The 57,671-nt window shown below is 47.5% G+C and carries 49 protein-coding genes and 4 pseudogenes (1 of these 53 running past the window's edge); 24 read left to right on the top strand and 29 right to left on the bottom strand.

Translation table 11 applies throughout. The annotated features are described in order from the left end of the window. Positions 1 to 434, top strand: partial view of a cyclic-guanylate-specific phosphodiesterase gene (gene pdeH, locus BEB42_RS15350; protein WP_001353592.1) — the 3' portion only. The gene continues 334 nt to the left of window position 1, outside the view; only the last 434 of its 768 coding nucleotides appear in the window; its start codon lies beyond the left edge, outside the window; it ends in the stop codon at positions 432 to 434. Positions 435 to 504: 70 nt separating this feature from the next. Further along, on the top strand, positions 505 to 2,565 hold the full coding sequence (locus BEB42_RS15345; RefSeq protein WP_010364513.1) for an AsmA family protein: 2,061 nt from the start codon (positions 505 to 507) through the stop codon (positions 2,563 to 2,565). Between the two features lie 117 nt (positions 2,566 to 2,682). On the opposite strand, the gene BEB42_RS15340 is transcribed toward BEB42_RS15345, so the two are convergent. The 3 genes from BEB42_RS15340 to BEB42_RS15330 form a co-directional block, all read right to left on the bottom strand. After that, positions 2,683 to 4,005: an MFS transporter gene (locus BEB42_RS15340; protein ID WP_001149025.1), complete on the bottom strand. Its 1,323-nt coding sequence runs from the start codon at positions 4,003 to 4,005 to the stop codon at positions 2,683 to 2,685. Positions 4,006 to 4,412: 407 nt separating this feature from the next. Beyond that, positions 4,413 to 5,426, bottom strand: coding sequence for an inner membrane protein YhjD (gene yhjD / locus BEB42_RS15335; RefSeq protein WP_000191271.1), 1,014 nt, complete (start codon positions 5,424 to 5,426; stop codon positions 4,413 to 4,415). 48 nt (positions 5,427 to 5,474) lie between these two features. Further along, a complete protein-coding gene (locus BEB42_RS15330; protein ID WP_000357789.1) occupies positions 5,475 to 6,374 on the bottom strand; it encodes a LysR family transcriptional regulator in 900 nt (299 codons plus the stop codon). A 518-nt stretch (positions 6,375 to 6,892) separates the two neighbouring features. Between BEB42_RS15330 and BEB42_RS15325 the strand changes: the two genes are divergently transcribed. Then, the gene (locus tag BEB42_RS15325; protein WP_001167676.1) at positions 6,893 to 7,495 is read left to right on the top strand and encodes a helix-turn-helix transcriptional regulator; all 603 of its coding nucleotides are present in this window, start codon (positions 6,893 to 6,895) and stop codon (positions 7,493 to 7,495) included. Positions 7,496 to 7,545: 50 nt separating this feature from the next. Here BEB42_RS15325 and BEB42_RS15320 read toward each other — a convergent pair whose 3' ends face one another. Continuing rightward, positions 7,546 to 9,195, bottom strand: a complete 1,650-nt coding sequence (locus tag BEB42_RS15320) for an alpha,alpha-trehalase (RefSeq protein WP_000934242.1) — start codon at positions 9,193 to 9,195, stop codon at positions 7,546 to 7,548. Between the two features lie 404 nt (positions 9,196 to 9,599). Between BEB42_RS15320 and ccp the strand changes: the two genes are divergently transcribed. The 4 genes from ccp to gadW all read left to right on the top strand — a co-directional run bounded on the left by ccp (position 9,600) and on the right by gadW (position 14,897). Continuing rightward, on the top strand, positions 9,600 to 10,997 hold the full coding sequence (gene ccp / locus BEB42_RS15315; protein WP_000784846.1) for a cytochrome c peroxidase: 1,398 nt from the start codon (positions 9,600 to 9,602) through the stop codon (positions 10,995 to 10,997). A 210-nt stretch (positions 10,998 to 11,207) separates the two neighbouring features. Next, on the top strand, positions 11,208 to 12,608 hold the full coding sequence (locus tag BEB42_RS15310; RefSeq protein ID WP_000372240.1) for a glutamate decarboxylase: 1,401 nt from the start codon (positions 11,208 to 11,210) through the stop codon (positions 12,606 to 12,608). A gap of 368 nt (positions 12,609 to 12,976) precedes the next feature. Then, positions 12,977 to 13,801 (top strand): acid resistance transcriptional activator GadX, encoded by an 825-nt coding sequence (gene gadX / locus BEB42_RS15305; protein WP_001191078.1) that lies wholly within the window; start codon positions 12,977 to 12,979, stop codon positions 13,799 to 13,801. A 367-nt stretch (positions 13,802 to 14,168) separates the two neighbouring features. After that, the gene (gadW, locus tag BEB42_RS15300; protein ID WP_000150009.1) at positions 14,169 to 14,897 is read left to right on the top strand and encodes an acid resistance transcriptional activator GadW; all 729 of its coding nucleotides are present in this window, start codon (positions 14,169 to 14,171) and stop codon (positions 14,895 to 14,897) included. A gap of 362 nt (positions 14,898 to 15,259) precedes the next feature. Here gadW and mdtF read toward each other — a convergent pair whose 3' ends face one another. Both mdtF and mdtE read right to left on the bottom strand, forming a co-directional pair. Further along, positions 15,260 to 18,373 (bottom strand): multidrug efflux pump RND permease MdtF, encoded by a 3,114-nt coding sequence (gene mdtF, locus BEB42_RS15290; RefSeq protein ID WP_105267439.1) that lies wholly within the window; start codon positions 18,371 to 18,373, stop codon positions 15,260 to 15,262. Positions 18,374 to 18,397: 24 nt separating this feature from the next. Beyond that, on the bottom strand, positions 18,398 to 19,507 hold the full coding sequence (gene mdtE, locus BEB42_RS15285) for a multidrug transporter subunit MdtE (RefSeq protein ID WP_306299012.1): 1,110 nt from the start codon (positions 19,505 to 19,507) through the stop codon (positions 18,398 to 18,400). Between the two features lie 107 nt (positions 19,508 to 19,614). On the opposite strand from mdtE, the gene BEB42_RS15280 reads away from it, so the two are divergent. Beyond that, complete coding sequence (locus tag BEB42_RS15280) at positions 19,615 to 19,893, top strand: hypothetical protein (RefSeq protein WP_001205315.1); 279 nt, start codon at positions 19,615 to 19,617, stop codon at positions 19,891 to 19,893. Here BEB42_RS15280 and gadE read toward each other — a convergent pair whose 3' ends face one another. Both gadE and hdeD read right to left on the bottom strand, forming a co-directional pair. Continuing rightward, complete coding sequence (gadE, locus tag BEB42_RS15275; RefSeq protein ID WP_000576690.1) at positions 19,894 to 20,421, bottom strand: acid resistance transcriptional activator GadE; 528 nt, start codon at positions 20,419 to 20,421, stop codon at positions 19,894 to 19,896. A 798-nt stretch (positions 20,422 to 21,219) separates the two neighbouring features. After that, on the bottom strand, positions 21,220 to 21,792 hold the full coding sequence (hdeD, locus tag BEB42_RS15270; RefSeq protein WP_000965667.1) for an acid-resistance protein HdeD: 573 nt from the start codon (positions 21,790 to 21,792) through the stop codon (positions 21,220 to 21,222). Between the two features lie 254 nt (positions 21,793 to 22,046). On the opposite strand from hdeD, the gene hdeA reads away from it, so the two are divergent. From hdeA to BEB42_RS15255, 3 genes are all read left to right on the top strand, one after another. Continuing rightward, entirely contained in the window at positions 22,047 to 22,379 is a 333-nt protein-coding gene (hdeA, locus tag BEB42_RS15265; protein WP_000756553.1) for an acid-activated periplasmic chaperone HdeA, read from the top strand. A 115-nt stretch (positions 22,380 to 22,494) separates the two neighbouring features. Then, the gene (gene hdeB, locus BEB42_RS15260) at positions 22,495 to 22,821 is read left to right on the top strand and encodes an acid-activated periplasmic chaperone HdeB (protein WP_001298717.1); all 327 of its coding nucleotides are present in this window, start codon (positions 22,495 to 22,497) and stop codon (positions 22,819 to 22,821) included. Positions 22,822 to 22,884: 63 nt separating this feature from the next. Then, complete coding sequence (locus BEB42_RS15255; protein ID WP_001296814.1) at positions 22,885 to 23,532, top strand: MgtC/SapB family protein; 648 nt, start codon at positions 22,885 to 22,887, stop codon at positions 23,530 to 23,532. 42 nt (positions 23,533 to 23,574) lie between these two features. Here the strand turns inward: BEB42_RS15255 and BEB42_RS15250 are convergent, their stop codons facing one another. The 4 genes and pseudogenes from BEB42_RS15250 to BEB42_RS15225 form a co-directional block, all read right to left on the bottom strand. Next, positions 23,575 to 24,105: a helix-turn-helix transcriptional regulator gene (locus BEB42_RS15250; RefSeq protein WP_000478615.1), complete on the bottom strand. Its 531-nt coding sequence runs from the start codon at positions 24,103 to 24,105 to the stop codon at positions 23,575 to 23,577. Between the two features lie 152 nt (positions 24,106 to 24,257). Beyond that, positions 24,258 to 24,824, bottom strand: a complete 567-nt coding sequence (gene slp / locus BEB42_RS15240; protein ID WP_001057453.1) for an outer membrane lipoprotein Slp — start codon at positions 24,822 to 24,824, stop codon at positions 24,258 to 24,260. Positions 24,825 to 25,176: 352 nt separating this feature from the next. After that, a pseudogene (locus tag BEB42_RS15235) lies at positions 25,177 to 26,293 on the bottom strand (hypothetical protein). A 580-nt stretch (positions 26,294 to 26,873) separates the two neighbouring features. Further along, a complete protein-coding gene (locus BEB42_RS15225) occupies positions 26,874 to 27,875 on the bottom strand; it encodes a permease (RefSeq protein ID WP_032304001.1) in 1,002 nt (333 codons plus the stop codon). 107 nt (positions 27,876 to 27,982) lie between these two features. On the opposite strand from BEB42_RS15225, the gene BEB42_RS15220 reads away from it, so the two are divergent. Then, on the top strand, positions 27,983 to 28,303 hold the full coding sequence (locus BEB42_RS15220) for an ArsR/SmtB family transcription factor (protein WP_001175588.1): 321 nt from the start codon (positions 27,983 to 27,985) through the stop codon (positions 28,301 to 28,303). Between the two features lie 20 nt (positions 28,304 to 28,323). Here the strand turns inward: BEB42_RS15220 and arsC are convergent, their stop codons facing one another. The 4 genes from arsC to BEB42_RS26730 all read right to left on the bottom strand — a co-directional run bounded on the left by arsC (position 28,324) and on the right by BEB42_RS26730 (position 31,174). Then, the gene (arsC, locus tag BEB42_RS15215) at positions 28,324 to 28,749 is read right to left on the bottom strand and encodes a glutaredoxin-dependent arsenate reductase (RefSeq protein ID WP_000065787.1); all 426 of its coding nucleotides are present in this window, start codon (positions 28,747 to 28,749) and stop codon (positions 28,324 to 28,326) included. Positions 28,750 to 28,761: 12 nt separating this feature from the next. Then, positions 28,762 to 30,051, bottom strand: coding sequence for an arsenite/antimonite:H(+) antiporter ArsB (gene arsB / locus BEB42_RS15210; protein ID WP_000922643.1), 1,290 nt, complete (start codon positions 30,049 to 30,051; stop codon positions 28,762 to 28,764). 54 nt (positions 30,052 to 30,105) lie between these two features. Next, positions 30,106 to 30,459: an As(III)-sensing metalloregulatory transcriptional repressor ArsR gene (gene arsR, locus BEB42_RS15205; RefSeq protein WP_000008962.1), complete on the bottom strand. Its 354-nt coding sequence runs from the start codon at positions 30,457 to 30,459 to the stop codon at positions 30,106 to 30,108. A gap of 541 nt (positions 30,460 to 31,000) precedes the next feature. After that, positions 31,001 to 31,174 (bottom strand): hypothetical protein, encoded by a 174-nt coding sequence (locus BEB42_RS26730; protein ID WP_001353597.1) that lies wholly within the window; start codon positions 31,172 to 31,174, stop codon positions 31,001 to 31,003. 27 nt (positions 31,175 to 31,201) lie between these two features. On the opposite strand from BEB42_RS26730, the gene dinQ reads away from it, so the two are divergent. Beyond that, the gene (gene dinQ, locus BEB42_RS15190) at positions 31,202 to 31,285 is read left to right on the top strand and encodes a damage-inducible type I toxin DinQ (protein WP_010362367.1); all 84 of its coding nucleotides are present in this window, start codon (positions 31,202 to 31,204) and stop codon (positions 31,283 to 31,285) included. Between the two features lie 53 nt (positions 31,286 to 31,338). On the opposite strand, the gene gorA is transcribed toward dinQ, so the two are convergent. Continuing rightward, the gene (gene gorA / locus BEB42_RS15185) at positions 31,339 to 32,691 is read right to left on the bottom strand and encodes a glutathione-disulfide reductase (RefSeq protein WP_000160796.1); all 1,353 of its coding nucleotides are present in this window, start codon (positions 32,689 to 32,691) and stop codon (positions 31,339 to 31,341) included. Positions 32,692 to 32,762: 71 nt separating this feature from the next. Continuing rightward, positions 32,763 to 33,605 (bottom strand): 23S rRNA (adenine(2030)-N(6))-methyltransferase, encoded by an 843-nt coding sequence (rlmJ, locus tag BEB42_RS15180; protein ID WP_001353598.1) that lies wholly within the window; start codon positions 33,603 to 33,605, stop codon positions 32,763 to 32,765. Between the two features lie 202 nt (positions 33,606 to 33,807). On the opposite strand from rlmJ, the gene prlC reads away from it, so the two are divergent. Then, positions 33,808 to 35,850 (top strand): oligopeptidase A, encoded by a 2,043-nt coding sequence (prlC, locus tag BEB42_RS15175; RefSeq protein ID WP_001353599.1) that lies wholly within the window; start codon positions 33,808 to 33,810, stop codon positions 35,848 to 35,850. 7 nt (positions 35,851 to 35,857) lie between these two features. Continuing rightward, a complete protein-coding gene (gene rsmJ, locus BEB42_RS15170) occupies positions 35,858 to 36,610 on the top strand; it encodes a 16S rRNA (guanine(1516)-N(2))-methyltransferase RsmJ (RefSeq protein ID WP_000686620.1) in 753 nt (250 codons plus the stop codon). Between the two features lie 48 nt (positions 36,611 to 36,658). On the opposite strand, the gene dtpB is transcribed toward rsmJ, so the two are convergent. Continuing rightward, complete coding sequence (dtpB, locus tag BEB42_RS15165) at positions 36,659 to 38,128, bottom strand: dipeptide/tripeptide permease DtpB (RefSeq protein ID WP_001098643.1); 1,470 nt, start codon at positions 38,126 to 38,128, stop codon at positions 36,659 to 36,661. Between the two features lie 165 nt (positions 38,129 to 38,293). Here dtpB and BEB42_RS26725 point away from each other — a divergent pair, with 165 nt between their 5' ends. Further along, on the top strand, positions 38,294 to 38,347 hold the full coding sequence (locus BEB42_RS26725; protein WP_212591402.1) for a hypothetical protein: 54 nt from the start codon (positions 38,294 to 38,296) through the stop codon (positions 38,345 to 38,347). Positions 38,348 to 38,445: 98 nt separating this feature from the next. Here BEB42_RS26725 and uspA read toward each other — a convergent pair whose 3' ends face one another. Continuing rightward, on the bottom strand, positions 38,446 to 38,880 hold the full coding sequence (gene uspA / locus BEB42_RS15155; RefSeq protein ID WP_000323571.1) for a universal stress protein UspA: 435 nt from the start codon (positions 38,878 to 38,880) through the stop codon (positions 38,446 to 38,448). Positions 38,881 to 39,270: 390 nt separating this feature from the next. Between uspA and uspB the strand changes: the two genes are divergently transcribed. Next, positions 39,271 to 39,606, top strand: a complete 336-nt coding sequence (gene uspB, locus BEB42_RS15150; RefSeq protein ID WP_000626187.1) for a universal stress protein UspB — start codon at positions 39,271 to 39,273, stop codon at positions 39,604 to 39,606. A 244-nt stretch (positions 39,607 to 39,850) separates the two neighbouring features. On the opposite strand, the gene pitA is transcribed toward uspB, so the two are convergent. Continuing rightward, on the bottom strand, positions 39,851 to 41,350 hold the full coding sequence (gene pitA, locus BEB42_RS15145; protein WP_000902780.1) for an inorganic phosphate transporter PitA: 1,500 nt from the start codon (positions 41,348 to 41,350) through the stop codon (positions 39,851 to 39,853). A 231-nt stretch (positions 41,351 to 41,581) separates the two neighbouring features. On the opposite strand from pitA, the gene BEB42_RS15140 reads away from it, so the two are divergent. After that, on the top strand, positions 41,582 to 42,784 hold the full coding sequence (locus BEB42_RS15140) for an NAD(P)/FAD-dependent oxidoreductase (RefSeq protein ID WP_105267438.1): 1,203 nt from the start codon (positions 41,582 to 41,584) through the stop codon (positions 42,782 to 42,784). Positions 42,785 to 43,091: 307 nt separating this feature from the next. On the opposite strand, the gene BEB42_RS15130 is transcribed toward BEB42_RS15140, so the two are convergent. Beyond that, positions 43,092 to 44,144: a DUF2776 domain-containing protein gene (locus BEB42_RS15130; protein ID WP_105267437.1), complete on the bottom strand. Its 1,053-nt coding sequence runs from the start codon at positions 44,142 to 44,144 to the stop codon at positions 43,092 to 43,094. A 381-nt stretch (positions 44,145 to 44,525) separates the two neighbouring features. Between BEB42_RS15130 and BEB42_RS15125 the strand changes: the two genes are divergently transcribed. From BEB42_RS15125 to BEB42_RS15105, 6 genes are all read left to right on the top strand, one after another. Then, the gene (locus BEB42_RS15125) at positions 44,526 to 46,133 is read left to right on the top strand and encodes a DUF4049 domain-containing protein (RefSeq protein WP_000643838.1); all 1,608 of its coding nucleotides are present in this window, start codon (positions 44,526 to 44,528) and stop codon (positions 46,131 to 46,133) included. A 261-nt stretch (positions 46,134 to 46,394) separates the two neighbouring features. Further along, the gene (locus tag BEB42_RS15120) at positions 46,395 to 48,017 is read left to right on the top strand and encodes a DUF4049 domain-containing protein (protein ID WP_000689576.1); all 1,623 of its coding nucleotides are present in this window, start codon (positions 46,395 to 46,397) and stop codon (positions 48,015 to 48,017) included. A 189-nt stretch (positions 48,018 to 48,206) separates the two neighbouring features. Further along, positions 48,207 to 48,311, top strand: a complete 105-nt coding sequence (gene yhiY / locus BEB42_RS26720; protein WP_213054836.1) for a hypothetical protein — start codon at positions 48,207 to 48,209, stop codon at positions 48,309 to 48,311. 71 nt (positions 48,312 to 48,382) lie between these two features. Next, positions 48,383 to 49,450: an HlyD family secretion protein gene (locus BEB42_RS15115; RefSeq protein WP_000361519.1), complete on the top strand. Its 1,068-nt coding sequence runs from the start codon at positions 48,383 to 48,385 to the stop codon at positions 49,448 to 49,450. Beyond that, a complete protein-coding gene (gene rbbA / locus BEB42_RS15110; protein WP_000149114.1) occupies positions 49,447 to 52,182 on the top strand; it encodes a ribosome-associated ATPase/putative transporter RbbA in 2,736 nt (911 codons plus the stop codon). Before BEB42_RS15115 ends, rbbA begins: the two co-directional genes overlap by 4 nt. Further along, on the top strand, positions 52,182 to 53,306 hold the full coding sequence (locus BEB42_RS15105; RefSeq protein WP_001314210.1) for an ABC transporter permease: 1,125 nt from the start codon (positions 52,182 to 52,184) through the stop codon (positions 53,304 to 53,306). Before rbbA ends, BEB42_RS15105 begins: the two co-directional genes overlap by 1 nt. A gap of 187 nt (positions 53,307 to 53,493) precedes the next feature. Here BEB42_RS15105 and BEB42_RS15100 read toward each other — a convergent pair. The 7 genes and pseudogenes from BEB42_RS15100 to BEB42_RS15070 all read right to left on the bottom strand — a co-directional run. Further along, a pseudogene (locus BEB42_RS15100) lies at positions 53,494 to 53,892 on the bottom strand (ISAs1 family transposase); the annotation flags it as partial. A gap of 135 nt (positions 53,893 to 54,027) precedes the next feature. Continuing rightward, positions 54,028 to 54,156, bottom strand: a pseudogene (locus tag BEB42_RS15095) (IS630 family transposase); the annotation flags it as partial. A gap of 65 nt (positions 54,157 to 54,221) precedes the next feature. Then, positions 54,222 to 54,701 carry a sel1 repeat family protein gene (locus BEB42_RS15090; RefSeq protein WP_000819540.1) on the bottom strand — a complete coding sequence of 160 codons (480 nt, stop codon included), beginning with the start codon at positions 54,699 to 54,701 and terminating at the stop codon, positions 54,222 to 54,224. Positions 54,702 to 54,714: 13 nt separating this feature from the next. Beyond that, positions 54,715 to 55,680 (bottom strand): annotated as a pseudogene (locus BEB42_RS26715) (RHS repeat-associated core domain-containing protein); the annotation flags it as partial. A gap of 41 nt (positions 55,681 to 55,721) precedes the next feature. Next, on the bottom strand, positions 55,722 to 56,564 hold the full coding sequence (locus BEB42_RS15080; RefSeq protein ID WP_000072864.1) for a HEAT repeat domain-containing protein: 843 nt from the start codon (positions 56,562 to 56,564) through the stop codon (positions 55,722 to 55,724). A gap of 104 nt (positions 56,565 to 56,668) precedes the next feature. Next, a complete protein-coding gene (gene yhhH, locus BEB42_RS15075) occupies positions 56,669 to 57,052 on the bottom strand; it encodes a protein YhhH (protein WP_001271680.1) in 384 nt (127 codons plus the stop codon). After that, a partial coding sequence (locus tag BEB42_RS15070) for a DUF4329 domain-containing protein (RefSeq protein ID WP_105267435.1) occupies positions 57,024 to 57,671 on the bottom strand: 648 nt, incomplete at its 5' end. The genes BEB42_RS15070 and yhhH, both read right to left, overlap by 29 nt.

Raw genomic sequence — 57,671 nt, 5'->3', positions numbered from 1 at the left:
TCGCCCTGCGTCAGCAACCAAAAATCCTGCGCCAGATTGAGCATCTTCCCTGGCTGCGTTTCGAACTGGTAGAACACATCCGCCTGCCAAAAGACTCAACCTTTGCCTCGATGTGTGAATTTGGTCCGCTGTGGCTGGATGATTTCGGCACTGGGATGGCAAATTTCTCTGCGCTAAGTGAAGTACGTTACGACTACATCAAAATCGCCCGTGAGCTGTTTGTGATGCTGCGTCAGTCGCCGGAAGGACGCACGCTCTTTTCTCAGCTTTTACATCTAATGAATCGCTATTGTCGCGGGGTGATTGTCGAAGGTGTGGAAACGCAGGAAGAGTGGCGCGATGTACAAAATTCGCCTGCATTTGCCGCACAAGGCTGGTTTCTTTCACGCCCGGCACCGATAGAAACGCTGAATTCGGCAGTTCTGGCGCTATAAGCTGCCTCATTTTCTGCCTGGCTGGACTATCTTTAGGACTGGCACAGGAAGAAATATGAGGAAGCGAATGATGAGCAAGGCAGGCAAAATAACCGCTGCGATTTCAGGGACTTTCTTGTTGTTGATTGTCGTGGCGATCATTTTGATTGCAACATTTGACTGGAATCGACTCAAACCGACCATCAACCAGAAAGTCTCTGCGGAGTTGAATCGTCCATTCGCTATCCGTGGCGATCTGGGCGTGGTGTGGGAGCGGCAAAAACAAGAAACCGGCTGGCGCAGCTGGGTGCCGTGGCCTCATGTGCATGCAGAAGACATCATTCTTGGCAATCCGCCGGATATTCCCGAAGTAACAATGGTGCATTTGCCGCGGGTAGAAGCGACGCTGGCCCCGCTGGCGTTGCTGACCAAAACGGTCTGGCTGCCGTGGATAAAACTGGAGAAGCCCGACGCGCGTCTGATTCGTCTCTCTGAAAAGAACAATAACTGGACCTTTAATCTCGCCAATGATGACAACAAAGACATGAATGCAAAGCCGTCTGCGTGGTCGTTTCGACTGGATAATATTCTGTTCGATCAAGGGCGGATCGCTATTGATGACAAAGTAAGCAAAGCGGATCTGGAAATTTTTGTCGATCCGTTAGGCAAGCCGCTGCCGTTCAGTGAAGTTACCGGATCGAAAGGTAAAGCGGACAAAGAAAAGGTGGGCGATTACGTTTTTGGTCTGAAGGCGCAGGGACGTTATAACGGTGAACCGCTCACGGGCAAAGGTAAAATCGGCGGTATGCTGGCACTACGCGGCGAAGGTACACCGTTTCCGGTACAGGCTGATTTCCGCTCCGGGAATACTCGCGTCGCTTTTGATGGCGTCGTGAATGACCCAATGAAGATGGGCGGTGTCGATTTACGGCTTAAATTTTCTGGCGATTCGCTGGGTGATCTCTATGAACTGACGGGCGTTCTGCTGCCCGATACCCCGCCGTTTGAAACGGATGGTCGGCTGGTAGCGAAAATCGACACTGAAAAATCGTCGGTCTTTGATTATCGCGGTTTTAATGGGCGCATTGGCGATAGCGATATCCACGGTTCTCTGGTCTACACCACCGGCAAGCCACGACCAAAACTGGAAGGTGATGTCGAATCGCGGCAATTGCGGCTGGCAGATTTAGGGCCATTGATTGGCGTTGATTCTGGAAAAGGTGCAGAAAAGTCGAAACGGTCTGAGCAGAAGAAAGGCGAAAAAAGCGTTCAGCCTGCGGGCAAAGTGCTGCCTTATGACCGCTTCGAAACCGATAAATGGGACGTCATGGATGCCGATGTCCGCTTCAAAGGTCGGCGCATTGAACATGGTAGTAGCTTGCCGATTAGCGATCTCTCTACCCATATCATTCTCAAAAATGCTGACCTGCGCCTGCAACCGCTGAAATTTGGCATGGCAGGCGGCAGCATTGCGGCGAATATTCATCTGGAAGGCGATAAAAAGCCGATGCAAGGGCGGGCTGATATTCAGGCGCGTCGGCTGAAACTCAAAGAACTGATGCCCGATGTAGAACTGATGCAGAAGACGCTGGGGGAAATGAACGGTGACGCGGAACTACGCGGTAGCGGTAACTCGGTGGCGGCGCTTTTAGGCAACAGTAACGGCAACCTGAAACTGTTGATGAATGACGGGCTGGTGAGCCGCAACCTGATGGAGATTGTCGGCCTGAATGTCGGCAACTACATTGTCGGTGCGATATTTGGTGATGATGAGGTGCGGGTGAACTGCGCGGCAGCGAATCTGGATATTGCCAACGGTGTAGCGCGTCCGCAGATTTTTGCTTTTGATACTGAGAATGCGTTGATCAATGTTACCGGCACGGCAAGTTTTGCTTCGGAGCAACTGGATTTGACTATCGATCCAGAAAGTAAAGGGATTCGGATTATCACACTGCGTTCGCCGCTGTATGTGCGTGGGACATTTAAAAATCCGCAGGCTGGGGTGAAAGCCGGACCGTTGATTGCTCGCGGAGCCGTCGCGGCGGCACTGGCAACGCTGGTAACACCGGCGGCGGCGTTACTGGCGCTGATCTCTCCTTCCGAAGGGGAGGCTAATCAGTGTCGGACGATTTTGTCGCAGATGAAGAAGTGATGGAAACTGCCGGATGCGGCGTGAACGCCTTATCCGGCCTACAAATCCTTGCGAATTCAATATATTTTATGGAAATTCAGGCCTGATAAGCGTAGCGCATCAGGCTTTTCACTCTTATTACAACGATTGATGTCGCGTCTCATGGGTCAGCAGCAGGGCGATTAAGGTCAAGCCAGCCATCGCCGCCAGATATAACCCCACCGCACCTAACCCGTAGTTAGTCTGCAACCAGGCTGCGATATATGGTGCAACGGAAGCCCCGAGAATCGACGCTACGTTGTAAGAGAACGATGCTCCGGTGTAACGCACTTCTGTCGGGAACAGCTCTGGTAACAGCGCGCCCATCGGCCCGAAGGTCAGTCCCATCAGACTTAACCCCAGCAGGAGGAAGGCAAAAACCAGAATCGGGTTGCCAGAACCGAGCAGCGGGTTAAAGGCGAACAGCGCGAACAGGATGATCAGCGTGGTGATGATTACCATGCTTTTACGACGACCAAAGGCATCGGCCAGCAGTCCGGCGACTGGCACCATCACGCCAAAACCAATCACTGCCATCATCAGCATCCACAATACTTCGTTACGCGGCAGGCCAAGCCCAACTGGCGCGGCGGCGGTACTAAAGGTCATAGAGTAGACCGTCATGATGTAAAACAGCGTATAGGTTGCCAGCATAATGAACGTACCCAGTACGGTTACGCGAACATGTTTGGTCAGCAGCGTACCCAGCGGGATCTTCACCTGTTTTTTCGCTTTAGCGACTTTCTCAAACACCGGCGACTCATGCAGCGACACGCGAACATACAGGCCGATAATGACCAGCACCGCCGAGAAGATAAACGGCACGCGCCAACCCCAGCTCATAAACTGCTCGTCGGTCAGTAGCCAGGAAAGCAGTAAGAAAGTGCCGTTGGCAAAGAAGAAGCCAATCGGTGCGCCCAGCTGCGGGAAGGAGCCGTACAATGCACGTTTGCGCGGTGGTGCGTTCTCGGTTGCCAGCAGCGCCGCTCCGCCCCATTCGCCGCCTAATCCCAGACCCTGACCAAATCGAGCCAGCGCCAGCAACAGCGGGGCGAAAATACCAATCGTGGCGTAACCCGGCAGCAGACCAATCACCACGGTCGAAATCCCCATCGTTAGCAACGAGGCGACCAGCGTCGCTTTACGCCCAACGCGATCGCCGAAATGACCAAATACGGCAGAACCGATAGGGCGCGCGACGAAGGCGATGGCGAAGGTGGCAAGCGACTGTAGCGTTGCTGCCGTAGGATCGCCCTGTGGGAAGAAGATATGCGGGAACACAATAACGGCTGCCGTTGCGTAAATATAGAAGTCGAAGAACTCAATGGCTGTACCGATGAGTGAGGCAACCAGAACTTTATTACGTGAGTTTACCGGCGTAAATTCCTGGTTATTTTCGAGTGTTGTGGCTGTTGCTTGCATAATCTTTTCTTATTTTTTGGCTAACGAATAGCCATATTACGCACAGCAAAAGTGATATTTCAATGTGTAACAAATCGCGGAAATGGTCAAAAACCAGGCAAAGAGGGGATAATGTTTAGGCCAGTGATTTTTCTTCTATGAAATGCTTCACATAATTTCATAAATGGTGGATAAAACTGGTTTTAGGTTAAATAAAAGTTACCAACTGGATTTATATGCTGGAGTAATGAGTTGGAATGAAATTGTTTGCTCCTAAGAGATGACAGAAAAGGCTCTGGGGAAGAGTTTAAGTGGTTATGTGCGCATGATAGCCGGATGCGATGCTGGCGCATTTTATCCGGCCTACGGGGAGCCAGGCCGAATAAATTCGTATGCCGGATAAGGCGTTACGCTGCATCCGGCATATTTTAAGACTGCGTTTTCCCCGGCATTCTCGGGTCGTCTTTGTATTCGGCGGTGGCAATCCACGCCGCGCAAAACAGCGTCAGACGAGCGAAGAAGTAGAAAAACGCCATCAGTCCCAGCACGGAGCCAAATGCTGCGCCAGACGGAGATTTCATCAGCGATGGCAGTGTGTAGGTCATCACGATTTTAATTACTTCAAAACCTATAGCTGCAAGAAATGTTCCGCGAATTAGCGCTTTTTTGCGCGGACGGTGGCGCGGCAATCGCCAAAAGATCCAGAAGAAAAGCAGATAGTTGGCGAAGATGGAAATCGCAAGGCCAATCAACCGCCACGTTGGTTTCAGCCACTCAATGCTGTTCAGGTGCAGGGCGCTAATAATCATTTGCTGCGCCGAACCGGCAACCGAGGTGATCGAAAGCGTCACAATGAGCGCAATCAACAAACCAATCAGCGAAATAAAATCACGCAGATATTTAACCCAAAATTTTTCCTGATCCTGTGGCGAACGTTCCCAGACATCGCGCGATTGAGCGCGAATCGCTTCACGCAGGTTACCCATCCAGTTGATGCCGGAATAAAGCGCCACCGCCAGGCCGACAAGCCCTACCGTCGTACGCTGTTGAACGGCGGTATTGATGGTGTTTTTCAATGTAGCTGCCAGCGTCGGATCGCTAATATTTTGCAGAATTTTGTCGAAGATATCCTGCAGCAGCATCGGATGGGAGGCCAGAACGAAACCAGCGGCGGCAAACGACACCATCAAAATCGGAATCATCGACAAAAATGAGAAATAGGTGATAGCCGCACCAAACTGATTCCCCAGCCGATCGTTAAAGCGTTCAGTCGCGCGAATCAGGTGCGCAATAATCGGTTGGCGTTGGACTTTTTCGGCAGTAGTGGTGACGGTTTCCAGCGCCTGGCTAACTTTGCCGCCTTTCTCGCTATTATCCAGCGGTTTAATCGGCTCGAGCTCCAGATCCTGGGTGGGACGTTTAATCTCGTTTTCCTGCGTCATCCGCTCTTTTATCCTTCTGTCTTGATCATTCTTAAAAAGTATAGTCGGTCAGTCCAGGTACTCTTTCATTACGCCAGCCAGCCACTGCATAAACAGGTTTACACGCCGGGAAAGCTCCCGACGCTGCGGATAAACCAGCGAAAGGGAGAGCGGCTCGGCACGGTAGCCAGGTAATACTTCAATAAGCCGCCCGGCACGCAGGGCTTCGCGCACGGCAATGCGCGGGATCTGAATAATCCCCAGACCGGCAAGACCGGCGGCGAGATAGTTTTCGCTACTGTTTACCGTCAACATGCCGCCAGACTTAAACCACTGGACACCATTAACGCTGGCAACCTCAAAACCTAACGGATGTACACCCAGGTGCGGTGTGTAACGCACTATTGCGTGCGAAGTCAGATCGTTGGGGCTTTGCGGATAACCAAAGCGCGTCAGATAGTGCGGACTGGCACAGTTGACCATGGTCAGTTTGCCGAGGGGACAGGCGATAACACCATCTTCCGATAACGCGCCAGTGCGTATCACGCAATCAAAACCATCATGAAGAATATCTACCGGACGGTCATGGCTACTCAGTTCCAGCTCAATTCCCGGATGCTGATAGAGAAATTCCGACAGGCGCGGCAGTAACAGGCTTTTCGCGATTCCTGGTGGGATGTCGATGCGTAATTTACCGCTGATACTGGTGGCATCCTGTTGAAACAGACCGTCCAGTTCGTTGAGATTACTCAACACATCTTTTGCCCGTTGATAATAGGTCATGCCTTCTGGCGTGAGTTTGACCCGTCGCGTGGTGCGCTGGAGAAGCTGGGTGCCAAGTTGATGTTCCAGTGCCTGTATCTGGCGCGAAACACTTCCCTTTGGCAAAGCAAAGAAATCCGCTGCGCGGGAAAAACTTTCCAGCTCCGCGACTTTGATGAACAACTGCATTGCGTGAATTTTATCCATTTCTTTGGCCGATTGTTGTTCACAGCGAAACAGTAACGCGCATATCGCATTGTTTATTGTTTTTCTAACATCTAATGCCGGGTTTCACAATGTTGTCATGACGAATGTGGCGATTTCTCAGTAGGAAAAGGGCGGAATAGCTTTATGAGAAAGGTGAATCCCCTTAAACAGAGCGTATTTTTCAGCGATTCCCTTTAAAGTGAACAGAGGCCGTGTTGGCTATTTGTGCTTATTTTTGTCTCATTGGCGTTTGTTATTTTTGTTTGTAGTCGCGGAATTTCATTTTTAATTGCATGCGTACTAACCACCAATATAAGGAAATCCTCAAAATTGTTTTAAATAGTGCCCTCGACATGTAATTTCAGGCGTTTAGCTGTAACTATTTATATCGGTAACTATTTTCTACGCGTCATCTCTGTAGAATGGCCACCGCCAAATGGCGAATTCTTATTTTTTCTCGCGGGTAATACCCTTCCACTACTTAAGTCTTTTTAACGTATTCAGGTGGAGATTCAGTTATGCAAATAGTCATGTTTGACAGGCAGTCAATATTTATTCATGGAATGAAAATCAGTTTACAGCAACGTATTCCAGGAGTGAGTATTCAGGGGGCCAGTCAGGCAGACGAGTTATGGCAAAAGCTGGAAAGTTACCCTGAAGCCTTAGTGATGCTCGATGGCGATCAGGATGGTGAGTTTTGCTACTGGTTGCTGCAAAAAACCGTGGTGCAATTTCCTGAGGTTAAGGTGTTAATTACGGCGACGGATTGCAATAAACGGTGGTTACAGGAAGTTATCCATTTTAATGTGCTGGCCATTGTGCCTCGTGATTCAACCGTCGAGACATTTGCGTTGGCGGTCAATAGTGCGGCGATGGGGATGATGTTTCTGCCGGGAGACTGGCGAACGACGCCGGAAAAGGACATTAAAGATCTCAAATCGTTAAGCGCCCGCCAGCGGGAGATTTTAACCATGTTAGCGGCGGGCGAATCAAATAAAGAGATCGGCAGGGCGCTGAATATCAGTACCGGAACGGTAAAAGCGCATCTGGAATCACTGTATCGCCGTCTGGAAGTGAAAAATCGCACCCAGGCGGCAATGATGTTAAATATCTCCTCCTGAAGAGGATAATTTTACAGCCAGCAGGAAGTTAGCGGCTGGCTGTAAAAATATTATGGTTCGCCGTACAAACCAATTAAACGGCGTACCACACCATTAGTCCAGCCAAACCCATCCTGCAACGGATACTCGCCACCGCCGCCTTCGCGGGGAACACCATCGGCAATATGGTATTTCTCGATCAGTTTGTGCTGTTCCAGATAGAACTGATTCACCGTCTTCAGCCAGCTGCGCGCGATTTCATCACCCAGAAGGTCATCGCCGTACATTTTAAACCCCTGAATCGCCATCCATTGTAATGGTGCCCAGCCGTTAGGTTTATCCCACTGTTCACCGGTTTCGTACTCGCTTGCCAGAATCCCGCCAGGCGTAAGTAACCGACTGCGCACGGCGTTTGCCAGGCGATCGGCCTGTTCATGGTTCGCCATACCGACATAGAGCGGCACAATGGCGGCAGCGGAAAAGAGCGCCAGTTGTTCGCGTCGCCAGTCGTAATCGCGGTAGATACCGTTTTCATCATCCCAGAGGTAACGGTTTACCGCATCGCGACGGGCACTGGCTTTCTGGCGGAACAGCGCTTCTGTTTCTTTCTCGCCTTTCAGCGCCGAGATGTTGGCGATGGCGCTCTCCAGTTTAAACAGGAAGGCATTCAGATCGATGGGGATGAACTGGGTGGTACGAATGCTCGCCAGACGACCAGTATCACGCAGCCAGCGGGAAGAGTAATCCCAACCGGAGGCCGCCCCCGCGCGTAAATCGCGGTACACCTCGTTGGGCGGGCGACCAGAATGTTTCGCGGTTTCAACGTCCTCAAGCCAGGATTCGTCACGCGGCGTGTCGCGATCGTCCCAGTAACGGTTGAGCAGCGATCCGTCCGGCATCCGCACAACATGGCGATAGGCCTGATTAGGGATCAACGATTCTGCGCCGTCCATCCAGAAGGCATATTCCATTTTCAGATGGTCGAGATAGCGGCGCGCGCCGCGTACACCATCTTCTTCAAACAACTCCACCATCAGCGCAAAAACCGGTGGTTGCGAGCGGCTCAAATAATAGGTGCGGTTGCCGTTGGGGATGTGACCATAGTTTTCGATCATCCAGGCGAAGTTATCGGCCATGCATTTCAGCAAATCTTCCCGACCACTTTCCGCCAGCCCCAGCATGGTGAAATAGGAATCCCAGTAGTAGGTTTCGCTAAAACGGCCCCCTGGAACAATGTAAGACTGTGGCAGCGCCAGCAGGGAAGACCACGGAATGTGATCTTGCGGTTCGCGGGTAAGCACCGGCCACAGCTGGTCGATATGTTCTTTCAGGGAATTTTGCGGGTCCGATACATACTCGCTGGAGTAGGTCTCCGGCAGCCAGAAGTGATTTTCAACAAACTTGCGCAAGTCAAAATCACGATGACGGCGCACTTTACGATAGCGGATTAAAATATCCAGCGGGTCCATTTTGGGTGCGCAGTCGGGAAAGGTTTTACTGTCGGGGAAAATTTTCGCCGACTGAACATGCTCGAACAGTTCGAGATAGCGATCGGCAGGCGTCAGCGCATCAGAGGCGGGCAGCCCTTCAATCATCTCGGGTTCTGGTTCTGCCTCGATCATCTCATCCAGTTTTAATTCATACGGGTCCAGTTCATAGCAGAGATCGACCTCGATCATCAGTTCGTCTGGATTAGAGTTTTGAATTTTCTGATTGAGCATAAGGATCCGACCTCCGAAATTCGTCGCTAATTATCGGGCTTTTCTTTAAGGGTAGTCATTCGCTCCGCCTGGTGGGCGACAAAGCGTGCGGTGGATCACGTTTATTAACTTGTCAAAAAATATAACGCACTAATATCAATAGAATTTATAAAAATACGGATTCCGTGTTGTTTTTCATTTTCAGAACATTCAATCCTGCTCTCGTCGCAATCATGATATGCCATTCCTGCTCTTTATAATAGGCACAGGCTATCTTATTGATAGTTTATATTCATGTAATTGATTGATTCCTATCAAAAAGCGTATTTCCCTGTTTTTTATGATGGCTTTGTCTCGCAGAGACGTTTGCAGCATTCTGGAAAATTTTCTGGGTCACAATAACTCACCACCGTGAGGGAAGAATAATGAAAATGGTCTCACGTATTACCGCGATCGGCCTGGCTGGCGTCGCGATTTGCTATTTAGGGTTATCTGGTTATGTGTGGTACCACGATAATAAACGCAGTAAACAGGCCGATGTTCAGGCATCTGCTGTCAGTGAAAATAATCAGGTTTTAGGTTTTCTTCGCGAAAAAGGATGCGACTATTGTCATACGCCTTCGGCAGAATTACCCGCCTATTATTATATTCCTGGCGCGAAACAGTTGATGGATTACGACATTAAGCTTGGATATAAATCTTTTAACCTCGAGGCCGTGCGTGCGGCTCTGTTGGCAGATAAACCCGTTTCGCAAAGCGATCTGAATAAGATTGAATGGGTGATGCAGTATGAAACTATGCCGCCAACGCGTTACACCGCGCTACACTGGGCGGGTAAGGTGAGTGATGAAGAGCGGGCGGAAATACTTGCCTGGATTGCAAAACAGCGCGCGGAATATTACGCCAGTAATGATACTGCTCCGGAGCATCGCAATGAACCGGTGCAGCCTATTCCGCAAAAACTGCCTACCGATGCGCAAAAAGTGGCGTTGGGTTTTACGCTGTATCATGATCCCCGTTTATCGGCTGATAGCACCATTTCATGTGCACATTGCCATGCGTTAAATGCGGGTGGCGTTGATGGCAGAAAAACGTCGATTGGTGTTGGTGGTGCCGTTGGACCGATTAACGCACCGACGGTATTTAACTCAGTATTTAACGTTGAGCAGTTCTGGGATGGTCGTGCGGCAACATTGCAGGATCAGGCGGGTGGACCGCCGTTGAACCCGATTGAAATGGCGTCGAAATCCTGGGACGAAATTATTGCTAAGCTGGAAAAAGATCCGCAGCTTAAAGCGCAGTTCCTCGAAGTCTATCCGCAAGGTTTCAGTGGCGAAAATATTACTGATGCTATTGCTGAATTTGAGAAAACATTAATTACGCCGGATTCCCCATTTGATAAATGGTTGCGTGGAGATGAGAATGCGCTGACGGCGCAACAGAAAAAAGGCTATCAATTATTTAAAGATAATAAATGTGCAACTTGTCATGGTGGTATTATTCTCGGCGGACGTTCTTTCGAGCCGTTGGGGCTGAAAAAAGACTTTAACTTTGGGGAAATTACGGCGGCGGATATTGGTCGTATGAATGTTACTAAAGAAGAGCGTGATAAATTGCGTCAGAAAGTACCCGGTTTACGTAACGTTGCTTTAACGGCACCGTACTTCCATCGCGGTGACGTGCCGACGCTGGACGGGGCGGTAAAACTGATGCTGCGCTATCAGGTAGGCAAAGAGCTGCCGCAGGAAGATGTGGATGATATCGTAGCTTTCCTGCACAGTCTGAACGGGGTATATACGCCGTATATGCAGGATAAACAATAATTAATTTGATCGCCCGAACAGGAATGTTTGGGCGATTTTTATTACGACAATAAAGTCTGTTTTTAATATTATCATGTTAAACGTTTATATTATAAAAAGTCCTTTTTCTGCTTAGGATTTTGTTATTTAAATTAAGCCGGTAATGCCTTGCTTCCATTGCGGATAAATCCTACTTTTTTATTGCCTTCAAATAAATTTAAGGAGTTCGAAATGGACCAGAAGCTGTTAACGGATTTCCGCTCAGAACTACTCGATTCACGTTTTGGCGCAAAGGCCATTTCTACTATCGCGGAGTCAAAACGATTTCCGCTGCACGAAATGCGCGATGATGTCGCATTCCAGATTATCAATGATGAATTATATCTTGATGGCAACGCTCGTCAGAACCTGGCCACTTTCTGCCAGACCTGGGACGACGAAAACGTCCATAAATTGATGGATTTGTCGATCAACAAAAACTGGATCGACAAAGAAGAATATCCGCAATCTGCAGCTATCGACCTGCGTTGCGTAAACATGGTTGCTGACCTGTGGCATGCGCCTGCGCCGAAAAATGGTCAGGCCGTTGGCACCAACACCATTGGCTCTTCCGAGGCCTGTATGCTCGGCGGGATGGCGATGAAATGGCGTTGGCGCAAGCGTATGGAAGCCGCAGGCAAGCCAACGGATAAACCTAATCTGGTGTGCGGCCCGGTACAAATCTGCTGGCATAAATTTGCCCGTTACTGGGATGTGGAGCTGCGTGAAATCCCTATGCGCCCCGGTCAGTTGTTTATGGATCCGAAACGCATGATTGAAGCCTGCGACGAAAACACCATCGGCGTGGTGCCGACTTTCGGCGTGACCTACACCGGTAACTATGAATTCCCGCAACCGCTGCACGATGCACTGGATAAATTCCAGGCCGACACCGGTATCGACATCGACATGCACATCGACGCCGCCAGCGGTGGCTTCCTGGCACCGTTCGTCGCCCCGGATATCGTCTGGGACTTCCGCCTGCCTCGTGTGAAATCGATCAGTGCTTCAGGCCACAAATTCGGTCTGGCTCCGCTGGGCTGCGGCTGGGTTATCTGGCGTGACGAAGAAGCGCTGCCGCAGGAACTGGTATTCAACGTTGACTACCTCGGTGGTCAGATTGGCACTTTCGCCATCAACTTCTCCCGTCCGGCGGGCCAGGTAATTGCACAGTACTACGAGTTCTTGCGCCTCGGTCGTGAAGGCTATACCAAAGTACAGAACGCTTCCTACCAGGTAGCTGCCTATCTGGCAGATGAAATCGCCAAACTGGGGCCGTATGAGTTCATCTGTACCGGTCGCCCGGATGAAGGCATCCCGGCGGTTTGCTTCAAACTGAAAGATGGTGAAGATCCGGGTTACACCCTGTATGACCTCTCTGAACGTCTGCGTCTGCGCGGCTGGCAGGTTCCGGCCTTCACCCTCGGCGGTGAAGCCACCGACATCGTGGTGATGCGCATTATGTGCCGTCGTGGCTTCGAAATGGACTTTGCTGAACTGTTACTGGAAGACTACAAAGCCTCCCTGAAATACCTCAGCGATCACCCGAAACTGCAGGGTATAGCCCAGCAGAACAGCTTTAAACACACCTAATAACATAATGTTGTAAAAACCGAATGCCCCGACCTTCAAAAACAGGTGGGGCATTCGGTTACTTATTAATGCAATAATATATTGGCTGTTTATTCATCGTGTTGATAAGATATATGTTATATGAATGTTATTAAGGGTGGCAGGACCGTTTAATATCACAATAAGGGATTATTTGCTTACTAATAATTCCTCTGCGTTTTTAACGCCTTTTTTTGTATTATAAATCCAGTTATCCAGCCCGACTATCATCACACATCATCATCCTGTTTTCCCGCTTCGTTTAAATTTATTTATCAATCAATTTGACTTAAGAGGGCGGCGTGCTACATTAATAAACAGTAATATGTTTATGTAATATTAAGCCGACTATGCAATCACTACATGGTAATTGTCTAATTGCGTACGCAAGACATAAATATATTCTCACCATGGTTAATGGTGAATATCGCTATTTTAATGGCGGTGAACTGGTTTTTGCGGATGCAAGTCAAATTCAAGTGGATAAGTGTGTCGAGAATTTTGTATTAGTTTCAAGGGACACGCTTTCATTATTTCTCCCGATGCTCAAGGAGGAGGCATTAAATCTTCATGCACATAAAAAAGTTCCTTCGTTACTCGTTCATCACTGTACCAGAGATATTCCTGTTTTTCAGGAGGTTGCGCAACTATCGCAGAATAAGAATCTGCGCTATGCAGAAATGCTCCGTAAAAGAGCATTAATCTTTGCGTTGTTATCTGTTTTCCTGGAGGACGAGCAGTTTATACCGCTGCTTCTGAACGTTTTGCAACCGAACATGCGAACACGAGTTTGTACGGTCATCAATAATAATATCGCCCATGAGTGGACATTAGCCCAAATCGCCAGCGAGCTGTTGATGAGTTCAAGCCTGTTAAAGAAAAAATTGCGCGAAGAAGGTACGTCATATTCACAGTTGCTTACTGAGTGTAGAATGCAACGTGCTTTACAACTTATTGTTATACATGGGTTTTCAATTAAAAGAGTCGCAGTGTCCTGTGGTTATCACAGCGTGTCGTATTTCATTTACGTTTTTCGAAATTATTATGGGATGACGCCCACAGAGTATCAGGAGCGATCGGCGCAGGGATTGCCGAACCGTGACTCGGCGGCAAGTATTGTTGCGCAAGGGAATTTTTACGGTACTAACTATTCTGCGGAAGAAATAAGATTATAGTTTTTACCCAGACATAAAAAAAACCCGGCATAGGGGACCGGGAAGAGGATAGTCTGCCGTCTCCAGACTAATAAACCGTTATAACACTCCCTGTTGGCACGGGAAACTTTGTGCTCTCAGTAAGTTAAATATAACTTTTACTGGAGATAAGATCAGCCATTTTTTTATAAACATAAGCTATGCGCTGTGTGAAAATATATTCTTCTTGCATTTTCTTATTATCAATTAACTGTTATGCCAAACTACTTTTTGGATAACTTTTGGTCCTACCAAATATGGCAGTTTATGCACGAAGAAGCGGTCTGGCATCATTTCATTAGTATACTGAAATTGAAATAATCGCAGTAATGAAATATAAGGGATAGTCATGACTCATGTCTGCTCGGTGATCCTCGTTCGTCGTTCATTGGATATTCATCATGAACAGCAAAAAATATCGTTGCACAACGAAAGTATTCTACTGCTGGATAAAAATTTGGCAGACGATTTTGCGTTTTGTTCACCGGATACACGACGACTGGATATCGATGAGCTGACAGTTTGCCATTACTTACAAAATATTCGTCAGTTACCGCGCAATTTAGGGTTACATAGCAAAGACCGTTTGTTAATTAACCAGTCCCCGCCCATGCCTCTGGTGACGGCGATTTTTGATAGTTTCAATGAATCCGGAGTAAATTCGCCGATACTGAGCAATATGCTTTACCTTTCCTGTTTATCTATGTTTTCTCATAAGAAAGAACTAATCCCCTTACTTTTCAATAGTATCAGCACTGTTTCAGGAAAAGTTGAACGCCTTATTAGCTTTGATATCGCTAAACGTTGGTATCTGCGCGATATCGCGGAAAGAATGTATACCAGCGAGAGTCTCATCAAAAAAAAGTTGCAGGACGAAAATACCTGTTTCAGTAAAATATTACTCGCTTCCAGGATGTCGATGGCCAGACGATTACTCGAGTTACGTCAAATTCCTCTACATACTATTGCAGAAAAATGTGGGTATAGCAGTACGTCGTACTTTATAAACACATTTCGACAATATTATGGTGTAACGCCACATCAGTTTGCGCAACATTCGCCAGGTACCTTTTCCTGACATATTTCGCATTTGAATATTGGTCAGGATCTCACACGTGCTTCATGTGAAACTCTTCCCTGATGATTTCTGCCGGGCTACCGGCTAGTTCTCTTTCGCAGTATGCCAGGCGGTATAGGTATTTTCAGGAGGAAAAGACTCGGCATGTTTGGGATTATTAAGCTGACAATTCATACGATTACGGGAATGTGGGTCAGTATTGTGCTGTTCAAATTGATGACGAATGGCTGGAGTGGCTTCTACTTTCAGTGCTGTGTACTAAGCCTGGTATTCCTGACGGTCAGCTGGTTGTTGAGTGGTGAATGGTTAGCAGGAAAGAGTAAGGCTGAACCCTCACGTTCAACCTTACTCTCATTTACACGTTACGCTTTTTTAAAGCGGGCAAAGAGATGTTCCACTACAACGAAAAAGACTGGAACGAAGTAAATGGCCAGCACTGTTGCGGCAAACATCCCGCCCATCACGCCGGTACCTACCGCGTTTTGCGCGCCGGAACCGGCACCATGACTGATTACCAGCGGCAGCACGCCGAGAATAAAGGCCAGAGAGGTCATCAGGATTGGGCGTAAACGCATTCGCGCCGCTTCGATGATCGCCTCTATCGGCGTTTTCCCTTCTTTCTGCATCATCTCAACGGCAAATTCGACGATCAGGATGGCGTTCTTGGCGGAAAGCCCGATGGTAGTCAGCAAACCAACCTGGAAGTAGACGTCATTACTTAAGCCGCGCAGATCGGTGGCCAGTAATGCGCCAACGACGCCTAACGGTACAACCAACATCACCGAGAACGGAATTGACCAGCTCTCATAAAGTGCGGCAAGGGCGAGGAACACCACGACCAGTGAAATGGCATACAGCGCGGGAGCCTGGTTTGAGGATAACGCTTCCTGATAAGACAGTCCGGTCCATGAGTAGCCGACGCCTGCCGGAAGTTTAGCGACCAGGTCTGCCATAAATTTCATGGCGTCACCGGTACTTTTCCCGGCCGCCGCTTCTCCTAAAATCTCCATTGACGGGATACCGTTGTAGCGTTCCAGTCGCGGCGAACCATAGGTCCATTCGGTAGACGAATAGGCAGAAAGCGGTGCCATCGTGCCAGAGGCGTTGCGTACATACCACTGGTTGATGTTATCCGGCAACATACGGAACGGCGTGCCTGCCTGGACATACACTTTTTTCACCCGTCCCTGGTTGAGGAAGTCGTTCACGTAGCTGCTGCCGAAGGCGGTGGAAATTGTCTGGTTGATATCGGACAGCGCCACGCCCATTGCCTCGGCTTTCGCGGCATTGACGTTAACTTTGAACATTGGCGTATCTTCCAGGCCGTTCGGGCGTACCCCGGTAACCTGGTTCGGCGATTGCGCAGCCAGTGATAACAGCTCGTTTCGCGCCTGGGTCAGTTTTTCGTGCCCCAGGTTACCGTTGTCCAGCAGTTCCATATCAAAACCTGACGCGGTACCCAGTTCAGCCACCGCGGGTAAGTTGAACGGGAAGACGACGGCTTTATTGATACTACTTAGCGCAATCATTGCCCGCTGAATGATCGCGGTAACTGAGTTTTCCTCGCCGACACGTTCAGACCACGGCTTGAGGCTGATAAACGCCAGACCGTTGTTTTGCCCCTGGCCACTGAAGCCAAAGCCGCCAACGGTAAACACCGACTGAACATTATCTTTCTCTTTTGTCAGATAATAATCAGTCACCTGTTGCAGCACTTTCGTGGTGTTAACCATGGTTGCACCGGAAGGTAACTGCGCGGTGGTCATAAATACCCCCTGATCCTCTTCTGGTAAGAAAGAGGTCGGCGTACGCAGGAACAGCACCGCCATCCCGGCGCAAATCAGCAGGTAGACCACCATGTAGCGACCGGTACAACGCAACAGCGAGCGGGTGCTATCGGTATAGTGATGAGTCGATTTTTCAAACAGCGTGTTGAAGCGTGCGAACAGGGCGTTAGGTTTGTGACCGCCTTCCGGCGCGGCTTTCAGAATGGTGGCGCACAGGGCAGGGGTCAGGCTCATTGCGACAAATACTGAAAGCAGCATCGAGGAGATCAGCGTGATGGAGAACTGACGATAAATTTCCCCGGTCGCGCCGCTCATAAAGGCCATTGGCATAAACACCGCGGAAAGCACAACGGCAATCCCGACCAGAGCGCGTTGGATTTGCCCCATGGATTTATGCGTTGCTTCCTTCGGCGGCAGTTTATCCTCCGCAATGACACGCTCGACGTTCTCCACCACCACGATGGCGTCATCCACCAGTAACCCTATCGCCAGCACCATCCCGAACATAGTTAACGTGTTGATGGTGAAACCGACCGCCGACAAGATCGCAAACGTCCCGAGAATAACCACCGGTACGGCAATCGTCGGGATGATTGTGGCACGGAAATTCTGCAAAAACAGATACATGACCAGGAAGACGAGGATGATAGCCTCAACCAGTGTTTTGAAAACTTCCTGAATAGAAATTTCGATAAACGGCGTCGTGTCGTAAGGATAAACCGTCTTCAGGCTTGTGGGGAAATAAGCCGATAAACGGTTCAGCTCCTCTTTCACCGCTCGCGAGGTATCCAGGGCGTTTGCTCCGGTAGCCAGTTTGATGGCGATCCCGGCAGCAGGTTTGCCGTTATAGCGCGCCACGGTGGAATAATCTTCCGCCCCAAGTTCGACGCGGGCGACATCACGCAGCAGTACTTGCGAACCATCTTGCTGAACTTTCAACAGGATTTTGCCAAATTCTTCCGGCGTTTGCAGACGCGTCTGCACAATGATCGAGGCGTTCAGTTGCTGGTCTGCCGCCTGTGGCATGCCACCCAGTTGACCACCGGAAATCTGGTTGTTTTGCACCTTAATCTGGGAAATAACATCGGAAGGTACCAGGTTATATTTATTGAGTTTTTGCGGGTCCAGCCAGATACGCATGGCGTACTCGGAACCAAAGAGTTGTACGCTACCAACGCCCGCGGTACGGCTTAGCGGGTCTTTGATATTAGACGCTACATAGTCCGCGATATCGTACTGGTTGAGACTGCCGTTATCAGAAATGAACGCCGCTACCATCAGGATATTACTGCTCGACTTATCGACGCTAATACCCTGCTGCTGCACCGCTTCAGGTAATGAAGGCATAGCGAGTTGCAGTTTATTTTGCACCTGAACCTGCGCGATATCAGGCGATGTCCCCGTCTCAAAGGTCAGAGTGATGGAGGCATTACCCGCCGCATCGCTGGTTGAAGACATGTACATCAGGCCATCAAGCCCATTCATATTTTGCTCAATCACCTGAGTGACCGAGTCTTCTACCGTTTGCGCATCGGCACCCGGATAGGTTGCGCTGACGGTAATGGTTGGTGGCGCAATCTGCGGATATTGCGCAACCGGTAAGTTCATGATCGCCAGACCACCTGCAAGCATCATAATAATGGCAAGTACCCAGGCAAAAACCGGGCGATCAATAAAATAGTTAGCCATGAAAGTCCCCTTAAGCCTGCAACGTTATTGTTTCGATTCGGTGCTGGCGTTTTCCTGGCTGGAGGAAATTGCACGTGCTTTGATACCCGGACGAATGCGTTGCAACCCGGAAACGATCACCCGATCGCCAGCCTGCAAGCCAGAGGTGACAACCCACTGGTCGCCGATGGCTTTGCTGGCTTCAATTTCGCGTAGCTGCACAACATCGTCTTTATCCAGAATGAGCGCCGTTGCTTTACCCTGCGCGTTGTGGGTGACGCCTTCCTGCGGCACCAGTAATACATTCTGGCGGCTACCTTCATCCACTAATGCCGTGACATACATACCTGGCAGCAAGTCACCATTTGGGTTGGGGAAAATCGCCCGTAACGTCACGGAGCCCGTGGTTTCATCCACCGTCGGGTCGGAGAATTTCAGCGTGCCGGTCTGGCTGTAACGTTTACCATTTTCCAGATTGAGCTGTACTGGCGTACTGCCCTGAACCTGTTTGATTTGTCCACTGGCGACCTCTTCTTTCATGCGCAAAAAATCCTGCACCGACTGCGTGAGATCGACATAAATCGGGTCCAGACGTTGTACGGTAACCAGCGAATCTGCCTGATTAGCGGTAACGAGTGCGCCGACGGTCACCGACGATTTCCCGCTGACGCCCGTAATCGGCGAGGTGACATTTGCGTATTGCAGGTTGATAGTCGCCTGTTCAACAGCCGCTTTGGCGACGGTGACATTGGCTTCTGCTTCATTCAGCTGGGTGCGCGCGGTGTCGTAATCCTGACGGCTAACGTAGTTGGTCTTCAGCAATGATGCCTGGCGGTTGAAGGTGATGCGGGCATTGCTGGCGGTAGAGAGCGCTTTCGCCAGCGTGCCTTTGGCGGAGTTTAGATCGGCCTGTAAAGGCGCAGGATCAATCTGATACAGCGAATCGCCCTGGTTCACTTTATCGCCTTCGATAAAGTTGCGTTTAATGATAATACCGCCCACCTGGGGGCGTATCTCGGCAACTTCATAAGGAACGGTTCTACCGGGCAATTCGCTCAACACATTGACCGAACCGGGGGAGAGTGTGACGACACCGACCTCAGGCGTCATGGCGGCGGCGTTTTCCGTCGATTTGTCATCGCAGGCGGTGAGCATCGTGCCGCAGAATAACAACGGTATTAACAGTTTTCTTCTTCTGTTCATTTTAGTCCCTGAAAATTCTTGAGATATAACGGTTCTTTAAATTGCGCGCGAGGAGAGGTATGAGGGATTTACAGACCAGCGGCATAGTGGGGTTGTCAGCCAGTAAGATGGGATGCAAGCACAGTGATCGACATGGTGAGGTCAACGACAAAAAAAATGTTGCCGTTCTGCCAACAGTTCCTGCCAGCATTCGGGCAACGAAGGGTTCTACTGGTGGATACACATACCAGGGGAATAAAGTCGTTTTCGCCTCTCCTTTAGTCATCACCGGGGATAATGAAATCAGCATCTGCATCCCTCTTCATGCCTGCCATCATTTTCAGTTAATTATGTCCTGACTAAAAATAAGATGTGATACCCAGGGTGACGATGTCGCTCATACGTCTTAGTTTCAGCTTGTACATAATGTTGAATTTCTGAATCTTTAATGTTTGTTGCGAAATATTGAGCGTTGACGTGATATTGCTTTCGTTTTTGTTTTTCAGAATCAGCTGCATAATTTTGAACTGATTATGTGAAAAACATAATTGTGAATTCTTATGGGGCAAGTGTTTACCATAAGTAATCTCAAGAAGATTTTTGATACTTTCTTTGCGGCTGACAAAATAAATAGGCGCTTTAGCTTTTAGTTTACTGATGTGATAAGGTGCCAAAACAATAATTCTCTCGGCGTCTAATTTCTCCAGAAATTTAATCGCTTCTTCATCAAGGATATGGTTGTGATAGGTATCAATGATAACCTTGAAGGGTTTATTACCTACTTTTTTGATCTCTGACAGGGAATTGATTTTTATCATTTCGTGATTATCTTTCAACTGCCAAAAGCCCTGTAAAAGAAAAGAATCTTTCGTCATGAGAAAAATCATAACTTGCTCCTTAGCCGTTATCGTTTCGAACATGTCATCCTTTTCATTATTTACATCCCTGTCCGAATCGTTGTTCAATATAGTAAACGCCTATAAGAACCTTGCCCTTCGTGAACTAATACGTCTATTAACACTAATCAATACTTCAGATTTATCCATCACGCACTCCATATATTGATCCTAAGTAAAATTCCTGGTTGTTATCAGATTGTAAACTGCAAACAAAAAATTAACGTTTGCGGATTACTGCCCAAGAATAAGTTATCAATAACCAGTTTGTGATCTCTGAAGAATATTACTAAAGTTAAAATGTAATCCGATTTAAATATCGAGTCTCCTTGTTTCGACTTAAGCTGGCAATTGGATTGCCAGCTTTCTTTTAACGCATTGAAATTACCTGAGTAAATAACTCATTCATGTCTTCAGGTTATTATATAGCGTCTGGAGACACGGATATTTATGCAATGTAATCAACGCCAATTGCAAAAAAATGAACCCGGATTACTTATTTAACCGCCCATAGCATCAACGCCTACGGAACTCTTTGTTCACTTTCCCACAGCACTTTTAAAACATTAAACCTGACTACGGAAAATATCAGCCATGATAATGTTTGAAATGGCTAATTTGCCATGCAATGAAAAAAATCAGATAAAATTCAGTAGGTTGAAATACTTATCAGCAGGTAATTATTTCAATGATAGCGCGCAATTGATCTAAAATGCTGTGTAGCGGAGAGAGTATTAATTGGATCATAGTCACATCAAGTGACTATGATCCAGGTGGCAATAGGGATAATTATTGCTTTTTAACAAACAAACTGGCGAAGCTGAACAGGCTAGCGGCGCTAAATATCAGTTCAATTCCCACTAGTGTGGAAACCAGCGTTACAGAAACCATCGGCGTTGCGCCAAGGAATATCCAGGCAATGACGATATCCAGCACACCAATAACGAGCTGTAGCCAACTGCCTTTCATTGAACGCTGACGATACCAACTCATCAGACGAATAACTCCTGCCACACAGAACAAACCGGCAATAAATGCCGCAATGGCAAAAATGCCCAGCTCCGGTGCGCGGATGAAGAAATAGCCGATCAATAAATAGGCGATTGCGACGAGGAAACCGGATAATACAGGCCAGAAATTATGACTGCGGTTGCTGAATAACCCGACAATAAGCGCAATACCTGAGCAGATTAATAATGCACCCACTACTGTGCTTAAAATGTCGCCAGAGACGAACGGGAAACTGATACACAGCAACCCGACGATAAACAGCAGCACGGCAATAAACTGGATTGCTCTACGGTGCTTTTTAAGCATCTCCAGATCAAACTTCAAAATTGTTGCCTTATCTATATATAACATATAACCACCCTATAAAATTAAGAAGAAAATCCCCTGCTATCAATCTATGCCAAAAACGCGTCTAAGAATGCAGTCGATTTAATAAAAATTTCCTAATTACAGTATCTGATGCATCTGTAACTCATTGTATTGAAATAAAAATATCTGATTTTGATATTTTCCATCAACATGACATATACAGAAAACCAGGTTATAACCTCAGTGTCGAAATTAATTCGTGACGGCTCTTTCACTTTATAGTTGAGGATATTACGATGAAAAAAGTATTAGGCGTTATTCTTGGTGGTCTGCTTCTTCTGCCAGTGGTGAGCAATGCAGCGGATGCACAAAAAGCAGCTGATAACAAAAAACCGGTCAACACCTGGACCTGTGAAGATTTTCTGGCTGTGGACGAATCCTTCCAGCCAACTGCAGTTGGTTTTGCTGAAGCACTGAACAATAAAGATAAACCAGAAGATGCGGTTTTAGATGTTCAGGGTATTGCAACCGTAACCCCAGCGATCGTTCAGGCTTGTACTCAGGATAAACAAGCCAACTTTAAAGATAAAGTTAAAAGCGAATGGGACAAAGTTAAGAAAGATATGTAATTCCGGGAATACGTTACATCGTACTTCCTTGCATATTGAACAGGTAGGAATACCTTCTTCAAAAGCAGCTATTCCTTCTGTTCATATTTAATCTCTATATTGAATGGGTTACAAAATGAATATTTCATCTCTCCGTAAAGCGTTTATTTTTATGGGCGCTGTAGCGGCTTTGTCACTGGTGAACGCACAATCTGCGCTGGCAGCCAATGAATCCGCTAAAGATATGACTTGCCAGGAATTTATTGATCTGAATCCAAAAGCAATGACACCGGTTGCGTGGTGGATGCTGCATGAAGAAACAGTTTATAAAGGTGGTGATACTGTTACTTTAAATGAAACCGATCTTACTCAAATTCCTAAAGTGATCGAATACTGCAAAAAAAATCCGCAGAAAAATTTGTATACTTTCAAAAATCAAGCATCTAATGACTTGCCGAATTAATGGGGCACAAGTAAAAAGGAGTAGCAAGTTGAGCCATCTTGCTGCTCCTTTTTGCATTTTTATATGACAGCAGAATTTATTATACGTCTTATACTCGCAGCAATTGCCTGTGGCGCTATTGGCATGGAAAGGCAAATGCGCGGCAAAGGAGCAGGGTTACGCACACATGTATTAATTGGCATGGGAAGCGCCCTGTTTATGATTGTTTCGAAATATGGTTTTGCTGACGTGCTGTCTTTAGATCACGTCGGACTGGACCCCAGCCGTATTGCTGCTCAGGTGGTGACGGGCGTCGGGTTTATCGGTGCAGGTAACATTCTCGTTCGTAACCAAAATATTGTGGGTCTGACGACGGCAGCCGATATCTGGGTGACTGCGGCTATTGGTATGGTGATTGGCAGCGGTATGTATGAGCTGGGCATTTATGGTTCAGTAATGACCTTGCTGGTGCTGGAAGTCTTCCATCAATTAACCTTCCGCCTGATGAATAAAAATTACCATTTACAGCTGACATTAGTGAACGGTAATACGGTATCAATGCTCGACTGGTTTAAGCAGCAAAAAATAAAAACGGATTTAGTTTCGTTGCAGGAAAATGAAGATCATGAAGTGGTCGCCATTGATATCCAGCTTCATGCCACGACGTCGATAGAAGATCTGTTGCGATTATTAAAAGGTATGGCAGGGGTGAAAGGCGTTTCAATTAGCTAATCTGTGTGGTAGCGAAATCACACTCGCCACCCTACTGGAAATTCACACCAGATAATCAATATGCTGATGGCGTACCAACTCATTGATCCGCTTAAGATTGAGGATCATCATGATATTGTGTTTATGGCAGTAGAACGTTTTTAGCGATATTTTCAGTTTCTCCAGAATATCTTCCGTTGTCATTTGATTCGCAATACAGCTTAGAACCTGATGCTGCTTGCGCGAAAGGGACACATCCGCTTCAGGCACAGAGCAGTAACTGCCATTGATGAGTGCGACAAAGTCGATGATGGTGATAGTTCGCGGAACAAAGGTCACCGGTACTTTCCCCAGGCAGCGTTTAATATTAAAGGGAGAGAAAATAATCACATGGACAGGTTTTAATCGTTCAATCTGAGTGAGCAAATTAGAATGAAATACATTATTCATTAATGTATCAATAATGACGAACGCATGCTGATGCAACATTACGTCGATCTCTTCTTCGTTCTGTATATGAACGACATTACCTTTGCTCAGAATGTTTTTCATCGCAGTGAAGAACATCGTATCCCTGGTAATTATAAGAAACATAACCGACTCCTGGTGCGGACATTAACTTTATAATCAGTTTGCCAAAGGTAATTAACAGGACAGGGCTTATAATAATAGTTAGCTGGCTGTGTATTAATTTGATGCAATGCATGATGCAGATGCTGAGAAAGCATCTGCATCTCTCGGTGGTGTTATTTGACCAGCTCAGGTGTTACTTGACTCACCGCATTGGTGTAGTAAGGCGCGCCCCAGCCCGGTTCCGGCCAGAATGCACCATAGCCGTAATCCCACAGGTTATAGGTGGTATTAACCACTTCTCTCAAATGCCACACCTGGATGCCCTGCATATTCACTTCCAGGAAGTTATACGGGACTTTATTGATAAAGCCAGGTTGTTCACCCTGAATGGTACCGAGGATGGTAACAAAGTGATTACGATAGTTCACTGGATCAAGGAAGCCGCTTTGTCTGGCGAGCAGTCGGCCCTGATAGTTGGCTTCAATATCAGGCTTCGCATAGCTATCCAACGGTAATACAGCGATTTCTAACAACGTATCCGTTTTGCCATTGATAACGTTGATAACCTTCCCGCCAAAGCGCGCTTGTTGACCAACATATAACCCCGGCTGGTTATGAACAGCAACAAAACTTTTTTGAATATCAGGTTGGTTATTGCCTTTGATATTTTGCGGAATTGAACTACATGCGGCAAGCAAAAATGAAAGGCTGAGGATGAGTGCACCTTTTGTCATGTTCATGTTACTATCCTTATCAACAAATATTAAAACCATAATAGATATTTCTTTATAGTTTTCATCTGATTCTGAGGCGATATGCCTGATAGTAACGTAAACCTGTCTGATGTTTATATCCATTCTGTTTAGTTTAATTCTGTTAATTTTGGGGCGTGACATGAGTATCCATCGCCCCATAAAATAGCCTTTTTTTAAAGGTACATAAAATCTATTTTTATTCAATGCTTATAAAGCGCTAATGTTCAATATTATGGGATTATATTCTGGTAATGATTTGATAAGCGAATTCTTTTGCCAGTTGATATTTCTATTTCCACCCCATAATTTATAGTTTTTTCATCAGGTAGCGATCTCTTTAAATAAGGTGCGTATGACATTTTTTTAGGATGAAACGTATCGTGTTGAAATATTTCGAATTGATATTCAGACATTTGTGCCCATGTTTGAATTTTATTGTATCGGGAGAGTGTCGTAAAGGCTTTAACTTGCTTATAACATTGTTTTTGGAATTCTTGCTGATATTTTAATATGTCGTTGTATGAAAGATTGGTTATCCTGGCCTCTAAAAACTTAATTATCGTCGAAGCAACTTCAGCTTTTGCTCGTAAAAAGTTGTCATTAATGGTTAATAATGTTGAAAATAAACCTTCAATTTGTTTGTCAAGATATTGTTCATCTTTATATAATTTATGGGTAGGGTGTTCCTTATGTGAAAAAATAGTGTCACATAAATTTGCGTCAGTGAAATTTATATTAAGTAGATCTTCGAAATAAAACCTTGACAAGGTTAGAACGAACCCGGACAGGTTCTGTCCTGTCATATTGAAATCAATAAAGTTGGTTCCGGCAAAGACTTTCATTCTGTTTTTATTTTCACTGTGCTCAATATATAACTTCGTCATTTTTTGATACAGGCTTTGAATATCTTTTATATTAGTTGGTAAGTCAGCTCGTTGTTCAGCAATAAAATTAGTATCTGAAAACATGGTTTGGACACTGAATGTTATGGGTATTCCCTCTTCTACGCTAATTTTAGTTATGATTGCCTTGTCGGGTTTAGGATTAGCGACAACAATGATTCGACATTCAGCACTTTTGTTCTTTTCGTATCTAATGTTATTAATCTGATTAAGTATTGATTGTGTCTGTTGCGTAAGTGGTGTCGAACTTATCGTTTCAATGTTATTAATAAGTTTTACAAGTTGAGCCACAACTTTTGAGTAGTCTGCATTTGTATATGTGGTGTTCGTGTGGCACGCATTAATTTGTTGGAGTTGTTGTTGCGCTAAATCAAATTGTTCAGCGTTATATCCTTCTTCAGACAATGAAAAATTAATGGGTTGCTGTTCTTCCTGATTATCACAAGGCCACATCGGTGTGTTTGGTGTTTTAATATTGTCGGTATCTGTTGTGCGGTTATAAATATCGCCGTGATATGTATTTATCATACCTGGGGTAAAGTCAATTGACATAACATTCCTTATTGTTCATCTATTTCGCTAAATTTTTGCAAATCGGAGAATTAGAACAGGAATGGATTTTCTTCTACGCGGAAATAAACACAATGCGTCATATCTTCCTGATATAATTACCTTTAACTTCCCTTTCATTTCCACCCGGTAATATTTGTGTATAAAAAAAGGGCAGTGATAGTATCGTAAAGGAAAACATTAACAACTATCAAAAAGCGCTCATTTTAAAAAGTTATGATGTTCTCCGATAGTGTGTGAAGTGATATTTTTGTGATGTTTTAGATGTGTAATAATGAACCAGGTTAAAGTGTATTTAAAAATGTGTTGTATTGGCGACTGAAATCTGCCCTTTAAAAGGGGGGATAGCACTGAGACAAAGAGGCATTGCTTCTCCGATAAAATGTCAGAGAAGCATGATTGCGTGGTGATTGTCGATTGATGACTTACTGACGGATCCGTCATCATTCTCAAAGCATTAGTTAAGTTATTTGTGATTTTTAAGGATTATCCTATCTATGATTTTCTACTCAGAAGGATAAGGCACTCACAATGCTCCTTATAGTTTACTGCTGGCATCTATTTAAAATAGCATTTGAGTCAAATAGCCCATCAAGATAGCCATACCTAAGATAACCGTCAGGAATGCAACTATCATCGGTATTCTGAACATTGATTTAAGTAATATCACTTCCGTCAGACTTGCGCCGGCACTGCCGATGATTAATGCCATTAATGCTCCCAGACCCATTCCTTTTGTCATCAGAACAGATGCCAGAGGGATAACCGCCTCTGCCCGGATATACAGCGGGATTCCGACAACGGCGCTCAATGGGATGGCGAAGGGATTATCTGCCCCTGCATGAGCGGCAATCCACGCTGAGGGAATAAAGCCATAAATAAAAGAGCCTATTAATACCCCTAACAAAAGATATGGCAGTACATCTTTAAACTGTTGCAACGCATCTTTGGTGGCTAGTTTTATGGGATTAATACTTACCACAGCTTTGGTACTGCAACAGTTTACTACCGGTTTCTCAATGGCTTTAGCCGCTGGACTACAGCAACTCACTTTTATTGGCGTATATGTCGTCCCCGGCGAAGTTTTGGCTGGAGAGCAACAATTTGCTGATGAGCTTTTACTGGCAATGATATGACGTTCAAATCTCAGAGAATCCAGGATAATACTGGCAAGTACGGAGACGCCGGCGGCGATAATCGCGTACAACAAGGTAACTTTCCAACCAAAGGTCACCCACATTAACCCGACGATAATGGGATTAAGTAACGGTGAAACAAATAAAAAAGTGAGAGTCGGACCAAACCCGGCTTTCGCTGACAACAATCCACGTAGCATGGGTATTGTCGAGCAACTACAGAACGGGGTAACGGCTCCCAACAGAGCAGCCAGGAGATAGCCTCTCCCTTTTCTGGCCCCCATCATCTGCTGGATTTTATGGTCTGGCACCTTTTGTCTTATCAGGCTGACACCGGCACTAATCACCATAAACAGCAAAGAAAGCTCGACGGCGAGAAACACAAACATCTCTGCGGCATCTTGCAGCATCGCAAGCCAACTACTCATAAGTAACCTCATTGAATAAAACTATATTTCCAGAATAATCGAAATGAAGTTCAGATCAAGATATTTCTGGTATTATCGAAATATCAACCAGACAGAGGGGGTGACACATGCAATTGGAAGAGGTCGCTAAGGCACTGAAAGAGTTAGGTCATCCGACCCGTTTGTTCATATTTAAGCATCTGGTCAAAGCGGGGGAACAAGGGTTGCCGGTCGGTGAGTTGCAAAAGCAGCTTGGGATACCCGGCTCTACACTCAGTCACCATATTTCAGCACTGGTATCGGTAGGGTTGGTCAAACAAAACCGTGAGAGTCGGACGCTGATGTGTGTTTCGCAATACGCAATGCTGGAAGCGATAATTGAATTTTTATGTGAGGAGTGCTGCGTAAACAGCAAAACAGATGGCGAAGGAGCCACGAAGAACAAATAAGGGGGCATATCCCCCTATAGTTATTTCAGGCGTTTACCCGCTTCATCAACCACTTTTTCGCCATCTTCCTTGGTGAACGCGCCTTGTTGCGCATCTGGCAGAATTTCCAGCACCACTTCTGAAGGGCGGCACAGGCGAGTTCCTAGCGGCGTCACCACAATCGGGCGATTAATCAGAATCGGGTGCTGAAGCATAAAGTCGATTAACCGATCGTCAGTAAATTTATCTTCTGCAAGGCCCAGTTCCTCATACGGCTCGACGTTTTTACGCAACAGCGCGCGTACGGAAATCCCCATATCGGCAATGAGTTTGACCAGCTCATCGCGCGTTGGCGGTGTTTCCAGATAATAGATAATGGTCGGTTCTGTACCGCTGTTGCGGATCATCTCCAGCGTATTACGCGACGTGCCGCAGGCCGGGTTGTGATAAATAGTAATGTTGCTCATATCAGTATCTCATTACGATGTGAAAGAGAGACGAAGCGCCAGCGCGGTAAGCGTCACAAACAGCACCGGCAGGGTCATGATAATCCCTGTACGGAAGTAATATCCCCAGCTGATAGTCATATTCTTCTGCGAAAGTACGTGCAGCCAGAGCAGCGTTGCCAGGCTACCAATCGGTGTAATTTTCGGCCCCAAATCGCAGCCAATCACGTTGGCATAAACCATCGCTTCTTTGATGACACCAGATGCCGTGCTGCCATCAATGGACAACGCGCCAACCAGTACCGTCGGCATATTGTTCATAATAGAAGAGAGGAAGGCGGTGAGGAATCCGGTGCCGAGCGTCGCCGCCCACAGGCCGTGATCCGCCAGCACGTTGAGTACGCCAGAAAGATATTCCGTTAGTCCGGCATTGCGCAGGCCGTAAACCACCAGATACATGCCGAGCGAGAAGATGACAATCTGCCAGGGGGCACCGCGCAGCACTTTACCCGTATTAATCGCATGGCCGCGTTTAGCGACGGCAAATAATATCAGCGCGCCTACTGCCGCAATGGCGCTTACCGGAATGCCGAGCGGTTCCAGGACGAAAAATCCCACCAGCAGAAGCAGTAAAACAACCCAGCCAGTTTTGAAGGTGGCAGGATCTTTAACCGCTTCTACGGGAGATTTAAGCAGCGCCATGTCGTAGTTCTGCGGAATATCTTTGCGGAAATAGAGATGCAACATCACCAGGGTAGCCAGTATTGCAGCGATATCCACCGGCACCATCACCGAGGCATATTCGCGAAAACCAAGGCCAAAGAAATCTGCTGAAACGATATTCACCAGGTTAGAGACAATAAGCGGCAGACTGGCGGTATCGGCAATGAATCCGGCCGCCATAACAAACGCCAGCGTAGTGCCTTTGCTGAACCCTAAAGCCAGCAGCATGGCGATGACAATCGGCGTCAAAATAAGCGCCGCACCATCATTGGCAAACAGGGCAGCAACGGTAGCACCGAGCAGGACAATCCAGGTAAACAGCAAGCGACCGCGCCCATTGCCCCAGCGTGAGACGTGCAGTGCCGCCCATTCAAAAAAGCCGGACTCATCCAGCAGCAGGCTGATGATAATGACGGCAATAAACGCAGCCGTCGCGTTCCAGACGATATTCCACACCACCGGAATATCGCCCGGATGGACCACGCCAGTAACTAACGCCAGTACGGCGCCCAGTGTCGCACTCCAGCCGATGCCTAAACCTTTCGGCTGCCAGATAACCAATACGATGGTCAGGACAAAGATAGCGCCCGCCAGTAACATCATGCCTCCTGGATAAAACACATTCGAATATTCATATGTGTTTAGATAAATTTTTTAACTACAAATATTCTTACTGTCTGCGGAACAATTTTGTCTGACGAGGTTACGGACAATCACCTGAACCTTTTCCTGTTCGCATCGCCAGGCCTGCTCAATAATTTTCGCCGCCCATGCTGGAATATGCGGCGATAAGCGATAATGAACCCACTTACCCTGCTTGCGGTCCAGCAATAGCCCACTTTCACGCAGTAATGCCAGATGGCGGGAGATCTTGGGCTGCGACTGATCGAGGGCAGTGCAGAGATCGCAGACGCATAACTCTCCCAGTTCGCTGAGCAGTAAAACGATGCCCAGACGGGTTTCATCGGCAAGAATTTTGAACAATTGGATGGGTAACAGAAATGACATATTGCGCTCCTTATTGTTGCAGGTAGTGTCTCTCTTCGAAGCGGATAAGTCAAAAACATATATGTTTTAACGAATGTGTAAGTGCAGAGGAAGGTAATAGGTGTGAATTAAGCGTTGGGTGTTCATTTGAAAGGAAGTCTGAATCAGGATGTAAAAAAACCGACTTTGCGTCGGTTTTTTACTCTTCAGCCAGAGTTGGTGGCTCTGGCTGGAGTGAGAATGCCCACATCTAACGGTTCAATACTATTAGCCAGTGGCTAACATTGCAAGCGTTAGCGATTTCTTCAGCTGGCGAAGGGACAGTTTGCTATACATGGTGGTGAAAGAGGATTGATATACTTTCATCGGGTCGCTGCCGTACCAAGCCTTGTCCGAATCCGGACGTAAAAAAACCGACTTCGCGTCGGTTTTTTTACTCTTCAGCCCAGAATTGGTGGCTCTGGCTGGAGTGAGATAGCCATCATCTAACACATCAATGCTAATACCATACTGAAACTATTGCAAGGACGTGCTGGTTTTATAACCCGCAAGTACTGTATAATTATCCAGTTAGCTCTGAGGCATTTTCACTCTGGTAATGCGCATAAACGCTTTCAAAGTCCTGGTCAGAAGTACGGGTGGTGCCGTTAACTGATGCTCTGGCCGGAGTGAGATTGCCCACATCTAACAATGAGGCATGCGCCGTGACAGGCAGTGGATGAGTAAGCGGATGCATTCTCACTCCATCGCATGGAGAAAACGGGTGATTGATAAAGCAATCATCGTTCTTGGGGCGTTAATTGCGCTGATGGAACTGATCCGCTTCCTGCTTCAGCTTCTGAACTGATAGCGGAAACGTAACTAAGGGCAAAGAGCACACCACTCTTTGCCCTTTAACATTTAACGCATGGTAACGAACTCTTCTGCCGCCGTTGGGTGAATGGCGACGGTATTGTCGAAGTCTTTTTTGGTTGCGCCCATCTTCAGCGCCACTGCGAAGCCCTGCAACATTTCATCCATACCAAAGCCAATGCCGTGAATACCGACAATCTTCTCTTCCGGTCCAACGCACACCAGTTTCATGCGGCACGGCTGGCGGTGCGTGGTGACGGCGGTATACATCGCGGTGAAAGAGGATTTATACACTTTCACCTGATCGTCGCCGTATTGCTCGCGCGCCTGCGGTTCCGTTAAACCAACAGTCCCAATCGGCGGATGGCTGAAGACCACGGTCGGAATATTGCTGTAATCCAGATGCTCATCCGGCTTGTTATTAAACAGGCGTTCAGAGAGGCGGCGGCCTGCTGCAACTGCCACCGGTGTCAGTTCCACTGCGCCCGTGTTATCGCCCACCGCGTAAATACCTTCAACGCTGGTATTTTGATATTTATCGACGACGATATAGCCTTTTTCGTTGGTTTTTACGCCAGCGGCTTCGAGGTTAATGTTGTCATTGGCAGGCTCACGACCAATCGCCCAAATCAGGCAATCCACCGTTTCACTGCGACCATCTTCCAGCTCCAGCGTCAGGCTGCCATCAGCATTTTTCACGACCGCTTTCGGGATGGCGTTGGTGTGCAACTGCGGACCTTCGGCGTTCATCACTTCGACCAGCGTTTCAGAGATCATCGGGTCGAAGCTGCGCAGCGGCGCATGTTTACGAACAAACAGATGCGTCTTTGCGCCGAGGCCGTTAATCACACCCGCCAGTTCAACGGCGATGTAACCCGCGCCAACAACCGCTACACGCTCTGGCAAAGCAGGAAGGGCGAAGAAGCCATCGGAATCAATACCGTATTCCACGCCCGGAATATCCGGGTGGCTCGGGCGACCGCCGGTGGCGATCAGGATATGATCGGCCGTGATGGTTTCGCCGTTTACTTCAATGGTTTTGGCATCAACGAAGCGGGCAAAGCCTTTGATTACATCAACGTTATTTTTACCGAGCACGTTTTCATAGGAGGTATGAATACGGTCGATATAGGCGGTACGGCTGGCGATCAACGTTTCCCAGTTGAACTTATTGATGGTGGTATCGAAACCATAATCCGGGCCGTACATGTGGATCGCTTCACGGATTTGCGCCGCGTGCCACATCACTTTTTTCGGCACGCAGCCAACATTCACGCAGGTGCCGCCCAGTTCTTTGGCTTCAATCAGCGCGCATTTCTGACCGTACATAGCCGCGCGGTTGATGGAGGCGATACCGCCGCTGCCGCCGCCGATGGCGATGTAATCATAGTGTTTAGTCATGACATATTGTCCTTATCGTTGATTACCGCGATTGTAGCGCGAGACGTAATAGGTGCCAGCGATGGCTGCAATTACTCTGGCACGATCCAGCTTACGGTGGCATGCCCGGTGCCAGCCGGAACCAGTTTGCTGTGCAACCACGGCAACACGTTATTCATCTGCTGTTCCAGCTTCCACGGCGGGTTAATCACAATCATGCCGGAAGCGGTCATGCCACGGCGATCGCTGTCTGGCAGTACCGCCAGTTCAATTTGCATAATCTTGCGAATACCGGTCGCTTCCAGATCGTGGATCATGCGCTTGATTTGCTGACGCAGCACCACTGGATACCACAGCGCGTAGACGCCTGTGGCAAAACGTTTATACCCCTCGTTAATGCCGCTGACCACCGCCTGATAGTCGGTTTTCATTTCATACGGCGGGTCGATAAGGATTAAACCACGGCGAGAAACCGGCGGCAGCTTGGCTTTAAGCTGCTGGAAACCGTCGGCTTTTTCCACGCGCGCACGGCTGTCTTTCTGAAATTCAGCACGCAGCAACGGGAAATCGCTCGGGTGCAGCTCGGTCAGTTGCAGACTGTCCTGTTCACGCAGTAACTGACGGGCAATCAACGGTGAACCGGGGTAGTAACGCAACTGACCGCTACGGTTGAAGTGTTTTACCACATTGATGTACGCCTCCAGCTCCGCAGGCAAATCGTCCTGCTGCCAGATACGGGCGATACCTTCGAGATATTCGCCGGTACGCTCGGCATGTTCGCTGCCTAACTGATAACGCCCGGCCCCTGCGTGGGTATCGAGATAGAGAAACGGTTTATCTTTCTCTTTCAGCGACTCGATGATCAGGCTCTGAACGGTATGTTTAAGGACGTCGGCGTGGTTGCCAGCGTGAAAGCTGTGGCGATAACTGAGCATGGGTAAAGGTGTTCCGGTAAGTAAAAATCGGCCCGTATTCGGGGCGCACAAAAGCCTATCAGGACAGTATACCGAAAAGAGGCCGTCGCCGCGAAAGCGTAACGTTTCTCATTGAAATTCACTACACTTAACCCCATGCTACACACATTATGTAAAGCGCCTGTTGAGCGCTTCCTTAACCTCTTTAACCAGGACTGCGCTAATGACGAATCCGTTACTGACTCCCTTTGAATTGCCTCCGTTTTCTAAAATTCTCCCGGAACATGTCGTTCCAGCCGTGACGAAGGCATTGAATGACTGCCGCGAAAATGTGGAGCGCGTAGTAGCGCAAGGGGCACCGTACACCTGGGAAAATCTCTGCCAGCCGCTGGCGGAAGTGGACGATGTGTTGGGGCGTATCTTCTCCCCGGTCAGCCACCTGAACTCGGTGAAAAATAGCCCGGAACTGCGTGAAGCCTACGAACAAACCCTGCCACTGCTGTCGGAATACAGCACCTGGGTAGGGCAACATGAAGGGCTGTATAAAGCGTACCGCGATCTGCGCGATGGCGATCATTACGCCACGCTGAATACGGCGCAGAAGAAAGCGGTTGATAACGCCCTGCGTGATTTTGAACTCTCTGGCATCGGTCTGCCGAAAGAGAAACAGCAACGCTACGGCGAAATTGCTACCCGTCTTTCCGAACTGGGCAACCAGTACAGCAACAACGTCCTTGATGCGACGATGGGCTGGACCAAACTCGTTACCGACGAAGCGGAACTGGCGGGTATGCCAGAAAGCGCGCTGGCGGCGGCAAAAGCCCAGGCCGAAGCGAAAGAACTGGAAGGCTACTTGCTGACGCTGGATATCCCAAGCTATTTGCCGGTAATGACCTACTGCGACAACCAGGCCTTGCGTGAAGAGATGTATCGCGCTTACAGCACTCGCGCTTCCGATCAAGGCCCGAACGCCGGTAAGTGGGACAATAGCAAGGTGATGGAAGAGATCCTCGCGCTGCGTCACGAACTGGCGCAACTGCTGGGCTTTGAAAACTACGCCTTTAAATCCCTTGCCACTAAAATGGCAGAAAACCCGCAGCAGGTGCTTGATTTCTTAACCGATCTGGCAAAACGCGCCCGTCCGCAGGGTGAAAAAGAGCTGGCACAGCTGCGCACCTTCGCCAAAGCCGAATTTGGCGTCGATGAGTTGCAGCCGTGGGATATCGCTTACTACAGCGAAAAACAGAAACAGCATCTTTACAGCATCAGCGACGAACAGCTGCGTCCGTACTTCCCGGAAAACAAAGCGGTTAACGGCTTGTTTGAAGTGGTGAAACGTATTTACGGCATCACCGCTAAAGAGCGCAAAGATGTTGATGTCTGGCATCCGGATGTCCGTTTCTTCGAACTGTATGACGAGAACAACGAACTGCGCGGCAGCTTCTACCTCGACCTGTATGCCCGTGAAAACAAGCGTGGCGGGGCGTGGATGGATGACTGCGTAGGCCAGATGCGTAAAGCCGACGGTTCGCTGCAAAAACCGGTCGCGTACCTGACATGTAACTTCAACCGCCCGGTGAATGGTAAACCAGCGCTGTTTACCCATGACGAAGTAATCACGCTGTTCCACGAGTTCGGTCATGGTCTGCATCATATGCTGACCCGCATTGAAACCGCCGGTGTATCCGGGATCAGCGGGGTACCGTGGGATGCGGTCGAACTGCCGAGCCAGTTTATGGAAAACTGGTGCTGGGAGCCGGAGGCGCTGGCGTTTATCTCCGGTCACTATGAGACTGGCGAACCGCTGCCGAAAGAACTGTTGGATAAAATGCTGGCGGCGAAGAACTACCAGGCGGCGCTGTTTATTCTGCGTCAGCTGGAGTTCGGCCTGTTCGATTTCCGTCTACATGCAGAATTCCGTCCGGATCAGGGGGCGAAAATCCTCGAAACTCTGGCAGAAATCAAAAAACTGGTTGCCGTGGTACCGTCTCCGTCATGGGGCCGTTTCCCGCACGCTTTCAGCCATATTTTCGCCGGTGGTTATGCGGCAGGTTACTACAGCTACCTGTGGGCTGACGTACTGGCGGCAGATGCCTTCTCACGCTTTGAGGAAGAGGGTATTTTCAACCGTGAAACCGGGCAGTCGTTCCTCGACAACATTCTGAGCCGTGGCGGTTCAGAAGAGCCGATGGATCTGTTCAAACGCTTCCGTGGTCGTGAACCGCAACTGGATGCGATGCTGGAGCATTACGGCATTAAGGGCTGATCATTCAGTGAAAATCTGCTTAATTGATGAAACAGGCACCGGAGACGGTGCCTTATCTGTTCTGGCGGCTCGCTGGGGGCTGGAGCACGATGAAGACAACCTGATGGCGCTGGTGTTAACACCGGAGCATCTGGAACTGCGCAAGCGTGATGAGCCGAAGCTTGGTGGCATCTTTGTTGATTTTGTTGGCGGAGCGATGGCGCACCGTCGCAAATTTGGCGGTGGACGCGGTGAGGCGGTGGCGAAAGCGGTGGGCATTAAAGGCGATTATCTCCCGGACGTGGTGGACGCTACCGCAGGACTGGGGCGCGATGCCTTTGTGCTGGCTTCAGTCGGCTGCCGCGTGCGGATGCTGGAGCGTAATCCGGTGGTTGCTGCATTGCTCGACGACGGCCTGGCGCGTGGTTATGCGGATGCGGAAATCGGCGGCTGGTTGCAGGAGCGTTTACAGTTAATCCACGCCTCCAGCCTGACGGCGCTAACCGATATTACTCCCCGCCCGCAGGTGGTCTATCTCGACCCGATGTTCCCGCATAAGCAGAAAAGCGCGCTGGTGAAAAAAGAGATGCGCGTGTTCCAGTCGCTGGTGGGGCCGGATCTCGACGCTGATGGATTGCTGGAGCCTGCACGCTTGCTGGCGACCAAACGCGTGGTGGTAAAGCGCCCGGACTACGCGCCACCGCTGGCGAATGTCGCCACGCCAAACGCGGTAGTTACCAAAGGGCATCGCTTTGATATTTATGCAGGTACGCCGGTGTGAAACTAAAGCAGGGTAGTGTTATTGCTACCCTGTGTTCTGCAAGAATAATTAATGGCTTTCCGGCGTCTCAATCATGCGTTTCAGCCACGGCACCATCAACAGCATCACTACTGCAACGCCCAGCGTAACCAGGCCAATTTTACCAAACACGCTGGTATAGACGGGCAACGTCTCAAGCGGATCGGTAATGTTGTCTGGTACTGCGGTAAATGTTGCCACATAGCCGCCCAGCAAGAACGCGGCAGCCTGCGTCAGGAACCACATCCCGAGAATAAAGCCCATCAAATGCTGCGGCACCAGGGCAGCAATCATCGCCAGGCCAAGGGCGCTAATAAACAGTTCACCCAGGCTCTGGAACAAGTAAACCAGCACGATAAACCACGGCGATGTCAGTCCTTGTGCATCAGCAAACCACATTCCCGCAGCTGCAGCCGTCAAAAAGCCCAGCGAGCACATAAACATACCGAGAGTAAATTTCATCGGCATCGAGAGGTCTTTGCCTTTGTTACCCAAATGCGTGTAGATACCTGCCAGTATTGGGCTGGCGAGTACCACCCAGAACGGGTTAAGCGCCTGGAAGCTGACCGGGTTGATGGAAAAGCCGAGAATTTCATGATGCACGTTGTTGATGGCAAAGAAGTTCAGCGACGTTGGCATCTGGGCGTAGAGAATGTAAAACACCACCGCTTCGAGCATCAGAACAAAGGCGACAAACATTTTATTACGCCCGGTTTTATCCAGCTTGAATGCCTGACGAAAGAAGATGATGGTGACGACGATGGAGAGAGCAATCAGCACTAGATTGGCGACTTCTACGTTGTGCATCAGCCATGCACAGACGAAGATCATCACCACGCTGCCAAGTAACACGTACAACAGTTTGCTGAAGCTCATCGGCTTGAAGTCGGGTTCAGAACCAATGTCTTTCACCATTCCGCGACAGGCGATGTAAACCAATAGCGCGATAATTAATCCCGCACCGCACAGGTTGTAGGTGACTGAATAGCCGAATCTATCAGCGATCACAGGGGCCAACGATAACGCTATCAACGAGCCGATATTGATCGACATATAGAACAGGGTGAATGCGCCATCAAGCCGTGGATCTTTCGGCGGATAGCACTTCGAAAGCAAGCTGGCGGGGTTAGCTTTAAACAGGCCGTTACCGACAGCGATAGTGCCCAGGGCGATGAAAATCAGGTCAGGCTTAAGTAGCGACATCCCGGTCATGAAGTAGCCAATCGCCAGCACAAGCGCTCCAAGAACAATGGTGCGTTTGGTCCCCAGTAGGTGGTCGCCGACATAGCCGCCAATGGAGATGAGGCCATAGACCAGCGCAGCAAACGCACCAAAGGTGACAAAAGCCTGTTCTTGCGAGAATCCAAGCTGTTTAACGAAGAAAACCGCCAGTACGCCCTGCACGCCGTAGTAGCCGAATCGCTCCCATAACTCGACAAAAAAGATCATGAAAAATGGGCGAGGTTGCTGCAGCATCCCCATGGGTGTTGTTGTATTCATATTTATTAACCTTCCAATACCATCCTGAAAAGTATGAACGCGTAAGGGATAACGCGCGAAAAAGTTTACATCTGTCAGAGATTCTTAATATTGATGCGGTGAATAGATTAATACACTATTACAACAGAAAATAACCAGCTGATCACACTAATGATGGAAAATATGATGGTGTTAAATGTTGTATTGGCTGGGGATTTTGATTGCGTACGCAGATCGTAGGCCAGATAAGGCGTATACGCTGCATCAGGTAACAAGGCGCGCCAAAAAGCAAAACGCCCGCATATGCGGGCGTTCAGGCACACGTCGTGGAGGGAAGATTATTCTTCTTCGTCGCGCAGCGGAACAATCAGCATATCAACGTGAACGGTGTTGATCAGCTGACGTGCGGAAGACATTAGTTTGCTCCAGAAGTCCTGGTGGTGACCACAAACCACCAGATCCATATCGTATTTCTTGATTGCATCGACCAGAACCTGGCCCAGATCGCCGCTGCCGCTCAGGGTTTCAGTGATTGGGTAGCCTGCATTAGTGGAAAGCTCGGTCAGCGCATGATGTGTCTCTTCAGAGATGCGTTTCTGCATATCACCCAGATTCACATCAATAAGCCCGGTGTATAGGTCAGAGTAGTTTACATCTACGTGGATCAGAGAAACTTTCGCATTGTAGGGGCGAGCCATAGAGACTGCTTTCTCTACCAGAACTTTGCTTTCCGGGGAGAGATCGACCGCGATGAGAATGTGTTTATAAGCCATAGTGTTACTCCTTCCATAAAGTTGTCGATGACTGGCCAGCTAGCGTTTCTTGTGCCGTTACGTCACCCGCGTCCTGCGAACTACGTGCGCGGGGCTAACCCAGCCGTAAAGATTCAGTGTTAAGACCATCCTTACCTTATAGCGACCCGGATGATCCGTCAATCCGCCTTGCTTACCCGTTAGATAAACAAATTTTCGGCATGAATATATTGATAGTGGTTAACCTTCTGGAAAAAAAACAACCTGATCTCCTACACTATCTATAGAGCCGCTCGGATGTTGGTCACCACAAAAGCGGTTTCTCCAGGACCTGGTGTTAACTGATTGGCAGCGTATCGGGAGCGGTAGCCCCGGGGTGGAACTCCGCGGGCAGGTCGCCGGGGAGGAGGTATGATAAGCACCGTCGCATTATTTTGGGCTTTATGTGTCGTTTGCATTGTTAACATGGCGCGCTATTTCTCATCACTACGCGCGTTGTTAGTGGTACTGCGTAACTGCGATCCATTGCTCTATCAATATGTTGATGGAGGGGGCTTTTTTACCTCACATGGCCAACCCAACAAACAGGTGCGTCTCGTTTGGTATATCTATGCCCAACGTTATCGCGATCATCACGATGATGAGTTTATTCGCCGCTGTGAGCGGGTGCGTCGGCAGTTTATTCTGACCAGCGCATTGTGTGGTCTGGTGGTGGTCAGTCTGATTGCATTGATGATTTGGCATTAAGCACTTCAGCAAAAATAACGCATAAAAAAAGCGGGCCAGCAAACTGACCCGCTCGAGACTGATTACAAACGCAAAATTGCCTGATGCGCTACGCTTATCAGGCCTACATAATCTCTGCAATCTATTGAATTTGCATGTTTTTGTAGGCCGGATAAGGCGTTCACGCCGCATCCGGCATGAACAAAGCGCACTATGTCAACAATCTGAAGCGGGCCAGCTGACCCGCTCGTTTTGGTGCGTGCGATTACAGGAACTGCAAGGAGAGCCAGTAAAGCCCGCCGGAAAGCAGTACCGCAGCCGGAAGGGTAAACACCCAGGCCATCAGAATACTGGTCACGGTTTTACGCTGTAAGCCGCCGCCATCTACCACCATCGTCCCCGCGACAGAAGAGGAGAGTACGTGGGTAGTGGAAACCGGCATCCCGGTATAACTCGCCAGGCCGATAGACACTGCCGCAGTCATCTGGGCAGACATCCCCTGAGCGTAGGTCATGCCTTTCTTACCGATTTTCTCACCGATAGTCGTTGCCACACGACGCCAGCCAATCATCGTACCGATACCTAACGCCAGCGCGACCGCCATGATGATCCACACCGGCGCATACTCGATGGTGCTAAGCATGTCGGACTTCAGTTTCTTCAACAGGCGCTGATCGTCTGCACTCACGCCAGGCATCTTCACCACTTTGTCGATAGTGTCAGAAACGCACAGCATAATGCGGCGCATCTGGCTACGTTGATCAAGCGACAGCTTGTCGTAGCTTTCCACATCAGTAGTCAACATGCCTTTCAGGCGGTTGAGCGCGTTAATGGTATTCGACGGATGGCAATGGAACTCCGCAGGTTGCGTTGCGCCAGCTTCCGGAGCCGGTACTAACTGATCAGCACCGGTAGCCTGTTTCAGCAGCGCAGGGTGCTGCTCAAAGTAAGCTTCCACGTTGTTGATGGCATCACGGGTACGGGTGATTTCGTAGCCAGTAGCATTCATATTCACCACGAAGCCTGCTGGCGCGACGCCAATCAGTACCAACATAACCAGACCAATGCCTTTCTGACCATCATTTGCGCCGTGAGAAAACGCCACACCGATAGCGGAAAGGATCAGCGCGATACGCGTCCAGAACGGCGGCTTTTTCTTGCCGTCTTTCTTTTCACGCTCCGCTGGGGTCAGGTGGATACGGGCGCGTTTCTTGGTGCCGCTCCAGTAGCGACGCAGCAAGAAAATCAGACCGCCAGCAAACACCAGGCCGACAATAGGGGAAACGATCAGAGAACCGAAAATACTTAATACTTTCGGGATATTGAGTGCATCCACCACTGACGTCCCGGTCATCAACGCATTGGTTAAACCAATCCCGATGATCGCGCCAATCAGCGTATGAGAGCTGGATGCAGGTAAACCAAAGTACCAGGTACCCAGGTTCCAGATAATCGCCGCCAGCAACATAGAGAACACCATGGCAAGGCCATGAGACGATCCCATATTAAGCAGCAGATCCGTCGGCAGCATATGCACAATGGCATAGGCAACACTCAGACCACCCAGCAAAACACCCAAAAAGTTGAACACCGCCGCCATAACCACGGCGAGCTGAGAACGCATCGCGCGGGTATAGATAACGGTTGCCACGGCGTTGGCTGTGTCATGGAAACCATTGATGGCTTCGTAGAACAGCACAAAAGCCAGTGCAAGCAATAATAACAGCCCGGTATGCAAATCCAGGCCAGCAAACAAATGTAGCATAGGACGTTACGCCATTTTGAGGACATGAACGCGGCGCATTATCAGTGACTTTCGCGGCGCGGGCAAAGTGAAATATAGACTTTTTTTGATTTGCCTCCTGTATAGATTGCACTCAAAAAATAATTATCTTATATAATTCAGGCAAATACTTCCTTTTAGTAATATTGATGCTGGTGCGACCACTGAGGAATCTTTACAATTCACGCCCGTTTTTTCTTAGAGGAGCGCAACGTGGAAAGGTTTGATGCCATTATTATAGGCGCTGGTGCGGCGGGTATGTTCTGTTCTGCGCTGGCAGGTCAGGCAGGACGCCGGGTTCTGCTGATCGATAATGGTAAAAAACCAGGGCGCAAAATCCTCATGTCTGGCGGTGGGCGCTGCAACTTTACCAACCTTTTTGTCGAACCAGGCGCTTATCTGAGCCAGAATCCGCATTTTTGTAAGTCTGCACTCGCACGTTTTACTCAGTGGGATTTCATTGATCTGGTCAATAAACACGGCATTGCCTGGCACGAGAAAACGTTAGGGCAACTCTTCTGTGATGACTCCGCGCAGCAGATTGTCGACATGCTGGTGGCTGAGTGCGAGAAGGGCAATGTGACCTTCAGATTGCGAAGTGAAGTGCTGAGTGTGGCGAAGGATGAAACAGGCTTCACGCTTGAACTGAATGGCATGACCGTCGGTAGCGAAAAACTGGTCATCGCGACCGGTGGGCTGTCAATGCCGGGGCTGGGGGCATCGCCGTTTGGTTATAAGATTGCCGAACAATTTGGCCTCAACGTGCTGCCGACCCGCGCGGGTCTGGTGCCATTCACTTTGCATAAACCGTTGCTCGAGGAGTTACAGGTGCTGGCGGGTGTGGCGGTACCTTCCGTGATTACGGCTGAAAACGGCACCGTTTTCCGTGAGAACTTACTCTTCACCCATCGCGGCTTGTCTGGACCGGCAGTGTTGCAGATTTCCAGCTACTGGCAACCGGGTGAATTTGTCAGCATTAATCTGCTACCGGATGTGGACCTCGAAACCTTCCTGAATGAACAGCGTAACGCACATCCGAATCAGAGCCTGAAAAACACACTGGCGGTTCATCTACCGAAGCGGTTGGTTGAACGCTTACAACAACTCGGGCAAATCCCGGATGTCTCGCTAAAACAGCTCAACGTACGTGACCAACAGGCACTGATTAGCACATTGACCGACTGGCGTGTGCAGCCGAACGGCACTGAAGGCTATCGCACTGCCGAAGTGACGCTCGGCGGCGTGGATACCAACGAACTCTCTTCACGGACGATGGAAGCGCGCAAAGTGCCTGGGCTGTATTTCATCGGCGAAGTGATGGACGTCACCGGCTGGCTGGGGGGCTATAACTTCCAGTGGGCGTGGTCGAGTGCGTGGGCTTGTGCGCAGGATTTGATTGCAGCGAAGTCGTCCTGACCTATTACCTAAAGATGAAAATTATTAGAGCCGCATTAAAAATGAGCTAATTTTGATAGTGGCTATCTTGTGATTATTTTCTAATAAGCCCGTGAACTGAAACCCTCCATGCTTAAAATAAGGTGGGGGAATGGTGATTAAAAATCGACCGAAGGCCAGATCTTTATAAAATATGAACAGGTTGAAAAAAGACAGTAACTTTGCTGTTTTTTTATACTTAACCATCAATGTTAAGTTATTTCATGATACCTAAGAAAAACCAGCGTTACGCAATTGGTCGACGCTGGTTTTATCCGGTACGTTGCAATTATTTTTTAGCAGAACCCGCTTCTAATATTGAAACGATTGAGAACAACGTAAAGCATACCGCTCCCAAACCGACCAGAACCCGCGAAGGAATAAAATATCCCATGTCGGGCTGCGCCATTTCCGCAAGAAACGATGCCAGGAAAAGGCAAAACAGGCAGGTGAAGACGGGAATCATCGGAATTCTGTTGGCTAATGAACAGGTACGTCTCCAGACCAGTGCCAGTAGCCAGACTTTTGAGAATATGCTGTAACAGATCATTCCGAGGCAAATGAGAATAATGCCGGGAGCCAGTCGAGCGCTTGCATCGGAACTGACTAAGACGTATATGCCCTGCAGCACCGTGATTGAGCCGAGAAAAATAACCCAATAACACCACAGCCAGTGCTCTTTGGATGAGAACGTATTACGTGTTTGATGGACGATTGTGGCTACAAGGCCAATGAGACAGGCACAGATTGCGGTTAACCCAAGCAATACGTGACCGGCGACATAATGTGGTGTTATGTCGGCACTGCGTAACAGCGTTATCGACCAAATGAAACCGAGCAGGGTGAGTAATACGGGAACGGCAATGAGGCAATTACCGATTAATGAAGAATAAGCCTGTACCGGCGTTCCGTCGCTTTTGCTCCCCGATGCATTTTTGGGAATGAGCAGAAAGTGACCGGATGACGCTGCCACTGTCGATACACAGGCGGCAATCATACCAACGCCGAAAATTACATGACCGGCGACAAACTCGTCTGCCATCACATCATTGCCTGCTAACAGTGCCCAACCCCATATCATGGTGATAATTGACCCCGCATAGCCGATAATGGGGAACAGTGTATTGTAAAACGTATTAACGCCGCGCGTGAGCTGCGAAATGATAATAAATGCGGTAGTGAATAATGCCAGGCATATGGCTGCCAGAGAAATCAGCACATGACCCGCGACGAAATACTCGCTTTGCCCTGAACTTTCCAGCACAAAGCCACCTAACGCGATACAAATTAACCCCATAATCAAGGGGATTAATTTGAAAAGCCACCCGATATATATGTTCACTTTTAACTCCTCAGGTATCCCTGCTAATATCGAAATGTGCATTAATGATAATTTCAGCCTGTTAATAAAATGACGAGATATCATTAAAGACAAATGCATAGCATAACTATAGCTGGGTTTACTTTGCCGAGTGCCACTTTTCAGCGTTCAAAAGGCCATGGTAAATAAATATTTATCCTAAGATTAATTCTTATTCTGTAGTTCTTTACAATTATCTTCCAGGGAGGGATTATTTTTCATTATTGGTAAAAGACCGGATAGTCTCGGTGTTTAAAATCAGCGAACATATAATTATTATTGCTTTATATCGTCGTAAATATGTCTTTCAGACATGTATCGTTTATTTTGTAACAAACAATTCAAAAATATCATAGGTTATTTATGAAAGCAATTCATAATCTGATTGGAAACAACTCCTTAAGCCATCAATATAAGCATTCAGATAAAGTTAACAATCATCAACACCATGGCAAGGTTGATAAAAAACATCTTTCAAAGACAGTTGAAGTTAATATACTGGATAAATTTTCGCAAATAGGTAACGATGCAGGCCTGCATATCATCTATTTCCTGCAATATGGTCACTGGAATGTAAATGACTATTTTCATCAGACGGTGAAAACATCGCTTTACAATAGTGAACCTTCTATAGATATCCAAGAATATAATAGTTTCGCCAACATGGATACTGACACGTTTATCTTTACAATTATACCAGACAATAACCATGTGTTAAAATTATCGTCTCCTATTACCGTTACGATTGAGCGTAAGGATGATTATTATTTTTTTAATTTCTCCGGAGATAAATCAGATATAATTTATAAAGTTGATGGGCTTTCTATCATATCCGAAAATTTCTTTACTCTTCTTAGCGGTAATTTTAAACCTGACTGGCGTTGGGATGTCTCTACTGAGAACCTCACTAAGGAAAAGTTTGATAACTATGTTAAATCTGTGTTCTCAGAAATAGATTTTTATAAACACTGTGGTGTGATTAACCCACAAAATATGAACACGGCTTATTTTGGCGATACAGATGGAAGAGTAGGCGCTATACTTTATGCATTGCTCGTTTCAGGGCATATAGGCATCCGGGAAGAGGGGTGGAGTTTAATATGTGAATTATTAAATCACGAAAATATGGCTTCATCTGCATACGAAAAGAAAAAAATGGGAGAGCTCTACGCTTTATTAAATGCAAGAGACATGATCTTGAATAAGTTGCATAATCATGTTTTTTTAAAAGGCGATGCGATTACTCCTTGTATTTTCCTTGGAGATCATACAGGCGACAGGTTTAGTACTATTTTTGGAGATCAATATATCCTTACTTTGCTAAATTCTATGCAAAATATGGAGGGTAATAAAGATAGTCGTATAAATAAAAATGTCGTCGTTCTGGCTGGAAATCATGAAATCAATTTTAATGGTAACTATAGTGCACGACTAGCAAATCATAGACTCTCCGCCGGTGATACATATAACTTAATTAAAACGCTTGATGTTTGTAATTATGACCCAGAAAGGAAAGTTTTAACCAGTCATCACGGAATAATAAGAAATGAAGAAAGTAAATGTTATTGTCTCGGTGCTTTGCAGGTTCCATTTAAACAGATGAAAAATCCTACTGATCCTGAGGAATTAGCTAATATATTTAATAAAAAACATAAAGAATATATGGATGATCCTCTATTCCATCTAATCCGAAGCAATATTATGAAACCCACAGATTTATATGCTGATTATTTTAATAACACTACTGATTTCAGACCAACACGTAATCATATCTTCATATGTGGAGAGAAACTCAAATGTGAAGACCCCAGAAAATACATTAGACAAAAATATGGCCATCATGGGCTCGGGGTAGATCAGAATCAACTATTTGATAATGGTATTATGGGTCTAAATTCCCGGAAGAAAGTACGTGATAAAAATAATGAAATAATTTATTTATCAGGGCTTAGTTGTTTTCAATCTCATTAAAACTCCATGAATACTGTGGTATGTCTTATTAATCCTGAAAGGATTTCATAGGTTTTCTTAATCGATTGTAGAGGTATGTTCTGATAACGCCTCTACAATCTCTAGGGACTTTGTCTACTTTGAGATAAGAAATTTCATATTATGCTTTAAGGCTGAATGATTTGTGCAAAATATAATTGTTTTTCCATCGAACATGAGGTGTATGTCATAAGATTAAATATTAACTACGTATTCCTCGCAGTGAATAGCATGAGGTAAAAAATGAAAATTGGAGCTGTGACCGGTACTCACGACAGTACGACGACAATCCCCGCAAATGATATTATGCAAGATCATGTTACCAACTTCACTAAAGAACTGTTTGGGTATATAGCAAATGGCTTAGGTGATGACATATCAAGTATTGCCAGGACAATGCTCGGTGAAGTTGTGGAAAAAATAGATGACTGGCAAATAGAACGTTTCCAACAATCTTTTCAAGATGACAAGATTTCATTTTCCATACAGACGTATCAATCAGAAAAATATAGTATGCTATCGGGCATGCGTGTTCATATCCTACGCAGGAATAATAGTTATCAGTTTATTGTGACAATTAATGGAAAAAATTACGGTTGCCCTCTTGATAACATAGAAATAAATTGGCGCAGCATTGTTTGTTTTCTTAATGCCATGACAGAAGATGGTAATATGAATGATATTGTAGTTACTGAGTCGTACAAACCCCTCTGGGACTGGAAAACTTCGCAATACAATATATTTGATATTAAATTCGAAACAGTAATAAAGGCCCATTTTGCTAATAGAGTCTATTTCTCAAATTGCTCACCCGTTGATCCTACAAGTACCAGACCGACCTATTTCGGTGATACCGATGGCTCAGTCGGTGCCGTTTTGTATGCGCTTACTGCAACAGGTCATTTGGGTATTATGGCTGAAGGAGAAAATTTCCTTAGTCAGTTGCTTAATATAGAAGATGAAGTTCTCAACGTATTGCTAAGGGAGAACTTTAATGAGCAACTTGACACTAATGTTAATACAATAATCAGTATTCTGAACAGAAGAGATATAGTTTTAGAAAGTCTTCAGCCTTATTTGGTTATTAATAAAGGCGCAGTGACGCCATGTACGTTTCTGGGTGACCAAACCGGCGATCGGTTTAGTAATATCTGTGGCGATCAATTTATCATCGATTTGTTAAAACGCATAATGAGTATCAATGAAAATGTTCATGTATTAGCTGGAAATCATGAAACAAATTGCAATGGTAACTATATGCAGAACTTCACGCGCATGAAACCACTTAATGAAGATACCTACGCTGGGATAAAAGATTATCCTGTATGTTTCTATGACCCCAAATATAAAATAATGGCAAATCATCATGGGATAACTTTCGACATACAACGCGAACGTTACATTTTAGGTCCGATAACAGTCTCTAAAGATGAAATGACCAATGTTCTCGATCCGGTCGAATTAGCGGCAATCATTAATAAAAAGCATCATACCATAATTAATGGTAAAAAATTTAAAATTAGCCGGGCCATCTCTTGTCAATCTTTTAATCGTTATTTTTCCATCTCGACAGATTACAGGCCCAAACTTGAAGCACTATTAGCATGCTCACAAATGTTAGGTATAAATCAAGTTGTTGCACATAACGGTAATGGTGGAAGAGAACTCATAGGTGAAATGGGGGCTGTTTTAGGTCTGAACGCCCGTGACAGTAAACATGCCGGAAGAATGTACAGTATGCATAATTGCCAAATTAATCCTGGTGCAGGGCCTGAGGTAACCGCTCCCTGGACGTCTTACCAGCATGAAAAAAACAGAAATGAACTTATGCCTTTGAGTAGAAGGCGCACGCTGTTACAGCTTTGAACCATAGACAACATGAATATTAATGTTACTATCTGGTTGAGACTGTTGATAAAACGTAAAAAGGAAGGCGCTGTTCCTGCAACTGAACAGGCGTGAAACGTTATCCATCAGGATGGATACCATTTTGTCAGCCAGTTTTATAGATCACACTTATGAGTATGCGTGTTTCATTTACGGCCAGGAATGCTGATGATGACAACATTACTACCCGTTTTCACTAAGCCTTCCCCGTTGGCGCTCAATACTCTGTGCGCTGGTCGTATTTGCCGTTTCCTTCTTATCCCGGATGGATGAATCCGCTGAACGTTGTTCGGCGGCAGTTGTAACACGTGTCGTTTGCTTACAGGGATTATGGCGGATCGATTATGGATAAGAGTAAGCGCCATCTGGCGTGGTGGGTTGTCGGGTTACTGGCAGTGGTTGCTGTCGTGGCATGGTGGCTGTTGCGCCCGGCAGGTGTGCCGGAAGGCTTTGCCGTCAGCAATGGGCGTATTGAAGCGACAGAAGTGGATATCGCCAGCAAAATTGCCGGGCGTATCGACACCATTCTGGTGAAAGAAGGCCAGTTTGTTCGTGAAGGTGAAGTATTGGCGAAGATGGATACTCGCGTGTTGCAGGAACAGCGACTGGAAGCCATCGCGCAAATCAAAGAGGCACAAAGCGCAGTTGCCGCCGCGCAGGCTTTGCTGGAGCAACGGCAAAGCGAAACTCGCGCCGCACAGTCGCTGGTTAATCAACGCCAGGCAGAACTGGACTCCGTGGCTAAACGTCATACGCGTTCCCGCTCACTCGCCCAACGAGGGGCTATTTCTGCGCAACAGCTGGACGACGACCGCGCCGCTGCTGAAAGCGCCCGTGCTGCGCTGGAATCGGCAAAAGCCCAGGTTTCGGCTTCTAAAGCGGCTATAGAAGCGGCACGTACCAATATCATTCAGGCGCAAACGCGCGTCGAAGCGGCACAAGCCACTGAGCGGCGCATTGCCGCAGATATCGATGATAGTGAACTGAAAGCCCCGCGTGACGGACGCGTGCAGTATCGGGTTGCTGAACCAGGCGAAGTGCTGGCAGCAGGCGGTCGGGTGCTGAATATGGTCGATCTCAGCGACGTCTATATGACCTTCTTCCTGCCAACCGAACAGGCGGGCACGCTGAAACTGGGCGGTGAAGCACGGCTAATCCTCGATGCCGCGCCAGATCTGCGTATTCCGGCGACCATCAGTTTTGTCGCCAGCGTCGCCCAGTTCACGCCAAAAACTGTCGAAACCAGCGATGAACGACTGAAACTGATGTTCCGCGTCAAAGCGCGTATCCCACCGGAATTACTCCAGCAACATCTGGAATATGTCAAAACCGGATTGCCGGGCGTAGCGTGGGTGCGGGTGAACGAAGAACTTCCGTGGCCTGACGACCTTGCGGTGAGGTTGCCGCAATGACGCATCTGGAACTGGTTCCCGTCCCGCCTGTCGCGCAACTGGCGGGCGTGAGCCAGCATTATGGAAAAACCGTTGCGCTGAACAATATCACTCTCGATATTCCGGCCCGCTGCATGGTCGGGCTGATTGGCCCGGACGGCGTTGGGAAGTCGAGTTTGTTGTCACTGATTTCCGGTGCCCGCGTCATTGAGCAGGGCAACGTGATCGTGCTGGGCGGCGATATGCGCGACCCGAGGCATCGCCGTGACGTCTGCCCGCGCATTGCCTGGATGCCGCAGGGACTGGGCAAAAACCTCTACCACACCTTGTCGGTGTATGAAAACGTCGATTTTTTCGCCCGCCTGTTCGGTCACGACAAAGCGGAGCGGGAAGTCCGAATTAATGAGCTGCTGACCAGCACCGGGTTAGCACCGTTTCGCGATCGTCCGGCAGGTAAACTCTCCGGCGGGATGAAGCAAAAGCTGGGGCTGTGCTGTGCGTTAATCCACGACCCGGAATTGTTGATTCTTGATGAGCCAACAACGGGGGTTGACCCGCTCTCTCGCGCCCAGTTCTGGGATCTGATCGACAGTATTCGCCAGCGGCAGAGCAATATGAGCGTGCTGGTTGCCACCGCCTATATGGAAGAGGCGGAACGCTTCGACTGGCTGGTAGCGATGAATGCCGGAGAAGTACTGGCGACTGGCAGCGCCGAAGAACTGCGGCAGCAAACGCAAAGCGCCACGCTGGAAGAAGCATTTATAAATCTGTTACCGCAAGCACAACGGCAGGCGCATCAGGCGGTAGTGATCCCACCGTATCAACCTGAAAACGCAGAGATTGCCATCGAAGCGCGCGATCTGACCATGCGTTTTGGTTCCTTCGTTGCCGTTGATCACGTCAATTTCCGCATTCCACGCGGGGAGATTTTTGGCTTCCTCGGTTCGAACGGCTGCGGTAAATCCACCACCATGAAAATGCTTACCGGACTGCTGCCTGCCAGCGAAGGTGAGGCGTGGCTGTTCGGGCAACCGGTTGATCCAAAAGATATCGATACTCGCCGTCGGGTGGGCTATATGTCGCAGGCGTTTTCGCTCTATAACGAACTCACCGTGCGGCAAAACCTGGAGTTACATGCCCGTTTGTTTCACATTCCGGAAGCGGAAATTCCCGCGCGAGTGGCTGAAATGAGTGAGCGTTTTAAGCTCAACGACGTTGAAGATGTTCTGCCGGAGTCATTGCCGCTCGGCATTCGCCAGCGGCTTTCGCTGGCGGTGGCGGTGATTCATCGCCCGGAGATGTTAATCCTCGATGAGCCAACTTCTGGCGTCGATCCGGTGGCGAGGGATATGTTCTGGCAGTTAATGGTCGATCTTTCGCGCCAGGACAAAGTGACCATTTTCATCTCCACCCACTTTATGAACGAAGCGGAACGCTGCGACCGCATCTCACTAATGCACGCCGGAAAAGTGCTTGCCAGCGGTACCCCGCAGGAACTGGTTGAGAAACGCGGAGCCGCCAGTCTGGAAGAGGCATTTATCGCCTATTTGCAGGAAGCGGCAGGGCAGAGCAACGAAGCCGAAGCGCCGCCTGTGGTACATGACACCACCCACGCGCCGCGTCAGGGATTTAGCCTGCGACGTCTGTTTAGCTACAGCCGTCGCGAAGCACTGGAACTGCGCCGCGATCCGGTACGTTCGACGCTGGCGCTGATGGGAACGGTGATCCTGATGCTGATAATGGGTTACGGCATCAGTATGGATGTGGAAAATCTGCGCTTTGCGGTGCTCGACCGTGACCAGACCGTCAGTAGCCAGGCGTGGACGCTCAATCTCTCCGGTTCCCGTTACTTTATCGAGCAGCCGCCGCTCACCAGTTATGACGAGCTTGATCGCCGGATGCGTGCGGGCGATATCACCGTGGCTATTGAAATCCCACCCAATTTCGGGCGCGATATCGCGCGGGGTACGCCCGTGGAACTCGGTGTCTGGATCGACGGTGCGATGCCGAGTCGCGCCGAAACGGTAAAAGGTTACGTGCAGGCCATGCACCAGAGCTGGCTACAGGATGTGGCGAGTCGGCAATCCACGCCCGCGAGCCAAAGCGGGCTGATGAATATTGAGACACGCTATCGCTATAACCCGGACGTAAAAAGCCTGCCAGCGATTGTTCCGGCGGTGATCCCGCTGTTGCTGATGATGATTCCGTCGATGTTAAGCGCCCTTAGCGTAGTGCGGGAAAAAGAGTTGGGGTCGATTATCAACCTTTACGTGACTCCTACCACCCGTAGCGAATTTTTGCTTGGCAAACAGCTACCGTACATCGGGCTGGGAATGCTGAACTTTTTCCTGCTCTGCGCCCTGTCGGTGTTTGTGTTTGGCGTGCCGCATAAAGGCAGTTTCCTGACGCTCACCCTGGCGGCGCTGCTGTATATCATCATTGCCACCGGAATGGGGCTGCTGATCTCTACTTTTATGAAAAGCCAGATTGCCGCCATTTTCGGTACGGCGATTATCACGTTGATTCCGGCGACACAGTTTTCCGGGATGATCGATCCGGTAGCTTCGCTGGAAGGTCCGGGACGTTGGATCGGCGAGGTTTACCCGACCAGTCATTTTCTGACTATCGCCCGCGGGACGTTCTCGAAGGCGCTGGATCTGACTGATTTGTGGCAACTTTTTATCCCGTTGCTGATAGCCATTCCACTGGTGATGGGCTTAAGCATCCTGCTGCTGAAAAAACAGGAGGGATGATGCGCCATTTACGCAATATTTTTAATCTGGGTATCAAAGAGTTGCGCAGTCTGCTCGGTGATAAAGCGATGCTGACGTTGATTGTCTTCTCGTTTACAGTGTCGGTGTATTCGTCAGCGACCGTCACGCCAGGATCATTGAACCTCGCGCCGATCGCCATTGCCGATATGGATCAATCGCAGTTATCGAACCGGATCGTTAACAGCTTCTATCGCCCGTGGTTTTTGCCACCGGAGATGATCACCGCCGATGAGATGGATGCCGGGCTGGACGCCGGACGCTATACCTTCGCGATAAATATTCCGCCTAATTTTCAGCGTGATGTCCTCGCAGGACGCCAGCCGGATATTCAGGTGAACGTCGATGCCACGCGCATGAGCCAGGCATTCACTGGCAACGGTTATATCCAGAATATTATCAACGGTGAAGTGAACAGCTTTGTCGCGCGTTACCGTGATAACAGCGAACCGTTGGTATCGCTGGAAACCCGCATGCGCTTTAATCCGAACCTCGATCCCGCGTGGTTTGGCGGGGTGATGGCGATCATCAACAACATTACCATGCTGGCGATTGTACTGACCGGATCGGCGCTGATCCGCGAGCGTGAACACGGCACGGTGGAACACTTACTGGTGATGCCGATAACGCCGTTTGAGATCATGATGGCGAAGGTCTGGTCGATGGGGCTGGTGGTGCTGGTGGTATCGGGATTATCGCTGGTGCTGATGGTAAAAGGCGTGCTGGGCGTACCGATAGAAGGCTCGATCCCGCTGTTTATGCTTGGCGTGGCGCTCAGTCTGTTTGCCACCACGTCAATCGGCATTTTTATGGGGACGATAGCGCGTTCAATGCCGCAACTGGGGCTGCTGGTGATTCTGGTGCTACTGCCGCTGCAAATGCTTTCCGGTGGCTCCACGCCGCGCGAAAGTATGCCGCAGATGGTGCAGGACATTATGCTGACCATGCCGACGACACACTTTGTCAGCCTCGCGCAGGCCATCCTCTACCGGGGTGCCGGATTCGAAATCGTCTGGCCGCAGTTCCTGACGCTAATGGCAATTGGCGGCGCGTTTTTCACCATCGCGCTGCTGCGATTCAGGAAGACGATTGGGACAATGGCGTAATTACAGTGCCCGATGCGTAAGCTTATAGGGTCTACGCATCGGTACAATTTATTGAATTGTAGTTGTTTTTAGGCCGGATAAGGCGTTTATGAACTGACCACCAAACCAGGACAGTTTCAGTTAACCGGCTTTTTGATACTCAGTCCGGTATTCAGGGCAAGATTACGAAAGCCCGCTCCCCGCAAGGACTGACGCGAGAAATGACATGAATCGCTCCCCTGCGGCGACTCTTGTCATAAGAGTGCCGGAGCGTTTTTCCATCAATTACAATGACGTCTTTATCATCTGAAGAATGGCAGTCACGCATCCAGTTAATAAAGCACTCGTGAAATTTTTCAGGACTGATACAGGATACAACTCTGGTAATGGTATCGTGAACAGGAATACCATTTTCAAAATCACCATATTGCTTCAAAAAATCGAGATGAGTTTCCCCAAAATCCTCTATATCTTCCCAACCTTCTGCACCAGAAATAACGGCACAAATAGTCAACAGTAGAATATCTGACAATTTATGCTCCACTTTCCAGGCTTGTCTGTAATCGGGGATAATAGAAATATGTTTCATCAATTTTTTAAGTTCCATTTTGTTCTCCTTAATTATGTAAGGAGTATTTGATCATGTATAAGCAATGGAAAACAGCTTTAGGTAATGAGGAATATCTCAATTTTTAAACATAAAATGCGAATTGTTTAGTACAAAAAAGCAGCGTTACGTGATCTTTCCCTGCCCTTTATTCATAAACTCATGGATATGGTGATCAACGGTGGTCTGATGCAGGCGCAGAGCCTGAGTAATCATGACTGAATTTCAGCCTTCAGAAGCCAGAAGAATGGCTTTAATACAATCGCAGCCCCGCTTTTCACAACATTATGCTTATAATATGAAAAATATCTTGCCTTGCATCTTTGTGCCTACGGCATTGGATGATCTTTCCCTAACCTCATAGTTTCTTTTAGTCTTTCAAGCCTTAGCAATTCAACTTCGGCTTTAATATAACCATGTGAGGCAGCCATTTTCAGCCAATTAATTGCATTATCTAAATTATAATATTTTAAATAGGAATCGTCCTCCTCTGAGGATAGAATCATAGCATAATTATATTGCGCTGTGATATTTCCTTGAGATGCAGCCCTTGCCAGATATTTAATTTGCTTGGGTATATTAAAGTAAACATATGTATAATATTGATGTAATCGATATGATGCATCACCATCCCCGCCCTCAGATTTAATATCAAATTCATATCTTTGATTTTCACTTAAATTAAATGATTCAGATGTTGAGCTTATTTCAATGTTATGAAGTTTAACAGTGGGGGAGATTTCACCTCCATATGAACCACAAGAGAAAAAGAAAATATTTGCAATCAGAATAAATAAAAAACGCTTCATGTTGCCACCTTTGTTATTTTATATCACTTGGTCTCATAACTTTGCCAGGAGTGGAAGAAATGGGTTGGCCTGAAGGTCCAAACGTTATCCAGCGGCCCATATTATTACCAGTTATGACATTATTACTTGTGTCAATTGCCGAGATATTATCCGTAAGTCCTGTTTGGATCGTATTAAAAAGAGGAGTATTATTATTCCACGCCATCCATACTTGCCATTGTGTATCAGCTCCAGTGACATTTGCATGAAGTGCTCTGGCTAACTTGCTGGCAAAAGATTTATCTCCCTCTCTGGCTGTACCACATGAGAATAACCAAACAGACATTCCCTTTTTATAGCGTGGATTAGCTCTGATTCTCTTGGCTAATCCCTCAGCAGTTTCATAGTTTCCATTTTCATCTGTAATAAAACCAGGATATCCATGTCCTCCAATAGTAAAAACGCCAGGAATATTTATTTTATCTGTTGCAGCATGCAGTGATACATTTCTGCGTAGCCCCTCATCATAGAAATTCATATCAGCTAATCCAAAAGGGTCTATATACTGAACCGGATTCAACGGATACTCATAAAAATTCCATCCCCCCTTCAGTCCAATCGGATCCTGAGTGATATACCGCCCCTGCAGCGGGTCATAATAGCGGTGGCGGTTGTAATACAGGCCGGACTCCTCATCATACTGCTGACCCGGCAGCCGGATGAGCTGCTGCAGCTGGTGCGGGTTCTCTTCATTCAGCAGGTTGCCCCATTCATCATATTCTGCGTACCACGCTGTTGCCCCTTCCGTGCTGACAAGCGCCAGCGGCAGGCCGCGATGGTCGCAGTGGTACAGGTGGATTTTTCGCGCCGGCGTGTACACCGGGTCCATCTGGTTTTGCATCTGCGCCACCGTCAGGCCGCACGATGCCAGCCAGCGGCGGCTTTCCTCACTCACTCGGTCAGCAATGATTTTACTTTCCAGCTGGTCGAACGTCTGCACCGTGCCGGCCGGAATACCCCACTGTGCATAGGCAACTCACGCTATGAACGCTTCAGCTTATCAATAGCGGAAGTTACAATTTCATTGTCATCAAACTTGTACAACATAGTATCTAAAACAGGAAGTAGCGTTTTATCACCTAATTCACCCGCAGCTTCAATGATATCATCATAAACAGTATTTTTTTTTAACTCATCGCATAAGACAGATAAAACCCTTTTATCTTTCCTGTAGGAAAGTCCGATTATTGCTTCAATACGGACTTCCTCATTTTTATCCTGAAGCATCTCCACAAAACAATCCCTAATATCACTATTGTTATATTTATTGATATTTATTGCAAATGCGGCCCAGTTTCTGACATCTCCATTTGGATCTTTTAACAGATTAATCAATAGTGGAATTGTTGCTTTATCATTGATAACAGAAATAGCAAATGCCGTAGCACGTCTGACATTAGCCGATTTATCAAAAGCAGTAATTTGAGATTGTTCTACTATTTTAGGTGAATAAATTGGGTTTTTCTTGCATCGCTGAGCCGTTGACTCGATTGCTGTAGCTCGAACGCAAGCGCTCTTATCATTCAATGCCATATTGTTCAAAATATTAAACACATTATCTTCGCATTTTTTGCAAATTTTTATTTGCCCGAGTATAAATGCTCCGATATCTCTACGGATATAATTTTTGTCAGCGCAGAATTCAATTGCCAATCTAACAGCGTCTTGCCCCCCTCTTAACTGTAATACTCTGGCAGATGAAATCCTTTTCAAGGAATTGCGATCATCAAGTAAGCGAAATAATTCATCATCATTTAGTTTCTTACATTGATTGTATAAACCATACTCTTTACTTGCCTTTCTTTTCTGGTATGTATTCGACATTGTAGGAATATCCATAAAGACTATCTTTTTCTATCGTTTGACTGTCTGGAGTCCTCCACCTACTCTGCCATCAGCGCACACGATGTTTGTTTATCCTTACATACTTATTTTCCGTGGCCAAAATTTAGAATTCTCCCATCATTTTTGCCTATTTCTATAATAAAAACCCCACCAGCAATTTGGTCTGAGTGAATGGTGCCTTCAACAACCCAGCTTGTTGTTAACTCAGTGATTTTGTATGGTTTTTCTTCTTCTGCGGCATCATGCCCATAACGATTCTTAACATATATCTCAGCTAATTCCAATGCTATAGCTTTATTTTTAACCAAATTTCTAACGGTATATTTCCCCTCACTTTCATACTTGCGCATTATTATAATATTATTATTACACTGCGCCCATGTGTTGTATGTAAAAACAAACAAAGATACAATGACACAGTTCCTAAACAATATTTTTTTACATATTACCATGAACTCTGCAGACATTAGGTAATCCTTTTCTGTTTGTTATTTCCTTCCCGTGGTTATCTATTGCTTTAAAATTACCAATGGGCGTGCCCAAATAAAATGACTTGATATTGTTATCTTTACTTTTAACTATTTTCTCATCTTTGCCTGAAAATATTTCGTCCCAATATTCTCCATGACTATCTGCACCATGGGTATGATAAGCTGATACTTTCTCAGTACCATTAGGGCAAGGGCTATTGAATGGATATGATCCTTTTCTTTCTCCTCGGTTAGGTGCTGTTGAGAAATATCTGCCACTATTATCCTTACATATTAAACCAGCGAACTCTTTATCTTCGCAAATAGATTGGCTATTTATTTTATTTAAGGCGTCATATGCGGTGCTATCTATAGAATCAAACTTATCTGGACCTATCATAGCGGATAGTGTGTCGCAAAGACCATTAGTACATGCCCCCGATTTTGCATCCTCCCACATATATAAACCCAGGGGGTCGATGTCTGATATCGGATTCAATTGATATCCATACAGGTTCCATCCCCCCTTCAGTCCAATCGGATCCTGAGTGATATACCGCCCCTGCAGCGGGTCATAATAGCGGTGGCGGTTGTAATACAGGCCGGACTCCTCATC

Source organism: Escherichia sp. MOD1-EC5990, assembly GCF_002965285.1.
GTDB classification, from domain to species: Bacteria; Pseudomonadota; Gammaproteobacteria; order Enterobacterales; family Enterobacteriaceae; genus Escherichia; species Escherichia coli_F.
Note: the sequence above shows the minus strand (reverse complement) of the source record. Positions and strands in the feature narration are given on the sequence as shown.

What these genes read in the sequence shown, in the direction of transcription:
- arsC (WP_000065787.1), bottom strand. Translation starts at nt 28,749, where the DNA reads ATGAGCAACATTACTATTTATCACAACCCGGCCTGCGGCACGTCGCGT.
- rbbA (WP_000149114.1), top strand. Translation starts at nt 49,447, where the DNA reads ATGACGCATCTGGAACTGGTTCCCGTCCCGCCTGTCGCGCAACTGGCG.
- uspA (WP_000323571.1), bottom strand. Translation starts at nt 38,880, where the DNA reads ATGGCTTATAAACACATTCTCATCGCGGTCGATCTCTCCCCGGAAAGC.
- BEB42_RS15090 (WP_000819540.1), bottom strand. Translation starts at nt 54,701, where the DNA reads ATGAAGCGTTTTTTATTTATTCTGATTGCAAATATTTTCTTTTTCTCT.
- gadE (WP_000576690.1), bottom strand. Translation starts at nt 20,421, where the DNA reads ATGATTTTTCTCATGACGAAAGATTCTTTTCTTTTACAGGGCTTTTGG.
- BEB42_RS15225 (WP_032304001.1), bottom strand. Translation starts at nt 27,875, where the DNA reads ATGAGTAGTTGGCTTGCGATGCTGCAAGATGCCGCAGAGATGTTTGTG.
- arsB (WP_000922643.1), bottom strand. Translation starts at nt 30,051, where the DNA reads ATGTTACTGGCGGGCGCTATCTTTGTCCTGACCATCGTATTGGTTATC.
- BEB42_RS15325 (WP_001167676.1), top strand. Translation starts at nt 6,893, where the DNA reads ATGCAAATAGTCATGTTTGACAGGCAGTCAATATTTATTCATGGAATG.
- BEB42_RS15310 (WP_000372240.1), top strand. Translation starts at nt 11,208, where the DNA reads ATGGACCAGAAGCTGTTAACGGATTTCCGCTCAGAACTACTCGATTCA.
- BEB42_RS26730 (WP_001353597.1), bottom strand. Translation starts at nt 31,174, where the DNA reads ATGCATCCGCTTACTCATCCACTGCCTGTCACGGCGCATGCCTCATTG.
- prlC (WP_001353599.1), top strand. Translation starts at nt 33,808, where the DNA reads ATGACGAATCCGTTACTGACTCCCTTTGAATTGCCTCCGTTTTCTAAA.
- gadX (WP_001191078.1), top strand. Translation starts at nt 12,977, where the DNA reads ATGCAATCACTACATGGTAATTGTCTAATTGCGTACGCAAGACATAAA.
- uspB (WP_000626187.1), top strand. Translation starts at nt 39,271, where the DNA reads ATGATAAGCACCGTCGCATTATTTTGGGCTTTATGTGTCGTTTGCATT.
- BEB42_RS15125 (WP_000643838.1), top strand. Translation starts at nt 44,526, where the DNA reads ATGAAAGCAATTCATAATCTGATTGGAAACAACTCCTTAAGCCATCAA.
- hdeD (WP_000965667.1), bottom strand. Translation starts at nt 21,792, where the DNA reads ATGTTATATATAGATAAGGCAACAATTTTGAAGTTTGATCTGGAGATG.
- yhhH (WP_001271680.1), bottom strand. Translation starts at nt 57,052, where the DNA reads ATGTCTGCAGAGTTCATGGTAATATGTAAAAAAATATTGTTTAGGAAC.
- BEB42_RS15105 (WP_001314210.1), top strand. Translation starts at nt 52,182, where the DNA reads ATGCGCCATTTACGCAATATTTTTAATCTGGGTATCAAAGAGTTGCGC.
- ccp (WP_000784846.1), top strand. Translation starts at nt 9,600, where the DNA reads ATGAAAATGGTCTCACGTATTACCGCGATCGGCCTGGCTGGCGTCGCG.
- BEB42_RS15220 (WP_001175588.1), top strand. Translation starts at nt 27,983, where the DNA reads ATGCAATTGGAAGAGGTCGCTAAGGCACTGAAAGAGTTAGGTCATCCG.
- BEB42_RS15120 (WP_000689576.1), top strand. Translation starts at nt 46,395, where the DNA reads ATGAAAATTGGAGCTGTGACCGGTACTCACGACAGTACGACGACAATC.
- BEB42_RS15330 (WP_000357789.1), bottom strand. Translation starts at nt 6,374, where the DNA reads ATGGATAAAATTCACGCAATGCAGTTGTTCATCAAAGTCGCGGAGCTG.
- hdeB (WP_001298717.1), top strand. Translation starts at nt 22,495, where the DNA reads ATGAATATTTCATCTCTCCGTAAAGCGTTTATTTTTATGGGCGCTGTA.
- BEB42_RS15345 (WP_010364513.1), top strand. Translation starts at nt 505, where the DNA reads ATGAGCAAGGCAGGCAAAATAACCGCTGCGATTTCAGGGACTTTCTTG.
- gadW (WP_000150009.1), top strand. Translation starts at nt 14,169, where the DNA reads ATGACTCATGTCTGCTCGGTGATCCTCGTTCGTCGTTCATTGGATATT.
- BEB42_RS15320 (WP_000934242.1), bottom strand. Translation starts at nt 9,195, where the DNA reads ATGCTCAATCAGAAAATTCAAAACTCTAATCCAGACGAACTGATGATC.
- arsR (WP_000008962.1), bottom strand. Translation starts at nt 30,459, where the DNA reads ATGTCATTTCTGTTACCCATCCAATTGTTCAAAATTCTTGCCGATGAA.
- slp (WP_001057453.1), bottom strand. Translation starts at nt 24,824, where the DNA reads ATGAACATGACAAAAGGTGCACTCATCCTCAGCCTTTCATTTTTGCTT.
- rlmJ (WP_001353598.1), bottom strand. Translation starts at nt 33,605, where the DNA reads ATGCTCAGTTATCGCCACAGCTTTCACGCTGGCAACCACGCCGACGTC.
- mdtE (WP_306299012.1), bottom strand. Translation starts at nt 19,507, where the DNA reads ATGCTCACCGCCTGCGATGACAAATCGACGGAAAACGCCGCCGCCATG.
- mdtF (WP_105267439.1), bottom strand. Translation starts at nt 18,373, where the DNA reads ATGGCTAACTATTTTATTGATCGCCCGGTTTTTGCCTGGGTACTTGCC.
- gorA (WP_000160796.1), bottom strand. Translation starts at nt 32,691, where the DNA reads ATGACTAAACACTATGATTACATCGCCATCGGCGGCGGCAGCGGCGGT.
- pitA (WP_000902780.1), bottom strand. Translation starts at nt 41,350, where the DNA reads ATGCTACATTTGTTTGCTGGCCTGGATTTGCATACCGGGCTGTTATTA.
- BEB42_RS15080 (WP_000072864.1), bottom strand. Translation starts at nt 56,564, where the DNA reads ATGTCGAATACATACCAGAAAAGAAAGGCAAGTAAAGAGTATGGTTTA.
- BEB42_RS15340 (WP_001149025.1), bottom strand. Translation starts at nt 4,005, where the DNA reads ATGCAAGCAACAGCCACAACACTCGAAAATAACCAGGAATTTACGCCG.
- BEB42_RS15280 (WP_001205315.1), top strand. Translation starts at nt 19,615, where the DNA reads ATGAGGGATTTACAGACCAGCGGCATAGTGGGGTTGTCAGCCAGTAAG.
- BEB42_RS15115 (WP_000361519.1), top strand. Translation starts at nt 48,383, where the DNA reads ATGGATAAGAGTAAGCGCCATCTGGCGTGGTGGGTTGTCGGGTTACTG.
- hdeA (WP_000756553.1), top strand. Translation starts at nt 22,047, where the DNA reads ATGAAAAAAGTATTAGGCGTTATTCTTGGTGGTCTGCTTCTTCTGCCA.
- BEB42_RS15255 (WP_001296814.1), top strand. Translation starts at nt 22,885, where the DNA reads ATGACAGCAGAATTTATTATACGTCTTATACTCGCAGCAATTGCCTGT.
- yhiY (WP_213054836.1), top strand. Translation starts at nt 48,207, where the DNA reads ATGATGACAACATTACTACCCGTTTTCACTAAGCCTTCCCCGTTGGCG.
- BEB42_RS15250 (WP_000478615.1), bottom strand. Translation starts at nt 24,105, where the DNA reads ATGTTTCTTATAATTACCAGGGATACGATGTTCTTCACTGCGATGAAA.
- yhjD (WP_000191271.1), bottom strand. Translation starts at nt 5,426, where the DNA reads ATGACGCAGGAAAACGAGATTAAACGTCCCACCCAGGATCTGGAGCTC.
- dtpB (WP_001098643.1), bottom strand. Translation starts at nt 38,128, where the DNA reads ATGAATACAACAACACCCATGGGGATGCTGCAGCAACCTCGCCCATTT.